The following is a 52,801-nucleotide window of genomic DNA, read 5'->3' as shown; positions in this document are numbered from 1 at the left end:
TTTGGCTCCCCCCTTATTCACCCGAACTCAACTTAATTGAAATCTTATGGAAGTTTATGAAATATGAATGGATAGAGATAGAGGCTTATCGGGACTGGAAAAGTTTAGTAAAGTATGTCAAAAATGTGCTAAAAAAAGTCGGGACCGAATATGTAATTAATTTTGCTTAAGCACTTATAGCCATAGGTCAAAGACCTTGGGGGAGTGGCGTGAAGAATTTGTCTCAATCGGTTCGGCGTCAAAGCGATCGCATTGATGTTGAGTTAAGAATGAATGCTACTAGACAACTTATTCCACAATTGGCGCTATATACAACTAGGCTAAGTTACCAGTTTCTATTAGCTATTTTGCATAAATTGTCAAGAAAAAAGTGATAAGTTTTATAACTACATCGTGCGAGCTTGATTGGGGCAAAAATTTTGTGAGTTCTTTAGAGGTATGTTATTGTAAACGATTAATAAATCCAACTTTCCTTGGAGCAGCAGTTCATCCTAAGAGATTTTCCGGTCAAATCAAGTCGAGCGACTTTGAGCCGTCTTAGCAACTCTTAGTTGAGCTGTATAGACAGCTATTGTTAAAGGATGTTAAAGGAAGCTTCCTCCAAGCATTTACCCCAAGAAAATCTGCTCAAGGGTTCACCCCTTTTTTTGAGAAAGGAGTTTTCTGATGCCTAAACAAATGTCCTGGTTGCCTAAGTCTGCGACGGATGATGAGAAGATTTTGTATTTGCAAAATCAACCCAATGAACCCTGGCGACCTTACACAGCCTTTCCGCAATACGCTGTACCCGACTACCGCGAACCAGGAATTTCTAGGGGTTGGGCAACTTACCAAAAGTTAATCCGGACAGGCTGGACTTTGGTTCCTAGTGAGAAGGCGCAGGAATTTTCTATTATAAATTCAGAGCAAAGCTGATAAAAAATACCCAGCAAGCAAAGAAAATTAACAATATCAAGTGTAGAAATGCCTGCTACCCATAAGTCTCTGGAGACCGTTTTTGCTAATGCAGCGTTGATTGATATCTAAAACATTTCTTAGCTCCCAATCCTAGATAAATTGAGAACTAAGAAAAAGTTGCACAGGGCGTTAATTCCTGAATTGTTTTAATTGTTTGCGGAGTAGGGCGATTTCGGTACTGTTACCGCTTTCTTCGCCCATTTTAAATAATTGAAATTTCTTTTGAGCCAACTCGGCTGCGGTTTGAATGAAAGCGCGTTGTTGTTTGGGTGCTACGCGCAACCGCGCGAGGGTGTTGGAACGCCTGTTACAGAGTGCTTCGTAGTCAGCAGATGAAATTACAGTTGGAACTTCGTCGCTAAGGTATGTTTTGAGCATTTTGCGATCGCGATCGGCAGCGACAAACCCTAAAACAATCATTAAAGCTGCCAGGAACCCGTAATTCCACAAAGCGATCGCTAGGGTCGCACCACCGCTAGCTTTTGCTAAAATCAGTGCGCCATTGTGGATTAAATGGGCACTCATCGCCGCAATCAACCCGCCAGAGATTAGCAGTATTTTCGTAAACAGGTTATGCCGATGGCGTGCCAAACCAAACCCGATGCCGGTGAGGGCTGTCCAAAAGCCGTGCATGAAGCCCAAGACAATGACACGTAGCAGCAGCAGCTGTCCCCATTCTTCCCACGTCTTTGTACCCTGCAAGTAGAGGATATTTTCTACATAGGCAAATCCGAAACCCGCCATCGCCCCATAGACAATCCCATCTACCCAGCCATCAAATTCTCTGCGATACCACAGGTAAATAATTGCTACAGCAGCGCCTTTGAGGATTTCTTCGGTGACGGGTGCATTGACAGCCGTGGTGATGAATTGACCCCCAAGACTTTCTGCACCAAATATCAGTTGGATGGGTACGTTTAGAATTAATTGCACAATGATGCCACCCACCACTGCTGGCAGCGCCCCCCACAAAAATGCCGCAATCAGATAGCGTGTCGGTTCTTTCTCAAACCGATCGATGCTAATCACGATGCGGATGTAAATAAATGTAGGAATCGCTATTAGAATGGCTGTGATTAAGAATCTATCCATAGGGAGAGCTTTAATTTATTCGTTTATAACTTATTGCTCAGTCACTTGTCTGGTGCTGTTACCCAAAAGTAATCAGCGATCGCTTTATCAGTTTGTGCAGGCTCTTCTACCGTAGGATTGAGTAAAATCGAGCGTTGGACTATTTTATTGCCCAAGCGTCGAGCAACACGGCTGGGAATTCCATAGCCGTAGACTATATGAGCTTGTCCAGCCAGCACGACGACTTGATAATCTGGATGGGTTTTTAGAAACTGCGCGATCGCATCTGCCATTGTTTCATCCCACAGCACTTGGGCAGTGAAAAATCGCTCGAAGTTGGCGCTGGAACCATGACCCGCGACTTGATGTTGTTGAAAAGCCTGTTGTACCATTTGGCGATATTCAGGATTATCGGTACGGATTTCAGCAGGTGGTGGAATATAGCGCCGTTCCGCTGCTGTCAGGCTTTCTAATCCTTTTCGGGCAACTTTGCGGGTGACTTCGCTGGGAGTATTCAAGGCTAAGACAGGCAGTTTCTTTTCCTTAGCAAAACCCAAAATTGGGGCGTAATATTCCCAAGAAAAACCCCAGCGTTTTTTATATTCACTTTGTTCGATTAGCTGAGTTTCTGTTATCTTCCCCGCCAGATAGCGATCGAGTACGCCTTGATAGGGACGCTGGAACATCTCCATTGCAATGGCAATTTTCCGATTTCGCCGATAGAGTTCCTGAATTATGTCCAGTTGAGCTTGGTGATCTTCAGGGCTATCGTGACTTTCCCCTAAATAAATGACGTTTACCTTTGCAAGTTGTTGCAAAACTTCGGGTGCAGTATAGCTTTGCTGCGTTTGAGGGCTGGAGATTGTTTGGGAATAAGCAGGCAAGGCACAGAGGAGGAAAATCAACAGCGACCAAGCGCAGAATTGGGTGAATGAGTATTTTTTCATAAAGATATTGTGGCAGGAGAGCATCCCAATCGGCTTGCTTATTTCCAGCTACACGGAAAACCCGTTCTCTTGGGGAAAACGGGTTTCTTGACGTTCAGTTTTTGCAACGATTGATTTAAACCCCTTCAACTTCCGCTACCATCAACAGCGTCTTCAGTACAGAATCTGGGTTTAAACTGATCGAATCAATCCCCAGTTCTACCAAGAATCGAGCAAATTCCGGGTAGTCGCTGGGCGCTTGACCGCAGATACCAATTTTGCGATTAGTTTTCTTAGCGGCAGCGATCGCCATCTTCACCATCCGCTTCACTGCTTCGTTACGTTCGTCAAAAATATGCGCCACTAACGCAGAATCCCGATCTAAACCTAACGTTAGCTGCGTTAAGTCGTTAGAACCGATGGAGAAACCATCAAAAACTTCGGCAAATTCTTCAGCCATAATTACGTTACTGGGCAACTCGCACATCACGTAAACTTGCAACCCGTTTTTACCTTGTTCCAAGCCATGCTTCGCCATCTCTGCTAACACCTTGCGCCCTTCTTCGGGAGTGCGGCAGAAAGGAATCATCGGGATAACATTTGTTAAACCCATTTCATCTCGCACCCGCTTCAAGGCTTGGCACTCTAAAGCAAAAGCATCGCGATAGTTTTCATCATAGTAACGAGACGCCCCTCGCCAGCTAAGCATTGGGTTTTCTTCTTTGGGTTCAAATTGCCTGCCTCCCAAAAGATTGGCGTATTCATTACTCTTGAAATCGCTCATCCGCACGACCACTGGATTGGGATAAAAAGCAGCGGCAATCCTTGCGGATCCTTGAGCTAACTTATCCACAAAATATTGAGGTTTGTGCTCATAAGCTACCGTCATTTCCGCAATTTTTTCTTTAGCTTCTACATCCTCCAATTTGTCGTAAGAAATCAAAGCTAAAGGATGGGCTTTGATGTGATTAGCAATGATGAATTCCAGCCTAGCTAATCCTACCCCATCATTAGGAATCGCTGAGAGGCTAAATGCTTCTTCAGGATTGCCTACATTCATCATAATTTTAGTGCGAGTGCGGGGTAGGTTCTCCAGCGGAATTTCTTGAACTTCGTAGGGTAATAATCCGGAATAAACCCGTCCTTCTTCTCCCTCAGAACAAGAAACCGTAATTTCTTGACCTGTTTTTAAAATATCTGTACCATTTCCGCAACCCACAATGGCTGGAATTCCCATTTCTCTGGCAATAATTGCCGCGTGACAGGTACGCCCCCCTTTATTCGTAATAATCGCGCTAGCTTTTTTCATGATTGGTTCCCAATCAGGGTCAGTTTTATCAGTGACTAAAACTTCCCCGGCTTGGAACAAATCAATTTTGTTCGCATCGAGAATTACCCTGGCTTTGCCCTGCCCGATTGCCTCTCCAACGCTACGCCCTGTTAGTAAAGGTACCGCCTGCTGCCCTCCTACCAGATGATAGCTACGCAGAACTGTTTTACTCTTTTGCGATTGCACTGTTTCTGGGCGAGCTTGGACGATGAAAAGCTCATTAGTAACGCCATCTTTTGCCCACTCAATATCCATCGGCATATCCTTGCCGTGGACATCGCTGTAATGATTTTCAATCAAGCAAGCCCACTCGGCGAGTTGCAAAATTTCGTCATCGTTGAGGGCGAATTTCCGTTGATCGCTTAAGGGCACTCGCTCATTCTTAGTGATTTTACAGCCCCCCTGATCGCACACTAATTTGAATTCTTTGCTGCCCAGTCGTTTGTCAATAATTGGGCGGAATCCATCTTTTAAGGTGGGCTTGAAAACCAGATATTCATCGGGGTTGACTGCCCCTTGAACTACATTTTCCCCTAATCCGTAAGCGGCTGTAATTAAGGCGGCATTTTTAAAGCCGGTTTCGGTATCAATCGAGAACATGACACCAGAGGAGGCTAAATCCGAACGTACCATTTTTTGCACCCCGACGGAAAGCGCAACATCAAAATGGTCGAAGTTCTTGATGTGGCGGTAAGAAATCGCACGGTCGGTAAATAGGGAGGCAAAGCATCGATGACAAGCTGCCAAAACTCCTGGAGCGGTTTGAACGTTTAGGAAGGTTTCTTGTTGACCGGCAAAACTAGCATCGGGCAAATCTTCAGCAGTGGCAGAGGAGCGAACAGCTACATCCATGTCAGAGCCATAAAGCTTGCACATCTGTTGGTAAGCTGCGGTAATTGCTGTCCGTAGTTCCTCAGGGAAAGGCGTATGCATTAACAATGCTCGTGCCTTTTTTCCGCGTTCCCGCAGGTTGTCGAGGTCTTCAACATCCAAGTCAGAAAAGAGCGATCGCAGCTTGTCTTCTAATCCCGCTGATTGAATGAAATAGCGGTAGGCATACGCCGTTGTGGCAAACCCGTTGGGAACATTGACTCCCTGGCGGGTTAACTGCTGAATCATTTCCCCTAAGGAAGCATTTTTTCCGCCTACCAAAGGGACATCGATAATTCCAACTTCATCGAACCAGAGAATTAGCGATCGCTCTTTGGATAAGTGCAATGACCTTTCTGCCGCTGCTGTAACCATAGCTTTTTCTCCTTTTGTAGCTTTAGTCTAGCGATGGCGAGGCTGAGAATGGGTAAATTAGATCACTTCTTCATTAATTTTGTAATTTCTTTGGGATCACTGCGAAATCAGCCGGTTTTGGTTATAATTTCCAGAGATTAAAGCTGCCAATTAGCAAAGATGCCCTCGATAAAGGGGCACAATAAAGCTTAAAGAATTCAGGATAAATACTGAGGGATCGAGAATAAAGGTAAACAGAGTTTATGACTTTCGCCTTTTCTGCTCAAACTTTTTTACTGTTTAATTAATTATTCCGATTTCCAGCCAAGTCCTTGTAGGCTGAGAATTGTTCTCTTGATTCCTTACCGAGGTACAAGGCAAAACGATAAAAGCCTCCCTATCTTCTTGCACGCACAACAAAATAGCAGACCAAATGGAAAAAATTTCCCCATCTCTGTGAAGTTCGGGGGGCAAAGGAGGAGCTGTTGTAGAGCAATCAAAAAGGGTAGGCGATCGCGTTTGCGATCGGAGATTGGGAATGTTACAAGCGAGCATGCCCTGTATTGCTGAGATACGCCCCCACGTTTCTAGCGTGGGGCTACATAAACGAAGTTTGCCGGGAGCAGGCTAAAATTCTTAGTCTGTTCCCGGCAGCCGTTATCCTCGCAAGCCTCCACCCTTCAGGGTGTAGGCGCATGATGCATTGGGATGCTCCCAGTTAGCAGTTCCCTATCACCCAAGTACCACGTTTCCAATCTCCAGGCACTTGTCTCAAACTTTATATCTCAACCGGGTTACTTTCCATTTGACGATGGCTTGATTGAACAGCGATCAAACCATTCCTGGTAAGTTGCCTGATGTTCTGCGTCTTCTAGAATGATTTCCACTCGGACTTTGGCACACCCATGCCCACGCTGATGCGCGATCGCATCTAAAATTCGACTTGCTGTTCTCGGTGAATCAAACTCACCTCTAACTGTTGGCTGAGTATCTAAACTTGTAGTTTTAGCGTCGATACTTGTAGATTTAGCGCCGATAGCTGCTTCAATCAGCTCAAGACCAGGAATTTCTCCTTGTCCTAAATCAATTTCTGCAAGCTGTTTGTGTTCGGGGCTGACTTGTTCAACAATTAGAATTTCGCGGCGGACTGGCACCTCTACCATGCGCGTTTCGATTTCTTTGCGAACGATAACTTCACCGACTTTATGTTTGTTGCTGTCAATGACTAATCGTTCTTCTAACAACCGGAAGATTTCTTCCTCGACAACTTCTGACTCTGTACTAAAAGTATTAGAAGCATCCTCTGGCATACTATTTCGCTCCAGTTCTTCTGGGTGATTATTTAAGTCATCTGGCGTTGCCATGACAGAGGCAGTCGAGGCATCTGTTACTTCCCATTCAGCTTTTTTTGAGATTGGTGAAGTTTCTAAAGGCTCTACATCCGTTGTTTTTTCTAAGGGTACATATTCAGGCAAATACTGGGTTTCCGCTTTGCTAATGTCTACAAACAGAGTTTTTGTAGACGAGTCCACCTGCTGGATATGCTTGCTTCGGATGAGAAATAATGGGGCATTTTGATTTAGCCCTTCTTGAGATATCACTAAGTTTAGCTGACGGTCTGAATCGAGATTTACATCCTTCACCTTTCCTAACAGCAAGTTTTCCCGATCTCTGACTGCAAAAGATTTAAGTTTACTTTGCAATTTATTTAGCAAGACATTAATTCTGACATCGTTTCGCCTTGCTCCTTGCCCTTGTGCTAGCATTTGATGGTTCATTTTAAAAACTTCCTAAACGATCTTGAAGCAAAATTCGATTTTTTCTTCCATTTATGAACGGGTGTTTATGTTTATATAGATAACAAGCAAGTCCTCATCCCAGTTTGAAGTTTAGATTTTGGATTAGGCATGGGGAAAGGGGATCTTTACCAGTAGCATATTCGCTTTGTTAGTAACGAATTTTCGGTTGAGTTGTGTGACTAATCGTTACCCAACCGACAAAAGACAATGGTAATACAATCCCATATCCGCCATTTCAAAATTTGCAGCCCTTTTCCTAAACTCAAAAGTTTCTAGCAAGACTTGACGAATAAACACCCGATAATGCTTAAGCGTTTTATTGAAAATTAGGTGGTTGTATAGTTGGCATCCATCCAACAGCGAGGTAGGCTTTCCCCAGAAGGAAAAATTAATTCTTTCTTCTCAAAAGAAGCTTTTTCCTGTTCCTCCTGCCCTGCTTGATCTCGCCCAGAAATTGCATCATTATTAGGGTTGAACAGCTCCTCAATATCGAGAACTTCTATCAAATCGCCGGTTTGTTTGTTTTTGAGAAACATGAAGACTTTCTAAATTAGGTTATCAAGTGCAAGTTAGTGGTAGGAAAACCCTACCTCTAAAGGTGCAGGCAGAGCTAATAATTCGCCCTGCCTGCATGGTTTTTACTCGCTTAAATCATCGGTGACTTAATCGCTCGTTGGAGGGCTTCTTAAATCCGATCGGAAGGTAAGTTAGTAGGGCGGTTAATAGTAGCTTGCCCGTCCGTATTCACATCTAACTCTTCACGACGAATCGTTTCTTCTGCGTCAACTGTTTCGTGGTCTACAACTTTCTTAACTCTGACTTCCTCACGCACAAAAGCTTCTTTGTGAATGTCAGGAGTTTCTTCGTAGATTTCCACGCGGGCAACTTCCCCTTCGCGGAAATCAGCTTCGCCAGGAGTTACGGCTGTTCCAGCATCTGCTGGAGTAACTCGCTCAATCACCACTCGCTCTTTTTCAACTGGTACTGACACTCGTGCAGTTTCGGTTTCAATGTGCTTACCAACCGTAACTTCCCCGGTTTTAACGCGAGTTTTGTTAGCAATCAACCGCTCTTGGTACAGTCTGAGAGTTTGATGATCCCGATCGTTCAGTCCGTACAAATTCGGCTCTTGCTGATAGTTGTAGGTACTCCGATCGTAAGCGTCAATGTTAGGCGTAGCCGCTGCATAGGAGGTATCAACAACAGGTGCTGCATCAACGTTAGCAGAGGTAGCAGAGGCTCCAGTAGAGGGAGTGCGATAAACGCCTCTTACCCGTTCTTCATAGTCGTAATCAGTCCTGGTAGCTTCGTTGAACTCTGGTAAAGCTTCTGCTTGCTCTCTGGTCATGCCAATTGCGTAAACCCGATCCGTGTTGTAATCGATTCGCGAACGACCAATTGGTAGTAAAACTTTTTTGCCAAAAATCCAAAAGCCTAGGTCAACAACTAAATACCGAAAATGACCTTCTTCATCAACTAGAACATCGCTAACAGTTCCAATTTTATCGTCGGTACTACTTTCTGAATAGACCCCCATTCCATGAAGGTCATCTCCTTCAAACGTCTCGCTGTAGTTTGGATCAAAGTCAGTGAGTTTTAAAAGAGGCATGATTTTGTTTCCTCAAAATTATTTCTATATTTGCGATTTTATTAATTTTATTAAGTGTTTCCATCTCCCTAGCGACTGAATTAACTCGCGTTAAGTAACTCCTGCAAAAATTAAATCAAAGGATTTCAATATTTAAACTTGAGTTATTGAAAATGTAACTTGGTGGTTGAGCTTGAGTTTTTTAGGCAGTAACTGATAGCTAGAAATATTAAGAAATATTAATTAAGAGCAAGTTAAGATAAACAAATGCGTATTCCTAAGGGCTGAAAAACAAGTAAGAATTAAATCAGAAATAGCTAATAGTATCCAAGAAGTTCAAAAATTAATCTGCCTAACGGTAGAAAATGAGGATGTATAATCAGTCGTGGTTCAAGCAGGTGCAAAAGCACCGTGCGATCGCAGTCATTCGCGCACCGCAGATGGAGCTGGGTCGCCAAATGGCTCATGCGGTTGCGTCTGGGGGAATGCAGTTGATTGAAATTACTTGGAATAGCGACAACCCAGCAGAATTGATTGGTGATTTGCGATCGCAATTACCCGCGTGTACGATTGGCACGGGCACTGTATTAAATCGGGAACAGCTTAAAGACGCGATCGCTGCCGGTGCCCAGTTCGTCTTTACTCCCCACGTTGACCCAATCTTAATTCAGACAGCAATGGATAGCGGCGTGCCGATGGTGCCGGGGGCGCTGTCTCCAACGGAAATTGTCACCGCGTGGCAAGCCGGTGCCAGTTGTGTCAAAGTGTTCCCCGTCCAAGCGGTAGGCGGTGCCAGCTACATCAAAAGTCTGCAAGGGCCATTAGGACATATTCCCTTAATTCCGACTGGGGGGGTCACGGTAGAAAATGCTAAAGCCTTTCTCGCGGCTGGAGCGATCGCGGTCGGACTTTCCGGCAGTTTATTTCCCCAAAACTGGGAAGCCAATGCCTCGTCCTCTGGATGGGAGGCGATCGCCAAACGCGCTCAAACTCTGATGCAATTAGTGAATGAATCCACCAGCTGAGTTACGATTGAGCTAATAAAAGACCGACATTAGTTGCTCCTAGCAGCTAATCAGAGCTTTTCGCTGAATTTTTCTAACCGATCCACCGAGTGAGATGATTTGCCATGAAAAGCATCATTTCTGCTAATTTGCTGCATCGCCCAGTTGCATTTTTTGCTGGGGCGGTGGTGGCGCTTACGGCTTTGGATGCTGCTTTCGCACCCGCGATCGCTCAAACAAAGCAGCCGATTGTGGCTGCAAAAATGCAGGAGTTGCAACAATCCGATCAACGCTGGATTCAGATTGACCTATCTAAGCAACGATTGGTTGCTTGGGAAGGTGGAAAACCCGTCTATGCAGTAGTGGTTTCCACTGGCAAACGTTCAACCCCCACTCGCACCGGCACGTTTGCGATTAAATCTAAACATCGGTCTGCCAGGATGCGCGGGGCTGATTATGATGTTCCGAATGTTCCTTACACGATGTATTACCACGGTGGTTATGCCATCCACGGTGCTTATTGGCATCGCCGGTTTGGAACTCCCGTTAGCCACGGTTGCATCAATGTAGCCGTTAATCATTCTAAATGGCTATTTAACTGGGCTGCGGTGGGGACGCCCGTCGTTGTCCATAAGTAAGAAGGAAAGTAAATAAAAATAAATAGTTTTTTTGGCTCTAGAACCCTCTTTTATGGAAAAATCTGGAATGGATTCCCAAAATCTATCTAAAGATGGTTTTAGCTAACTATCAGATAGGGAAACCTAACCTTAGCTACTTTCCTAGACCCGAAAGTGAGGTGTGTCATTAAAAGCCAAATTTGCTTTGCTTGGTTACGTCGTTCTGGAACCTTCTGGGCAAGTATTGCCCTGATCTTTGCGACTTTGTTTTCTTGGTCAACGCCCGCTCTGTCAGCATCAAAGTCAGTCAGGGCAAGGGAGACAGCCGAACAGCCATCGACGAGAAGATCAGTGCGATCGCGCAGAGCCATGCGGAAGCGCATCCGAGTTCGGAGAACAGCCGCCAGCAACAGAGTTCGCCGTAGAAGAATCGCTAGCAACAGGGTTCGTCGCACAAGAATTGCCAGTAACAGGGTTCGTCGCACAAGAGTCGCTAGCAACAAGATTCGCGCTCGGCGATCGCAACGGCGCTGGATTGAAGTAAACCTTTCAAAGCAACGGTTAATTGCCTGGGAAGGTGGAAGACGGGTTTATTCTGTCCGAATTTCCAGTGGTAAGCGCTCCACCCCCACTCGCGTCGGGACTTTCAGGATTCAATCAAAGCACCGCACGGCTCGGATGCGAGGCAGAGACTACAACGTTCCCAATGTGCCCTACACGATGTACTACTCCGGCGGCTATGCCATTCATGGAGCGTACTGGCATAACCGCTTTGGTACCCCAGTCAGCCACGGCTGTGTCAATGTGCCAGTCGCTCAAGCTCGCAAGTTGTACAGCTTCGCCTCACATGGCACAAAGGTGGTTGTCCGTCGTTAAGGGGTAACGGGTAATATCAAATGCGTCATCAAAGAACCCCCGCCCCCTATCCCCAGAGGGGACCCCGAGTCCCCCAACCCCTCCCCGCAAGCAGGGAGGGGAGCCGGAGCCGGAGTGGGAGCGGGAGCAAAAGGCGATCGCTCTGTTGGTGGGGTTCTTCTTAATTGCGGGTAATCAACTGGATTGGATAAGGACTGATGACCCAAACCTAGCTCAGCTCAACGACAGGCTGATTGTCTAATAAAGTTTGATTGGTCAGCAGGTCTTCAACGGTGATTCGCAGGAAGCGCTCTCGATCGACGCGAAACAGAAGTTTAATGCGATCGCTTCCTGGATACCCTGGTGGTGTCAAATTGGCAATGGTACGGGCACCCTGGCGGTCGTTGAGGGGTTGTACCGATGTCTGGTCGCTGCCCAGACGACGAGTGATTAAGCGATCGCCATCGAAATACACTTCAGTTCCACCTGTTTCAGCACCTAACTCTCCGACAATTAATTCGATGCTGGGTTGGTTTTCCACCGAAGCACCTAGAACTAATTCCACAGGTTGGCTCATCGGGTAAGCTTGACCTGAATTAATCAGTTGATGCCAGTTATGGCGGTTATTCCGGCGATCCCAGTAGCGGATGCCATAGCTGTGGTAGAGAAAATCTTGCAGTTCGACGCCTTGACTCAGTTGCAGGGCACCTTGCGCGATCGCTTCAAACGGGCGATCGCAACGAATTTTGCTAGAGTCAAAGTATTGCTGCACCCACGTCTGTACGGCGGGGATTTGTACAGTCCCGCCCACTAATAAGACAGCATCAATATCTGACACTTCGATGCCTTGCCGACGCGCTTGCTGCAACACTTGAGTCATTGACTCATCTAAGCGAGCAAAAAATTGGTGTTCTGTGAGGATGGCCTCAAAGCGATCGCGATTGAGTTCTAATTCGTAACTCTCAAAAGTTTCATCATTAAAATAAACCTCGTTCGCTTCGGTTTGCACAGATAACTGAATTTTTAACCGTTCTGCCAGTCGTGTCGTCAAAGGTGTCGGCTTCAATCCCTGAGTTTTGGCGAAATAATCAACAACCCAGTTGTCCAGATCCGAACCGCCTAAATTTTGTCCGGCTTTCGCTAATACCCGCGCAGTTTTTGCCTTCTGTCCAGACTTTTCAGCTAGCTGTTTTTTTCCCCATTTGAGAATAAAACCCAGTGGCTTCTGAGTTTCTGTCATATCCAGCCGCACCAGGGAAAGATCCAGCGTCCCGCCGCCAAAATCTACCACCAGTACCACGCCCCCATCTTTCATTCCATAGCCCAAAGCAGCGGCTGTCGGTTCATCCAACATCCGCACTTGTTCTACCGGAAGAGATTGGCATACCTGTCCCAGCCACTTTCGGTAAGCTTCAAAGCTGTCTACTGGCACCGTTAATACCAGAGACTGTCCTACATCTGGGGTAACGGTATGGAGTTTCTCAATCAGCTCGTTGAGGAACCATTGTCCGACTTGCTCAAAAGTAACGAACTGCCCATCTAATTCTGGGAGGAATCCTTGAATATCAGCCCCAATTCCTCGTTTAAAGCTGCGGAAAAAGCGGGCATCGCTAGTGAGGTCGAGACCGCGATCGCGTACAGCTTGCCCCACCACCACCGTCGAGAGTGCCGCATCCTCAACATAGAGCAAACTGGGAATTAGGGGGGGATTCTGCCCAGCGATGACCGATAACCCAGGTAGGCTCACGGTTTCTGGTTGCTGGAGGGCTGGATTCCAGCGAGCGATAACCGTATTGCTAGTTCCAAAATCAATTGCGATCGCCATTCAGCTTCACACCGACAAACCGGCATCACGTCCTCAAGGATTTTAGCAACGAATCTCCCTGTTTCCCTTCAAACTCAGTTTTCCTGCTTTTTTTGTCTGACTTAAAGGCTACTAAACCTCTATGCTGTCGAGGTTATAGCTTTTTTAGTAGTTTAATATACATTTTCTTGCCTTTTGTCGATTTCTCTGGTATTTTAACAACTCCCTCTTTGGACGCATGGCAAGTAAAAGAAACATTTTTTAACATAGAAGTGTCAAGGGGAATGTCAGGAGTTATCAAAAGTCCTCAAGCCCTTTAATCGCTAGATGACCATTCAGTATTTTTAGAAAAAGGGCTGAAAAGATGAATAACCAGCAACCAACAGAAGCTGCTAATTTCTTAGCAAACTTCAAAATTGGTCTATGGTTCTTCGGTATTTCCTTCTGGCTATTTGGGATTACCGATAGAAGTATTGCTTCATTATCAGATGGATATCTTTCTGTCATTGACATCGCGCAACTAGGCACGGCGACGTTTTTCTTTGTAAGTTGGTTGCTTTTAAAGCCAACCTCAAGGCAAAAGCAGGTTTAAGACAGGTGGCATTCGGAGGGTTTTTCCAGAGGGTATCGAGTGCCATTGGCACTTGATGAAGTAGACGATCCCAAATGCGATCGCTTCTATACAAGCTTCCAAGCACCATTAGGAGTGCTAAAGCCAAGCATAAATCAATAGAAAAATCTCAATCTTTTGAATTATTATGTCTAGCAATATTCTTCAAAACACTGATTTTAAACTCATAAACAATAATCAATACCTAGAGATTTCTCTATTTATCACCAACTTCAAGAATGGAATTTGGGTATTTGGAATTCCCTCTTGGCTATTCGGACTCACCGATAGAACGGTTGCTTCCTTTGCTGATGGCTATTTATCAGTAATAGAAGTTATCCACTTATTTACAGCTTCTTTTTTCTTCCTAAGTTGGCTGTACTTAAGACCCGATCAAAACTTAACGGGCGATAGTTTAGGCACAATCCAAAACTACCAAGGCGATGCAAATCCTTACCAAGATGAAGGATATTTATCTACAGTTCAAGATAGAATGCTTGAATTGCAAGAGCAGCATCAGCATATGATAGGGCAGGAATATATTCTACCTTTTCCCTACGTCTGCCAAATCTATCATTTATTAAATTTAAAACATCTGGAAAGTATTCACAACTTTAGCCTGAATAATTTACGGGTTATTAATGTGAGTCATTTCCAGCCTACAGCCATCGGTGGAATGGTGAAATTTCAAACTGTTTTAGATTCTCCAATCAATCCTTTAAGAATTTGGAGACAACCAATCGTTGAAGTGGACTTAACATTGCATAGTCCCTATACGGTTGAACTCAGCATTCCGGTTTACAATGGCAAAAGGATCGTTGTAATTTTCAATGCCATTCCGCTCAGCGACACCGAACATAAGTTCCTCGTAGACATTTACAGTGACTTAGAGTGGCCCAGACCTTTATTGCAATTTATCTTGCATTTTGCCTCTTGTTTGACACTCTTTGAAGATTTGCCTTACCTACAGAAACTAGCTGAAAGAAATATACAGCGGTTGGTCAGCTTAAATAGGGTTTCAAATCATGAAACAATGTGGCTCTTTCAAAGATTTGTAGACCTCTACGGTTCGAGTATAGAATCCTCGGAAACCAAAGCAATTAAAGCGATTGATGCGTCGCAAGAAGCTACCCTTTTAAGCTAAGACAGCGGAATCTAAGGGGTGCTGGGTTTCGTTTCAAGGGTTCAGGCTACGGAATTTCGGCTAAAGATAGGTGCTATTCAGGTTCAGTTAAATGGCACTGATTTCAGTCTTAAACTAAGGCTCTAAACTAAAGTTTGGGCTGAAAGCTCGTAACCCGTCAAAACGGGTTCAACGCTCACTCAGTCAGTTTAATTTAGCTTGACATTGCTTCTGGCTGTGGAATTTATCTCCAGGCTCATGGCGGCGGTTCTATTCAGATTCAGTTTCTTGCTTGTTGCACAAAGTATCCAGCAAACGGGATCTATCTGTCTGCAAGTCAAATAAATGTAACCCAAACTTCTCTGATAGTTCCTCAGACACCTTTATTCCCCTGACGCTGCTGCCGTGCGAGTCTAGCGGGGGTGAAAAAATTGCAATGCCCATTTGCTGTGGCACAACCACAATCAGTCCGCCCGATACTCCACTTTTAGCGGGAAGACCCACTTTATACGCCCACTCTCCGGCAAAGTCATACATCCCGCAAGTGTACATGACTGTCAAAATATCTCTGATATAACGGGAATCAACCGCACGCTCCTGGGTGATCGGGTTCATGCCGTTGTTCGCGAGAGTCGCTGCCATCACTGCCAAATCGCGGCAATTCACCATCAAAGAACACTGCTGAAAGTACAAATCCAGTGCCTCGTCAATTTTGGCGTCGATCATGCCAAAATTGAGCATCAGATGCGCCATTGCTCGGTTGCGATGTCCAGTCGTTCGCTCTGACATGAACACGGACATATCAATAAAGAGATTGTGTCCCACGTAACGCTGAAACATATCCAGCATCCGGTTTAAGCGCTCAGTTGGTCCCACTCCTTTAATTAAACTGGTGGTAGCGATCGCTCCCGCATTTACCATTGGGTTATACGGTCGCTTTGAGGATTCATCCAGCTTAATAATTGAGTTAAAAGCATCGCCGGTGGGTTCCACTCCCACCCTCTTTACAACATAATCGCGCCCATGATCTTCCAGCGCCATTCCGTATACAAATGCCTTGGAAATCGACTGAAGGGTAAACAACTGTTCCCAATCGCCGATTTCATAAACTTGACCATCCACGGTGACAATGCATATCCCAAACCAATCCGGGTTTGCCTTGGCGAGTTCCGGGATATAGTTTGCCAATACACCTTCATGAATTGACTTGTACTTGAGGTGCAAGTCGTTGAGAAAGTCTTGCAGGATGGCACTTGCCATTGGTAATTGGTAATAAGGAATGGGTAATCGCTAATTGTTTCGGGTGACATTAGCGATTAGAAATTAACGTAAACTTGCCGCCGCTTGTTTGATGGGTTCAAGCAAATCTAACGGTACCTGAAGCATATTCAGCGTACTGCGATCTGGAGTTTTTGGATCGGGACTGGGACCATGATAATCGCTACCGCCTGTCATCAGTAAGCCATATTCAGCACACAACTTTTTGAGATTTTGAATTTCTTTGGCGCTGTGGTTGGGATGATAAACCTCAACGCCCATTAACCCAGCAGCAACCAATTCTTTCAGCACTTCCGCAACATTACCGCCTCGGAACAGGTAGGGATGCGCCCACACAGGCACGGCACCGCAAGAACGTAACATGGCAATCCCTTCAACAATCGAGAATTTCTCGTAATGCACATAAGCCGGTTTATCATCACCCAGCAGGCGATCAAAAGCTTCCCGCGATGACTGAAAATAACCGGCTTTCACGAGGGCAGTCGCAATATGAGGACGGCCTGGTGCCATGCCTACACCGAATTCAGGTAACTGAACCGGGTAGCCTAATTCTGCCAGTTTAGCGATCATTTGTTGCGATCGCCGTTTCCGCCCTTCTAGGCGATCGCCCAAAGGTTCCCGCAGCTTCTGTTCATCCGGGTAAAAGCCCAAAATATGTAAGGAACAATTGTTGTGAACGGTGCTGAGTTCCAATCCGGGGACAATTTCCAGGTTATGCAGTTTGGCAGCAGCAAACGCCTCATCCCAGCCATTCATCGTATCGTGATCGGTGATGGCAAGGGCGCGGACTCCGGCACTCATCGCCGCGTTAACGAGTTCGCTGGGTGTGAGGGTGCCGTCTGAATATGTGGTGTGGCAGTGTAGTTCTAGCATTCTTTAATTGTCGCTTGATTCACGCTCAGTAAGATTGTGGCGGACTAAACTCGACGAAAGATGTCTTGGCAAAACTCTAGCGCTGCTTTCAAGTCGCTGGTTTGCTGAGGATACGCAACTTCTGGACGAGTAATAACCACTAAGGGAATGCCTAACTCTGCGGCAACTTTGCGCTTGATATCTTCTCCCCCAGCCGTTCCCGATGCTTTCGTAACCACCAGGGAAATGTCCCACTGACGCCAAAGTGCCGTTTCCAATTCAGTAGAGATGGGGGGGCGAATCGCAATCAGTTTATCGGGTGCAAACCCTGATTGTAAAGCTGCTTCCAGCGCTGTTACGGAAGGAAGAATTCGAGCAAATAAAGTAGACTTTTCTTGCCAAGGACGGAACCGGGACAAGCTTCGATAACCAATTGTCAGTAGCACCCGTTGCCCTTGTAGGTAGTCTCCAGATAAAAGCGTGTCGAAACTATCTAGCTCTATTACCAGCTGCTTCTGTAAGCTTGCATCAATAACCGGACGCTCGTAGCGGAGATAGGGAATTTGTTGCTTTTGTGCAGTTGCGATCGCTATCTTGGAAATCTCCGCCGCATAGGGATGAGACGCATCCAAAATCGCCACAATTCCCTGCTCTTTTAAAAACCAATCCAACTGCGCTGCATCCAGATAGCCCACCCAAATTTGCAAGGAGGGTATTGATGGATACAGCGTTCTAGCGGCTTCTGTAGTGACAGTAACAATGCAGGGTAGATGGAAACGAGCGATCGCTTTTGCTAACTCAGCACTCTCCTGAGTGCCCCCAATTAGCCACAGGCGTTGCTCAAAGGATGAAGAATTCATTGTTTCTGATTCATCCCTCACCCTTCATCCTTCCTCTATCCCTTGAGTGCTTTTCTAAAGTTCTGACGATAGGATTTATTGCCAATTATCAAAGCAGGCCATAAGAGAGCCAGAACGAGCCGACCTTGGCTGAAATTCGTTCGGCGAAACCCCTTCCAGAATCTCCATCCGCCGTATCCATAAGCCCCAAGAAATAATAAGCCTAATAACGTACCCATTCAAACAATCCTCATTAACCCATTAAAACTGACTGCATTTTTGTCGCCACCAGCAACTGTTAATCTTTCCAACACTATTTGAGACATCCACCTTGGGCAGTTCCAGAAGATTAGAACATTCTGCTTCATCTCTCAAGTGTAAGCTAGACTACGCAATTGATTCCGGCTACACGGCAAAGTAGCATTGATTCAGTTCTAACCTATCCGAGGTTGAGTTGTAGCTGCACCCTCAAGATGTAACAAAAGCAATTTTCTAGATCGAGGAGCCAGCAGATACCAGCAATCAACGAGATAATTAGGGAGTCGCCGCTAAATTTAACATCTGCTTTAAAATGAAAGCCTCAAAGGATTTGCCCAGAGTCAAGGCTGCACTCTAATCTTATGAGGGATACCTTAAATTTCAAGGGTATAGGAGACTAAAAGACAAGACTTAGGTCAACTTAAATCATCAAGGTCACGCCCGTACCATAACAAAGAATCAGGAGGACTTATGCGAGCAGTGCTGATGGCTGGCGGTTCGGGAACGCGGCTGAGACCGCTGACGTGCGATCTTCCCAAACCGATGGTGCCGATTCTGAATCGACCGATTGCAGAACACATTATCAATCTGCTCAAGCGGCATCAGATTACAGAGGTTATTGCCACTCTGCACTATCTCCCTGATGTCATGCGAGACTACTTCCAGGACGGCAGCGACTTTGGAGTGCAGATCACCTATGCGATTGAAGAAGACCAGCCTTTAGGTACGGCTGGTTGCGTCAAGAACATTGCTGAGTTACTAGATGAAACCTTTTTAGTCATTAGCGGCGACAGCATTACTGATTTTGATTTAACCCAAGCAATTGAATTTCACAAAAAACAGAAGTCGAAAGCAACCCTGATTTTAACCCAAGTTCCCAACCCGATTGAATTTGGTGTGGTAATTACAGATGAAAAACAGAGAATTCGTCGGTTTTTAGAAAAGCCTTCTTCTAGCGAAATTTTCTCCGATACTGTCAACACCGGCACCTACATTCTGGAACCAGAAGTCCTGCAATACCTCCCCAGCAATCAGGAGTCTGACTTCTCGAAAGACTTATTCCCATTGCTATTGGAACAAGACGAGCCGATGTACGGCTACGTTGCCCAAGGATATTGGTGCGATGTAGGTCATTTAGATGCTTACCGAGAGTCTCAATATGATGGCTTACATCAAAAAGTTAAATTAGACTTTGCTTACGAGCAAGTGTCTCCCGGACTGTGGATAGGTCAGAACACCCATATCGACCCATCAGCCAAAATTGAAGCGCCTGCACTGATCGGGAATAACTGCCGGATTGGGGCACGAGTGCATATCGAGCCAGGAACCTCAATTGGCGACAATGTAACGATTGGAGCTGACGCAAACTTGAAGCGTCCGATTGTTTGGAATGGAGCGATTATTGGCGAGGAAGCGCATCTGCGGGCTTGCGTGATTGGTCGCGGCACTAGAGTCGATAGGCGATCGCACGTTTTGGAAGGAGCCGTCGTGGGTTCGCTCTCTACCGTTGGGGAAGAAGCGCAAGTTTCGCCCCAGGTGCGTGTTTGGCCTAGCAAACAAATTGAATCGGGCGCGACATTAAACATTAACTTGATTTGGGGTCACACGGCTCATCGCAATTTGTTTGGGCAACGCGGTGTGAGTGGGTTAGCGAATATCGACATCACTCCAGAATTTGCTGTCAAACTGGGTGCAGCTTACGGTTCCACATTAAAGCCCGGTTCCCAGATCACCATCTCCCGCGACCAGCGGAATATTTCCCGCATGGTCAGTCGCGCTTTGATTGCTGGTTTGATGTCGGTGGGCATCCACGTCCAAAACCTGGAAGCAACTGCAATCCCAATTTCCCGCACGGTTATTCCCACTTACTCGGTGGCGGGGGGTATCCATGTGCGGGTGCATCCAGATCGACCCGACCACATTTTGATCGAATTTTTCGATCGTAAGGGCATCAATATCTCGAAATCCCAAGAGAAAAAAATTGAGGGAGCTTATTTTAAGGAAGACTTGCGGCGAGTCCAGATTCAAGAAACTGGAAATGTCGCCTACCCCAGCCAGGTGCTAGATGTTTACAGCACGGCGTTTGAGAACCATCTAAATACGGGGGCAATTCGTAATTCAGGCTCGAAGGTAGTCATTGACTACGTTTATGCAGTTTCAGGAGCCATCCTGCCGCAACTGTTGGCAAAATTTGGCTGCGATGCTGTGGTACTGAATGCCAGCTTGAATCAAACGGGACTGGCTGCGGCAGAACGAGAAGCGTTGCTTAATCAGCTGGGTCATGTGGTAGAAGCGCTAAAAGCAAATTTTGGCGTCCAGGTATCAGCAAACGGAGAACAGTTAATTTTGGTGGATGAATCGGGTACGCCGATTCGCGGTGAAATGTTGACAGCGCTGATGGTTAACATGATTCTCACCGCTCATCCCAGAGGAACGGTGGTGGTGCCGGTGCATAGCAGCAGTGCGGTAGAACAGATTGCTCGTCGCCACGATGCTAAGGTGATTCGCACGAAGGCAAATCCCACGGCGTTGATGGAAGCGTCTCAAGCGAATCCGAATGTAGTACTGGGTGGCAGTGGGGAAATGGGCTTTATTTTTCCACAGCTGCATCCGGGGTTTGATGCCATGTTCTGCATTGCCAAGATGATGGAGATGCTAACGATGCAAGAGCGAAATCTGGCGGCGATCCGCGCCGATCTCCCCCGGGTTTACCACAAGAGTTACACGGTGCGCTGCCCCTGGACGGCAAAAGGAGCCTTGATGCGCCATTTAGTAGAAACCCACCCAGCCGAACATCTGGAATTAGTGGATGGAGTGAAGATTTGCAACTACCAGGATGATAGCTGGGTGCTAGTGTTGCCCGATGCGGGTGAGCCGCTGGTGCATATCTTCGCCAATAGTAATGACCGGGATTGGGTTGATGAAACCTTACGGGAGTATCGCGGTCGGGTTCAATCGTTTGTTGACCAAGAGGAAGGTGTGGAGGAAGTTAAATTGCAATTGGTGTAGGGTGTTAGGTAATCGGTAATCGGTGAAGAGCGATCGCTCCTTCATCCTTGGTTATTCGCTGATGACGAATGACGAATTGCGAATAACCAATTACCCGTTACCATACCCACTTTTGGGTGTTCTTTGGTACATTTGTTCTATTATGAATGAGGCCGCTCGGTTCAGCGCGAGGATCTTGGAGTTATGAACAGCTGCATTTTAATGGCGGAGATTATCAGGGAACCGCAACTTCGTTACACGCCGGATACCCAAACGGCGGTTACGGAGATGATGGTACAGTTTCCTGGACTGCGGGCGGAAGACCCCCCGGCAACGGTGAAGGTCGTCGGCTGGGGCAATTTAGCGCAAGAAATTCAGGGAAGTTTCAAGAAGGGCGATCGCGTCATCCTTGAAGGTCGCCTGACGATGAACACCATTGACCGGCAAGAAGGTTTTAAAGAAAAACGCGCCGAGTTGACGGTTTCCCGGATTCACAAAGTGGCAATCGATACAGATTTTGACACTTCGGTAGCCGAATCGGCTCCTCCCAGCAATGTCGTTCCAATGGGGTCGCGTCGTCCTAGCTCCGCACCCGCTGATGACAGCGATGGGGGAATGTCTGGAGACTTCCCAACAGAGGAAACACCGCCCAGTCGCGTTCCCACACGAACGGGCAGCCGTTCTACCCCACCGCCTCAAGGAGATATCGACGACATCCCCTTTTAGCCGTCATGGGTCATGAGTCATTAGTCTTTGGCAACATATTCATGGCTAAGGGCTAATCACTCGTAACTAATCGCTATTTGTGAAGATAATCGCCCAAAAAATCGAAGGAATCTTCGTCATCCCAACAAGGTTCAGGCCACAACCAGATGAGGTTGTGGTTAATATCTGCTTCGATTTCCTCACTGTCATCTCGTTCAAATAGCACTGCCAGGGCTGTCACGTCTCGCTCTCGCAAAGGCATGAGCGATGCGCCTTGAGTGCCTAAGTCATAGCTTTTCTTGGTTGAAAGGCCGTAGGATATCAGAGCGTTTTCCCCAGCCACATAGCGCGCGGAAGGCTCGCTCTCAAGCTTTGACCTACAGAGGGCGAGTTCTAGGGGGAAGGTGGTGCTGTCGTTGCTAGATGAAGGGATAAGCATGGGTGCATACCGTAACAGCGTGGCAGCAGCTATATAAGCGAAGCGATCGTGCAGAAAACCTAGAGCAGTTTTTCAATTCTGCGTAGATTCTGCGTAGAAGTGCTTCGCCTTCGCCTTTCCCGGCGGCAGAACGTTTTGCTTTCCAGCCTTGTTTCGCTTGCCGTTCCGGTTGCCAGCGATCTTTTTGGTCCGTCGCAGTAAATGCACAACCCCTTACACCACAAAAGAGCGTAAGACCCCTTAATCAAGATAATTACTTCCTGGGTAGGAAGTTGTATTCTAACTTTCTGCTCTGCAACTGTCTATCTATCAATTTATGTAGGCACAAATTATTTAGGCACAAAGTAGTGCCACTTCTACAAGGCAAACTAATCTTTACAAAAATTTACAACTAAGCCCTAATTATGAGGCGAACTCTGAGGAAGTGAAGTAATTTTGTTTAAGTAGCTCTGTTCACTCCTCCTCAAAAAATAGCCTGTGTTTCAACTTTTATACGTTCTGGTTCATGCAATCCAGCCAGTTTTAGTACCTCTATGCTTTTTGTGTGCGTGGATGTTGCTCCTTTTGATTGGCTGGAGTTTATTTAGTACGATCTCCGCGAGTTTTACCAAAGCGAAGCAAATGCACAGCGTACCCTGTACCAATTGCCGATATTTTACCGGCGATTACCGGCTCAAGTGTACCGTGCAACCCAGTATTGCCCAGACTGAAGAAGCGATTAACTGCTCTGACTATCGTCCAATTCCGGGTTTTTCGTTCCATTCTCAAGACACAATTTGACACTGCTCGGCGTAAACGCGCGAGATTCTTTCTTCAACCAGTCGATTTGCTCGTTGATGTCACCACCCGCGAGTAGAGATCAGTCTGTCCGAAAGCGTTAATTCCGGCGTGCCCCGCCGTATTTAAATCAATACCTGTTTGCCTTAAAGCTTTAGCCAAAATGTTTAGTGCGGCGTTGTGGTCGCGGTCTAATACAGTTCCACAGCCACATACATGAGTCCTGACTGATAGCGACTTCTTAACTGTCGCACCGCAGTTAGAACAATCTTGGGATGTATATTGAGGAGCAACAGCAACTACTGTTTTTCCGTACACCTTCCCTAAATACTGCAACCATTGGGCGAACTGTGACCAAGCTGCATCACTAATGCTTTTGGCAAGCTTGTGGTTTTTCACCATATTCTTCACCTGCAAGTCTTCGTAGGCTACGAAATCGCTAGATTTCACCACGCACAACGCCGTTTTTACGGCGAAGTCTTTACGCTGTCTACTGACTTTTAGGTGTTTTCTTCCTAGCCGATTAATGGCTTTCCGGCGGTTGGCTGATCCTTTCTTTTTCTTAGAAACTCTTCGTTGCAAGCGCTTCAGGGCTTTCTCGCTTTTTTGAAGATGGCGAGGGTTTGGAACAGTTTCTCCTGTGCTGTCGGTGTAGAAATGGGCTAATCCTACATCCAGCCCAACCGTTTTGCCCGTAGGAACGATTTCTTCTACTCGTTCTACATTGATGCAGAACTGGCTGTAGTAGCCGTCAGCGCGACGGATTACCCGCACTCGCTTAATCTCTTCGGAAGCGTAGAAATATAGGTCGCGAGAGCCGACTAACTTAAACGTTCCAGCTTTAAAGCCATCCGTGAAAGTCAAGTGTCTCTTATCGGAAGAAAGCTTCCACCCGCTAGTCTTGTACTCTACAGAGCGAGTACACTTCTTGAACTGCGGGAATCCTTTCTTTCCAGGCGAGTTCGCTTTGCAATTAGCAAAGAAACGTTGAATTGCAATCAGGGCGCGTTCAGCCGAGGCTTGACGCGCCATTGAGTTAAGCTTGCCTGCCCAATCAAACTCTTTGGCTAATACAGCACATTGTTTGTAGAGGTCAGAGAGCTTAATTCCTTGATTGTCCATCCAGTACCGGAGTGCTTTGTTGCGGATAAACTGCGCGGTTCGGATCATGTCGTCAATGACCCGATACTGCTCATGTCTACCTTTTAACTTGAACTCTAATACAATCATGGGAATATCCTACTGTGTTTATAGCAACTTATTGCTATAAACACAGAAAAATCGCCCTAGAAGGACGGGGCTTTAAACCCGTAATTTTTGGGTAAGATTACTGCGGGTGTTTTTTTACTCTCTGAATCGAGAATGCTAATTCAAAAGCTCCATGACTGCGAAGAATTTATTGCCGGTGATGCCACTCAGTTGAGGGAGTTATTGCATCCAGATAAACAGCCGGTAGAATTGCGTTACAGCTTGGCTCACGCGATTCTGCCGGTGGGACAAACTTCGACGCCGCACTCGCTAACAACTTCCGAGGTTTACTACATCCTTAGCGGTGCTGGTGAGATGCACATTGATGATGAAACCCAGTTGGTAGAACCTGGAGATGCGGTGTATATTCCGCCGAATGCCAAGCAATTTATTCACAGTTGCGGAACTGAACCGTTGGTGTTTATCTGCATTGTCGATCCGGCGTGGCGTAAGGAAGACGAAACAATTTACGACGCTTGAGTACACAAACCACAAACGCAGGCAAAATTTATAATTTGCCTGCTACAGACATTTTGTTGCAAGCGATCGCATTACTTTTGAATTGCTTCCTTGTTTGGAAATGCTGGATTCATTAAATTTAAATCTTTAAAACAACAACAGCACTCCAACCAGACTCGCTAAGTGATTTCCTCTTATGGGCAATTCGACGTGGAGTTGAACTAACTTACAAAGTTTAGTTGCATCGCTCCCTAGTCACTAGCTTAGGAAATATCAGCCTTCTGGATGAGTGCTGCTGTTGTTGGATGAGACAGATGTTAAATGAAACAGCGTTTTTACCTCTCAAGTCGTATGTGAACCGCGCTGTAGAATCTGTCAGGGAAGCTTTTTAGCTTCATATTTTTACTTTAGCAGGCATCTCCAGAAGCACCAGTAAATGAAACCAAAATTCATGTTGTTGGAGAGAGCTACTATTCAGATTATGAAACAAAGTTAAGTGGGAATCGCGGGTATGAAGGATACGAGCGTCGCATCCACGAAACCCATACAAGTCCGTAGCAGAGAATCCTAGGGCGATAGGAACCTTCGGAACGTGGATTAAGTAGGGGCATGGCACAGAAAAAGCCCCTACCCAAAAAAATCGGAGGTTAATCAATCCACCGTTAACCGCTCATTACGAATCTTCAATCGAGGTTGGCTAAGTTCACCTTGGCTTCTGGAGCCTGGTAGATACCACCAGAAACTTGTAACTTCTGTAAAAACTCTTGCGTTAACTTAAGGAATGCTTTAGAGCCAGATGAATTGGGGTTGTTGAGACTCACCGGGGTAAAACTATCAACTGCCTTAGAGACATTTACATCCATTGGAATGCGGGTTTTGAAAATTTGAGCCGGGGTAAAATCTTCAGTAACTCGCTGCATCACTTGCTGGTAATATCTTCCACTCAGAATGTTCCCTGACATAATAAAGACAATTCCCATCAGGCGGAGATTGAGTAAGCCATCCAAATTATGACTTTCTTTGAGCTTATTAATCCGTCTTTCTAGCAGTTGAATTCCTACAACGGATAAAGGTTCTGGTCTAGCTGGCAGCAAGTAGAAATTACTAGCGACAATCCCACTACGAGTCAAAAGATTGTAGCCAGGAGCGCAGTCCAGAATAATGAAGTCGTAATCTTTAATTATCGGCTGTAAAATCCCTCTGACTAATTGCTTTTCAAACTCATTCCAAACTTGAATGAAGTTACTATTGCCATCCCTTAGCGCTCTTTCATGGAGCATCTCAGACACTAAAAATTCATCGTAGAGATCGATATCCCCCGGCAATAAATCCAGCCCTTTAACCGTACAAACGTAAGGCTGAATAATATCTTGGATTGAAAGATTGGTTGGAAGATCGGGTTTAACTGCTTTATAGACCAGCTGTCTCAACGTGCGTTTCTCTTTCCGGCTCTTTCCAAAGTCCTGTGGGGACATCAGGCTGAGCGTAGCACTGATTTGCGTGTCTAAATCGACGACTAGAACCCGTTTCCCATGATGTTTGGCTAAACAAGTCGCCAAGTTGACACTGAGAGTCGTCTTACCGACGCCGCCTTTCATGTTTACCGTTGCAATTACATATCCCATTTGTTAGCTCCTCTCAAGCCTACGCCCCGCTAAATACAAAGCGAATCGCAGTCACTCAATCCCTGGTCAACTGTTACAGCCTTAATAATAATCTTGGATTCGCCGTCGTAAGGCAATAGCGCGATATGAGAGTTGCGACGATTTGGGATCGCGGTGTTCCGTTCGTCACGGATATCGCCAATCAAAGCGGAATCTCTCCAGAATAGCGATGGCACGTGCGATCGCTTCTCTTACCCTACAGCGTTTGCCAAGCGATCGCGCTTAAATCAACTCTCCCAGATTTCTGAAAATTATGTAAACTTTTATAAATAAAGCAAAACACCAATCAATATCTATGACAACTAATAGTGGATTTGGCAAAGTTCAAAAAACCAAAAAAACTCCCAAAAGCTCCACCAAACGCGCGGAAGCATCCAAGCAGTACGACAAGATGAAGGGGGACGGAGTACCAGAATTCAATATTTACATTCGCATTCAAGGTAAAAAAAACTGGTTTCCAGTCGGTTCCCTAGCGGTGAATCGCACCAGTAAGATTAATCAAGCCATCTTCGACACCCAAGAAGACTTACGCCAAGGAGCCTTCCGTCTATTTCCCGTCCTCCGCAAGAACCAGAACAACTTGGAGTACGGCTATCGCCTCAAGGGTTCTGAATATGCAGACGAGCCAATCCAAGTTGCCGTTCCTCCTCAGCCATCTGTACCAAACGCGATCCAAGCAACGCTCGATAAGCTGAAGAATCGCTTCTCTGCTCTCCTGAAACGCAATTAATTTATTTAGTTGAAGGATGCGATCGTTTCTTCGGATAGCGGCATACATAAAGAGCGATCGCATCCAACTCACTTTTGCCACTGCCAGTTGAGCAGACGCTAAACTTTAAAAGGAACTTGACCCATGTCTTTAAGAAGCGGTCAATACCCTAATACGAAAAACCTCACTCTGAGGACAATCAGGTAGGTTTAAGGTTTCAATGAGTGCCGTGGAGAGGAAGAACACAATTGAACTTCAACCCTGAGCTTTGCCGAAATGAGAGTGAAGTAGAAAGTAAACTCATCGTTCAATATCTGCTGCCACAGCTAGGATATACTCCAGAAACTTGGCATCAAGAGATTGCCGTTGGCAGTATTCGATTAGACTTTTTGGCATTTGCAGCGCAAGTCATCCCATTTGTGTTGGATGACAACTCGCCATTAAGCGTTGTAATGGAAGCAAAGCATCCCAATCAAAACTTAAATAGACATACTGGCAGACTCAAGCGCTACTTAATGAGTTTGAATGTAGAATATGGATTGTTAACGAATGGCAAGGAACTCAGAATTTACAAAAAAAATCAGGATAATATTCAGCTAGTATTTCACTGTTCCGGCAGAGAGATTAGCTCTAAAATAGACATTATAAAAACTCTTATTGGTAGAAATAACTTAAACGAAAAAACTACTGAAGATCCAACCCATATCAAAATTAATCTTGAAAACACTCAAAATGAACCTTCGAGAGAAGAAAAAACCTTACAGCCTGAATTAACTAATTCTCAACCCAGATCCACACCAATTATTCAACAAGAAAGGCAACATACTGTGAAAATAATTGCGGTTTACCACAACAAAGGCGGCGTAGGCAAGACAACAACTGTAGTCAACCTAGCCGCTGCTATCAGAAAGAAAGGCAAAAAAGTCCTTATTGTTGACTTAGATAGTCAAGCTAACACTACCTTTGCCGCAGGTTTAGCAAAATTTGATGATGAAGAACTAGACGATCTAAAAGATTGCAATGTTCGTCATTTATTGCAGTCAGAGGATTTTTACGCCATCAACGAAGTTGCTAAAAAATCTCAATATACTAACCCGGAAATTGATGTATTGCCTTCCCACATCAGTTTAATGCAATACGAAACTGAGCTAAATCAACAGGATTCCAGTAAGGTAATGCTCCTGCAAAAACTGAAAGTAGTAGAAGCTCAATATGATGTTGTAATTATTGATACACCACCATCATTAAACCTTTATGCGAGAATTGCCCTAATTACAGCCGACTATCTAATTATTCCTTCGGATCTAAAACCATTTGCGAATCAAGGGTTATTAAATGTCAAAGAATTTGTTAAAAAAAATAATGAATTCAGAAAATTTTTTAATAAGCCACCCATTGAAATATTAGGCGTTCTTGCTAGTAAAATATCTACGAATTCAAGATTTGTACAATATACCTTACCACGGCGTTTAGAAGTGATTCCCAAACGCTATGGTTTAAACGTAATGGAAAGCGTTATTTATGAAAGAGAGGAGCTGGCAAAGTGTACCGAAAAAGTTCAGATTGTAGGTAACATGGAAATACCAGATCCAATCTCGGTGCTTGATTTCAAGCCGGATTCTACCTCCGCTCAGGAATTTAATTTACTAGCAGAAGAAGTTTTGCGAGAAATAGGACTAACTGCATGAAATTATCTACTTCGCTCGTAGGAGTAAAAAAAATTAACTCTAATGTTCCCCGTTCAGAATTCTCAGAGGATGAGTTAAATCAGACTGCTGAGTTAATTTTAAAAGCTGAAGGTATTATTAATCCCCCAGTTATTCGCAGAACTAGCCTAGAATCCTATGAGGTAGTTAATGGACATTTTGAATACTACGCCGCTGTTAAGGCTCGTGAGATAGATCCTCGTAAAGGAGAAATGATTGGAGCTTTCATTATTGAATCAGAAAATGAGGGAGTTCTCATGGATCAGGTTAAAGTTCTGAGAAATCGAGATTTTAATAATGAGTCACCAGTTGCTGACACACAGCCTTTAAATAGGGTTGAGTCATCAAATGAAGTAATACAACTTGAAAGTATATTGCCTGAAATTGAGAGTTTGATAGATAGAAAAATTCAACTTATTAGCAACAGGCTCAGCGAACATATTAATGAATTTGTTAAAAAAATTGAACCAATCCTGAACAAGCCAGAAAAAGGAGGAACCAAGAAACCTGATAAGACTCCGTCTAAAAAATCGGGTTACGCTGGAAAGACAGTTCCGGAGCTAAAAGCGATCGTGATAGAACGAAATATAAAGATACCTTCAAAGATTAAAAAAGATGACATTATTGCAGCTCTTGAAAAAGCTGATGTCAGCCAAAAGTAACTAATAACCTCATTATTTCACTTGGCGCAACGCATTAAACGCAGCGCCTCGCCAGTTAACTGCTAATAGCGATCGCTCCAATTAACTTCCTCATCAATTAGCCGCTTCTCGAACTTGCTCAGCGTAATCTTTGGGGCGAATTTTACGAAAAGTTTGAAGAGCGAATTGCCGCAAGCTGGTAGGCAAATAAGACAGCACGATCCCAAACGTTGCTTGACGCGAACTTCCCAAAATTTGACTAGATTCTTGCAAAAGTTTGCGTCCTTCTAAAGTTTCGCCATTTTCAATCAGTCTTAAACCCAGCGCTTTCCGGGTTCCGGCAAGTTTATTTAATCGGGCTTTTTCTAATTGCTGCTCCGGGAATTTGTAACTATTTAGGCAGAAGGATTTTGCTTTCAAAAAGTGAATATTTTGTTTTAGGCTGGTTTGCCCCCCGTGCATTCGATATTCCATGAGGAATTCTGGTAGGAAGTATCCATTCTTGCCTGCGATCGCTAACCTCACCAGTAAATCAAAATCCTCACAGCCATCTGCTTCAGGACGCATATAATCCACTTCCTTCAAACACTCCATCCGAAAGAGGGTGGAACCAACCTGCAAGCTTTGTTTTTGGAAAGTTTCTGTAATCAGATCGGGAATTATTCCCTCTTTGAGTTTGTCCTTTTCCCATTTGGCAGAATTCTCTAAAGTAGCTGATTCATTTCTTTCGCTTTTGGCATCTATAATCCAGTGGTTTGTACAAACAAAATCTATTGTTGGATTAGCGTCTAAAACAGCTACCGTTTTTTCTAAAAATTCAGGCGTTAACGCATCATCATCGTCAAATTTAATAAAATAAGTTCCACCAGCGGCATCAAAACCTGAACGCATATTTCGACTGCGCTTAATATTAACCGGGTGCCGGATATAGCGAATTCTCGGATCGTTCCATTGACTCACTACTGCTGGGGTGTCATCAGTAGAACCATCGTCACAGATGATTAGTTCAAAATCTGTATAAGTTTGAGCCAGTACGCTATTTACTGCATAAGGCAACAAATTAGCTCGATTGTAGGTAGGGATGGAAATGCTAACTTTGGGCATAAGCTGAAGTTGTTGTTACTGGTTAGTTTTACGCAGTAGAGACACGCTCTGGCAAGTCTAGTATGAGGCGAAAGTCTATAGTATCGATATTATCCCTCTCCGTAAAATCTAACCAAACGCTCAGTCTACGATGAAGATTTTAATGCTCTCTTCCACCTTTCCCTATCCGCCAACACGGGGGGGAACGCAAGTAAGGACGTTTAATTTACTCAAGTATCTCAAGTCTAGCCATGCGATTACTCTAATTACGCAGCGTAGTGGAGATGTTACGGACGAAGAAATAAAAGGACTACAAGAGTGGGTGGACGAGTTGGTGGTTTTCCCCCGTCCACGGGAAAATTCTCAAGGAGGAGTGTTGGGGAAGCTGCGGCGCTTCAGTACGTTTTTGCAGGAGGGAACACCCCCCAGCGTGCTGTCTCTCTACTCGCCAGAGATTCAGAAATGGGTGGATGAAGCAGTCGCTGCTGGCAAGTTTGAGGCGATTACTTGCGAACATTGCGTGAATGAAATCTATGTGCGCCCTGAGTGGCGGCGCAAGGATGGGAAAACCTCAGCGCTGCGGACGCTGGTAAATATTCATAGTTCTGTCTACGGGACGTGTAAGAACCAGCTAGAAACGGGGACATCTGAGAAGCCATTACGAGACAAGCTGAATTTGCCGCTGTTGCGCCGCTATGAGCAGCGCTACTGTTCTAAATTTTCGGCAATTGTGGTGACGACGGAGGAAGATAAGCAACAAATTCAGGAATTTAATCCCAACGCCCAAATTCAGGTGATTCCGAATGGGGTAGATTTTACTCAGTTTCCCATGCGTTCTGCCGATCCGGGAGGACACCGATTAATTTTTGTTGGGGCGATGGATAACACGCCGAATATTGATGCGGTGCGCTTTTTTAGTTTGGAGGTGTTCCCGGAGGTTCAGAAGCGATATCCGGATGCGACGCTGGAATTGGTGGGCGCTCGTCCTGGAACGGAAGTTGTAGATTTAGGGAAGCGTCCTGGGATTACGGTTACGGGGCGTGTACCTTCAATGGCAGAGTATTTGCACAAGTCTTGCGTCTGCGTGGTGCCGATGCGGACAGGATTTGGGATCAAAAATAAAACGTTGGAGGCAATGGCAGCTGGGGTGCCCGTAGTGGGGAGCAATCGCGGTTTGGAAGGATTAGCAGTGGACGGGGAAAGCGTGCCGTTACGCGCGTTACGCGCTAATCGGGTGGAAGAGTATGTGGATGCGATCGCTAAGTTGTTTGAAGATGCGGATCTCAGAGAGCAGTTATCGAAAAATGCGCGATCGCTCATCGAAACAGAATACACCTGGGAAAGCGCCGGATCCCGTTACGAACAGGTACTGCTTTCACCTTAAATCCCTCGTTAACGGGGAAAGTCGGATTTCTCCCTCCCCGTACCTTCCTCTATTCCCCGCTAGTGAGGGAAGACAAGCAAGAAGGAAGGATTAAATGTTTCCAAGTAAGCTTTATGCCGCCTTAGCCCCAGGGCGTCCTCGCTTCGACAGAAGTTAAACCCTAGCGCTGGTACCACTCCTCTCAACCTAGTAAGAAGCGGTCAGGAGGGGTCGTCCGCGTCTCTAAGCATCGTCAGGATTAAGCTGCATCATTTTCCAGGTGGTAAAAGTTCCAACCGGACTCCACAACACATAGGGAACTAGCAACAGAGACGCCCAACCAGAAATTGGTAAGACTGTTAGTGCCAGAATTAGACCTAAAACGGAACCAATTGCGCCAATAATCGTGCCAACTTTGAGACTGCGTAGCCTCAACATCATTGGGTTATAGGCGACAATTGCAATTTCTACTAAAAGATAGAACGCCATTAGTCCCCAATTTTTGGTGCGTTCCCAAACAATATAAGCTGACCAAGCACCGCAAATAAAAACGACTGTCCAGATGAGCGGAATTAATGGCTCAAATGTTAACCACCTCGGTCGTTGCAGGCGTTTGAACCACTTAACATCATTTGGCGTAATGATGTTACTCCCCATCGCCACTAAAAGAGTCACGCCCCCAATCACCATCCAAGATTTAATAACCATTCCCCTTCCCTTCGCTCCACCAGACCTGCTAGCCCTTTGTAGCGATTGTGTCAAGTTCAGGAGGAAGCTGTAATCACCCCCTAGTCTGAAACTAGATAGCGATCGCGCTTAATTAATGTTCTGGGGAGTTGGGGAATGCGTTGCTGCTGACGCAGTCGCATCGCTTACGCACTTTCACACGATTACTAACGACTTATCTTCTTCCCAACAAAGTAATGGCTCAAGTTTCCCTGTTTCTGTAAATGTTCTAGCAGCCAGCAGGCATCGGAGCAAATCCACACACATCTTGGCGGGATAAATCCCTTCTTGTCCACCCACAACTAGCTTTTCTGTTTCATCTGGTTTTGATGGCTCAATTAACACATGAAAGTTAAGGTTATCAAAAGTTACAGTAACAATATATTTCCCACCTTTACCACCTCCAATACTCATGTAAGTCTCATCATCAGCACCCAATGTAACTAAAGTTCTGCTTTTGCCATCTAACTCGCGGATAGCTGCTTCTATGGGACGCCAATGTGGGCTTTCAATTAACTGACTTTCATTTCTGTTCCCAACCCATTTTTCTGTAGATAGGTCGAATACAAACTTTGTAGCCTCTTTTTGTTCCTCAGTTTTCCAGTGAGAAAAACCAAGTAACTCTGCAATGCCAGAATTTATCAAAAAAGCTTGCCGTTCAGCATGGGTCATAATCCTATTTGTTCCCACGCGGATTTGCTCAGGAGTCAACAGACGCCGGGATTCCCCATTGTCTTTCATGTCTTCTACAGAAGGCTGCGGCGTTGTCTCGTGAGAATTTGAACACATATCCGTCATCTCCTGGGGCAATGCTTTTTGCTCCGACATATTGCATCTCAATGATGTCTCTATAGTAGTCAAAAGCTGAATCTAGAGACACGAGAAAGATAGGCGTGTCGCTTCCACCTCCCGAACAATACCGCAAACTTACTTGTGTTGCATACCAGATTAGCCATTTCCCTATTGGTTCAATTAGGCGGTTAGCAAGCTTCCCTCTGCTAATAGGATTAGCTTCTAGATGCTCAATTTCTAGTGTCTCAGGGGAATCAGCATAGAGATTAACTCCATACCTAATTAAGCCCCAGACTTGCTCCTCATACACCAGTTTGACAATATTTTGCACCTCAAAGTCGGTACGTTGCCATAACTCTTGCCAGCTAAAAGTCCAATTATTCGGCATATCCTCCATTCTGGCAGGGGAGATAACAGCCTCTTGTTCGCCAGCAGCTTGAGTCAGAACTCGCACCCGATACGAGCCGATGTCTATTACTTTACGCATGGTCATGTTTCAATGTGGCTACCTGTGAATTACTTTATTTAGGTAGTTCTGGTCGTAAGCTTACTGTGTTTGCTACAGCCCATTGATAGCTAACGCTTAGTTAGCGAATTGATAGCTAACGCTTAAATAGCGGACAGCAAAAAAAACTTGCGAGTATCGGCTTCATAGCAGGTTGATTGCTGACCTCCACAAAAAAATAAACCAAATGTAGTACAGGATATTAATTTTGGGAATAATTAGTTAGAGTCAACTTTCCAACGAAAAAAAAGATATATGGATGCGACCGAACTTCTGAAACGCTACGCGGCAGGAGAAAGGAGTTTTCCTTTTGCCAATCTAAACAACGCTGATCTGAGTGGTGCCAATCTAAGCAACGCTGATCTGAGTGGTGCCAATCTAAGCAACGCTGATCTGAGTGGTGCCAACCTAAGCAACGCTGATCTGAGTGGTGCTAATTTTGGACATGCTTACCTAGCTACCGCCAATTTGAGTCATGCGAACTTAAGTGATGCCAAACTAATTTATGTAAAATTGCAGGATGCTAACCTAAGTTATGCAAACCTAATCGGTGCTAACTTGAGTTTTGCGGATCTCAGTAGGACTAACTTATGTTTTGTAAACGCTCCTCAGACAGTTCGTGGTTTTTATAGGATAATAAGAGCTGCGAAACAAGCAATTTATAAGCTAAAAAAGCTCTCTTATATTAAGGAGAGTAATGATTTTCTAGAAGAAATTAACCTTGACGATTATACAGATTTTACAGGAGCAAATTTGACAAATGCTAATTTATATGGTGCTTTTCTAACAAATGCAAACTTTAGCGGTGCTAACTTGTCTAATATCTGCTTAATTGAAGCTGATTTAACTGGTGCTGACTTAAAGGGAAACAATTTACATCGCGCTAACTTAGCTAATGCAAAGCTAATTAAAGCAGACTTACGTGGAGCAGATTTAAGTGATTCCAACTTAGCAGGAGCTGATTTAACCGATGCACAACTAGAAGGGGCGAATATTCAAAGAACAATTTTAGTGAAAAAAGCCGGTTTTACGGAAAACATCAATGTATTCGCTAAGAATACTCAAAATTTATTAACTTTTATCACTGAAGACAATGAAGAGCAGGCTAAGACATCTTTGATATTACCTTTTATTAAATTATTAGGTTATAACATTCATGATCCAGAAGTAGTCAAAGCAGAATCGAAGGCTGATTATGCAAAAAAGAGGAGAGCCGGTAAATATAAAAGGGTTGATTATGAGATATTTATCGGAAGCGATCCTGTTATGTTAATAGAAACCAAAGCTGTAAAACAAGTTTTAGACGATAAAGACGGTCAGCTAGCTAACTATTTCTCTGCAAAAATAAGAGATGGAGGTAAAGTAAAAATTGCCATTATTACAAATGGAGTTACTTACAAATTCTTTAGTGATTTTGATAAGCCTAATGTCATGGATAATCATCCTTTTTATAGTTTTGATGTTTTAAGATATGAGCCAAAAGATGTTGAGCTAATTCAATTATTTTGCTCTCATAAATTTAATTTAGATATTATTAAGTCTAGATTTACAAAATGAAATTATTTGAATTTGACACTATAACAATGTACGAATTTAAACGGTTTTGGGTTGATGAATATAATAATGTTTAGTAGAAATGGTTATTCAACTATAATATCTTCTCCCTCAGCCAAGCTCGAAATGATTTTAACAGCGCAATTTCCCCGATGGTTTTACTTTGCTCAATAAATCTGCTTATTTCAGTTACTGATACTAGGGGAAAGACAATGCTTAATTCGCACTCAATATATTTTCCTTCTGTTAGCTGATAGAATTTTAAAACTCGCCCGTCATATCTCCAAAGTTCAGTGACCCCCAACGCCGAGTAGATATCAAACTTGTTAACAGAACTGCTGGTAATATCGATTTCAATTGCTAAATCTGGCGGCGGATCGGTTTCTAAATCGAGTTTTTGCTTACCTCTGACTGCTAGTTCGTTTTGGATATAGTAACAATTATCTGGTTCTATGCCTCGACTGGCTATTTGTCGCTTCAAAGTAGTAGAACCAGCACTTTTAATTTCTATTTCTAATTCTTCAGCTATGACTAAGATTAAACGGTCAAATTGTATTTTGGGGTTTTCATGTTCAAAAAGCGGGGTCATAAGTTCTAGAGTGCTTCCGTCATAAGCAAACCGCCAGCCTCTATCTTCACCTGTTTCCCTTAGCAAGGCTTCTAGAGTTTCCCAGCTAATGTTGGGTAGGACAGTTCTTTGTTCTGCTGGAATAGAGGTGGTAATCATACTTTGAATTACTCAATTTTCTAGCATTACACTTGAAGGGGTGGTTGAAACCGCAGCTACACAGACAAAACCTGCCTACGCAGGTTTCAAAAGTTTAAGGTTTTGTAAGTCCGCGCAGGCGGACTTAGTTTGTGTAGCCGCGAATTACATTCGCCAAGCTTAAGGGCGGTTGAAACCGCAGCTACACAAACAAAACCTGCCTACGCAGGTTTCAAAAGTTTGAGTTTTTGTAAGTCCGCGCAGGCGGACTTAGTTTGTGTAGCCGCGAATTACATTCGCCAGGGCTTAAGTTGACTTAGCCAAAGATACTGCCAAAAAATTCGACAGCTTCTTTCAAAGATGCGATGAAAAGATCAATCTCTTCGCGGGTGTTGTAGAAATACAAACTTGCCCGTGCAGTAGATTGTACTTTTAGGTAACGGTGTAGAGGTTGAGTGCAGTGGTGTCCGGCGCGAATGGCGATGCCAGCTTGATCTAAAATAGTGGACAAGTCGTGAGGGTGGACATCTCCAGCGGTGAACGCAGCGAGTGCGGCTCTACCTTCTCCGGTGCTGGTGGGTTGTGGCCCATAAGTTTTGATTTCTGGGATTTGCTGCAACTGTTGGAAGAGATAAGCTGTTAATTCGGCTTCGTAGGTATGGATGTTGTGCATACCAATGCCACTAAGATAATCTACAGATGCACCGAGCGCGATCGCTTCCCCAATTGATGGCGTTCCGGCTTCAAACTTATGCGGTAAATCTGCATAAGTAGCATGGTCGAGAAACACATCGGCAATCATCTCCCCACCGCCTAAGAAGGGAGGCATGGAACGCAGTAAGTCTAACTTACCGTAGAGGAAGCCAATCCCAGTCGGAGCGCACATTTTGTGTCCGGAGGCGACTAGCCAATCGCAGTCTACCGCTTGCACGTCTAACACCATGTGAGGTGCAGCTTGGCAAGCGTCAATTAAGACTTTGGCACCGTATTTGTGAGCAATTTCGGTTATCGATTTAACTGGGTTAATACATCCCAACGTGTTAGACACGTAAACGGTGCTAACCAGTTTAGTTTTGTCAGAAATTAGAGACTTGAAGTGTTCTAAATCAAAAATTCCGTCTGGTGTTAGTTCTACAAATTTCAGCACCGCGCCTGTTTTTTGCGCCACGAACTGCCAAGGAATTAGATTGCTGTGGTGTTCCATTACGGAGAGGATGATTTCATCCCCTCGCTGCAAATTGTTCATTCCCCAACTGTAAGCGATTAAGTTAATCGCTTCTGACGCATTGCGGGTGTAGATAATTTCTTGACGCGAAGCAGCATTTACAAAAGCAGCAACTTTGTCTCTAGCACCTTCGTAGGCATCTGTGGCTTTGGCGCTAAGAGTGTGAACGCCCCGATGTACGTTGGAATTGTACTGCTCGTAGTAATCCCGAATTGCGTTTAGAACTGCCAAAGGTTTTTGAGATGTGGCAGCGTTGTCTAGATAAACTAGGGGTTTACCGTTGACTTCTTGGTGCAGAATTGGGAAATCTGCACGGACTTTATCGGCGAGTGTTCTATCTTTGGTAAGAGTCATTGGTAATTGGTAGTTGGTAATTGATGATTGGTAATTGGTAACTGGTAAAAGTTATTTCTTCAAAATTCCATTACCCATTACCTCTTACCGATTCCACACTATTCGACTGTTCTACAAGCAACACATTGAGAGAGGCTTGTTTGCAAAGAAGCGATGGGAATCTGGTTGATAATTTCTATAGCAAAAGCGTCAACTAACAAGTTGTTAGCACTCACTTTGTCTAAACCGCGACTTTGCAGGTAAAAGACTTCCTCATCATCTAACTGACTTACCGTGGCACCGTGAGTACATTTCACGTTATCGGCAATGATTTCTAGTTGGGGCTTGGTATCGACTCTCGCTTTAGGCGACAAAAGCAAGTTACGATTTAATTGTCCCGCATCCGTCAATTGTGCTGCTTTAGCAACTAAGACTTTACCGTTAAAGATGGAATGAGCCTTGTCAGCCACGATACACTTTTGTAGCTGGCGAGTTGTGCTGTGGGGATGGTTGAGAATAATCGCGCTGTGAGTATCGCCAATCTGTTCCCCCGAAATCATAGTTAAACCATTGAGGGTGGTTTCAGTTTGTTCGCCCAACTGATAAATTTCTAAGTTGTGGCGCGATATTTTGCCACCCAAACTCACTGCATTGCAAGTGTAGCGGCTGTTGCGGGATTGCGCGATCGCACTCTTGCCAATATGAAACGCTGCGCCACTATCTCGTTGAATCCGGTTGTGGCGAACTTCAGCATTTTCTTCTACCCAAATCTCTGTAACCGTATTGATTAAATACGGATGAGTTTTATCCGCACACCAGTCGCCGACTGGCAAATAATCTTCTATGAGAGTTACTTGAGAGTTCGGTTCAGCGACGACCAAACAGCGTGGCTGAGTAATAGTAGGGCGATCGCTAAAAGTAGATAGAAACAGCAAATGAATCGGTGTTTCTACTACCACATTCTTCGCTACCCACACTACAGCAGCATCCGTTAATCCTGCCGTATTTAAAGAGGTGAATACCTCATCAAAACCCTTTTGCTGGGCGAAATAATTACCGATCCGAGTGCGATAAGTGATTGGCAGTTGGGCTAAGTTTCTAGCAAATACCCCATCTGGCAGATTAACAACAGAGGACAGCGCCGGTGCATAAACACCGTTCACGAAAACCAGACGACTTTCGGCTGCTTCTGCTAAAGTTAACCCTTCAATGGCTGACTGGGGTACATCCGCAGATTTCGCAGCTTGGAAAGACAACTTCAAGAGAGGCGAGATGTCAGTGTTGCGCCACTCTTCATCGCGAGTTGTGGGAAACTTGAGATGAGGTAGCCAGGAAGCCGCGCGATCGCGTAATTCTTGCAACCAGCCAACCATTTCTGGATCGAGTACCTGTAATTCTTGACTGCGAGACAAGTTTAACAACTCAACCAGCTTGGCATCTCGATTAGTTGCAGCAGACTTTAACCCAACTTCTTCTGGATTGGGGATAGAAGTTACTTGAATTGTCATTTTGCGCCCACCTCAGCTGCTTCTTCTTCCCTTACCCACTCATAACCGCGAGATTCCAATTCCAACGCCAATTCTTTACCACCACTGGTAATAATTCGTCCGGCTTCCATGACGTGAACGAAATCTGGCACGATGTAATTCAGTAGTCGCTGATAGTGAGTAATCACCAGCATCGCATTCTCTGCATTTGCTAGCTGATTCACACCATCCGCCACAATCTTCAGCGCGTCGATATCCAACCCTGAATCTGTTTCATCCAAAATTGCTAACTTTGGTTCTAGCAGTGCCATTTGCAGAATCTCGTTCCGCTTCTTCTCACCACCCGAAAAACCTTCATTCACACTGCGGCTAAGAAAAGCAGGATTCATCTTTACCACATCCAGCTTTTCATGCACCAACTCATCAAAATCAAAAGCATCCAACTCCTCTAATCCCTCAGCCTTGCGACGGGAATTATAGGCAACTCTGAGGAAATCCACATTACTAACACCAGGAATTTCCAAAGGATATTGAAACGCCAAAAATATCCCAGCCCTAGCACGTTCTTCGGCTTCCATTTCCAGAAGATTTTTCCCCCGAAAAATTACCTCGCCGCCCGTCACCTCATACGCCGGATGTCCAGCCAAAACCTTAGAAAAGGTGCTTTTTCCAGAACCATTTGGTCCCATAATGGCATGAATTTCTCCCGCCTTTACTTCTAGATTCAAACCCTTAAGAATCGGAGTTTCATCAACATTTGCCGTGAGATCCCGAACTGATAGGATCACCTCACTATTTTCAATAATCATCTTTCCTCTCTTCTTCCTTTGTGCCCTTAGCGTCTTCGCGGTTTTTTATTCTATTTCAGCCTAAAAGTAGGCAACGCCCGCCTTACCTTTTTGAGTAAAGAAATTCAACCGTGGATAAACACAGATAAACACGAATGATTTATCGGCATTTATCTGTGTTTATCTGTAGTTTCATTTATCCCACACTGCCTTCTAACTTCATGCTCAACAACCTATCAGCTTCAACAGCAAATTCCATCGGCAGCTGATTAAACACATCCTTACAGAAGCCGCTAATCATCATCGAAATAGCATCTTCTGCCGAAATGCCCCGCTGTGAGAAAAAGAACAGCTGTTCTTCCCCAATTTTCGAGGTAGAAGCTTCATGCTCCACTTTTCCAGTGTTATTCTGCACCTGGATATAGGGGAAAGTATTCGCTTGGGCATTATCGCCAATCAGCATCGAGTCGCACTGAGAATAATTTCTCGCACCCTTTGCCTTGGGGCCAATTTTCACCAAACCGCGATAGCTATTTGCCGACTTACCCGCCGAAATTCCCTTGGAAATAATCGTGCTGCGGGTGTTTTTGCCGATATGCACCATCTTGGTTCCGGTGTCGGCTTGCTGCATATGATTCGTGAGGGCAACGGAGTAAAATTCACCCACAGAATTATCGCCAACTAACACGCAGCTTGGGTATTTCCAGGTAATCGCGGAACCCGTTTCTACCTGCGTCCAAGAAATCTTAGAATTGACTCCCTGACACAGCCCGCGCTTGGTGACAAAGTTGTAAATACCGCCTTTGCCGTTTTCGTCGCCAGGGTACCAGTTTTGGACGGTGGAGTATTTAATTTCAGCGTTGTCGAGGGCAACCAGTTCCACGACAGCCGCGTGCAGCTGGTTGGTGTCAAACATCGGTGCTGTGCAGCCTTCCAGATATGACACAGAGCTGCCTTCTTCGGCAATAATCAGCGTGCGTTCAAACTGCCCCGTATCTCCGCTGTTGATGCGGAAGTAGGTGGAGAGTTCCATCGGGCATTTGGTGCCTTTGGGGATGTAGACGAAGGAACCATCGCTGAATACGGCTGAGTTAAGGGCGGCGAAGTAATTATCGGCTACTGGCACAACGCTGCCGAGGTACTTCTGCACCAGTTCGGGGTGTTCCCGCAAAGCTTCGGAGATGGAACAGAAGATCACGCCGTCTTTGGCTAGCTTCTCTTTAAATGTTGTGGCAACTGAAACACTATCAAAGATGGCATCTACGGCAACGTTAGACAACCGCTTCTGCTCTGAAAGCGAAATCCCTAGCTTCTCGTAGGCTTCTAACAAAGTTGGATCGACTTCATCTAGGCTACCCAGCTTTTTGGGCTTTTGCTTCGGCGCGGAGTAGTAGATGATGTCCTGGTAGTCAATAGCCGGATACTTGACATGAGGCCAAGTTGGTTCGGTCATTTTCAACCATTGCCGATAGGCTTTGAGGCGAAACTCTAGCATGAACTCCGGTTCTTCTTTCTTGGCGGAGATCAGGCGAACAACGTCCTCACTGAGACCGCGAGGAATGCTATCTGTCTCAATGTCTGTGACAAAGCCGTACTTATAGGGCTGATTGACTAAGGTTTTGACGCTAGCAGTCATAGAAAAAAGTGTTCTCGCGTGTTTGTTTCGGACAAATCTCTCAGGATGGCAGGCTCAGGGCATGGGCGTCCAGAGTAGATCGCCCAGTCAAACTGCAATTACAATAGTAAAACAACAGGCTTGTTGCTTTACTTAATTCTATTTTAAAATACTTTAGCAACATAGATGTTGTCAAAGTCCAGTAGGAATTTTACCGCAAGACGATGGCGATTACTCAGCAGCCTTCCACCAAACAGGACATCTTGCAACATTTACTGAAAACAGGTCAAGCCACGGCTCTGGAGCTGGCTGACGCCTTTGAGGTAAGTCCGCAGGCGATTCGGCGTCATCTGAAGGATTTGGAGACAGAAGGGCTGATCGTCCATCAATCGGTGCCTGCGGCGATGGGACGCCCGCAGCACGTCTACGAGCTGAGTCAAGAAGGGCGCGATCGCTTCCCTAGTCGTTACGGAGAGTTTGCCGTTGATTTCCTAGACACCTTGACAGAAACGCTCGGTTATGAGCAAGCAAGTACCGTGTTGCGAAAGCACTGGGAACGCAAGGCGATGGAATATCGAGTCAGGCTGGGTAAGGGAAATTTGCGCGATCGCGTTGCCAAATTAGTCGAACTCCGCAAAGCTGAAGGTTATATGGCAGAGTGGTATCCTCTGGAGGAAAACGATACTCAATTTATATTGGTAGAGCATAACTGTGCCATTTCCCACGTCGCCTCGTCTTTTCCCAGCGTTTGCGGACATGAATTAGAAATGTTTGCTGCTGCCTTGCAAGATTGCAAAGTGGAACGGACGCACTGGATTATTAACGGAGAACATCGCTGCGGCTATTTAATTAAGGAACAGTAACTAAAAATATTTATGACTCAACCACAGCAGCCATCAGAACAATTTTTGACATACGAAGAAGCGGTTAAGGTAGATTCAGCACTGCTACAAACTCATGAAAAATTTATAACAAGATTAACTATTTCATCCTTAAGAGTGTTGAAACACATCGCGGAAGAGCACAGTGTTGCTATTGAAGATTTAACACCTGAGCAGATTATCACTTGGTTTGAGAAGGATTCAAAAATTAGGCGCGAACAGGGAAGCGATGCCGCATTTTTGAAGTGGTAAAAGGCTAAAAATGAGCAGATAATAGCGTATTAAATAGCCCATTACTGGCTTAGATATAAAGCTGATAAAACTAATGTTTTCCAGCTTTTAGTTAGCTGGAAATTAGCGAATATGGCTGACAAAGAACAGGATATAGCGTCTCTGATTTCGAGGATTGAGCGGCTGGAAAATGAGTTAAATGTCCGCAAGCAAAACATTACCTGGCTTAAACACTATTTTGATGAACTAAAAAAACAATTCGACACTCGACCTGAGTTGCAGCAGCTCGCACAGCTATCTGAGCAAGTCGCTTCTTTGCAACAGCGCCACGAAGCTCCTACACCGCCAATAATTCCACCGTCTAGCGACGAATCGGTGGTAGATACATCTGATAGTTTAGCGAATGCGAATCTTTTTGAAACTGAGCAAGATGAGAAAATTGATCCATCTACTCAACATGAGCAAGCAGTCACGGTTTTAAGCGATGAAAAATTCAAAGTAGCAAAAATGACTATGCTACTAGGATATTTTGGAGATATGCTGCTAATCGAAGCTTATCTATCTGAAGAAAAGAGTCAGGAAAAGCCTATCAGTGCTGAAGAATTTTTGAAGCGCTATAACGAAGGAAAAAGAGATTTTATTGGTATTAACCTAGCTGGAGCAAATTTAAGTGGAAGCGACCTGAGATATGGTTCCTTCAATCTGAGTAACGCCAACCTGAGTAGAGCTGATCTGAGTAATATTTATTGGGGTTCTGCCAACCTAAGTGGAGCTAATCTGAGTAATTCATTGCTATATGAGGCAAATCTGTCCTTAAATGTTAATTTGAGCAAGGCAATTCTGGAGAATGCAGACCTTCATAAAGCAGATTTGAGTTCGGCAAATCTACATCAGGCAAATCTACGCAAGGCGACTCTCAGTGGAGCCAATCTGCAAGGGACAGACTTAAGCGCAACTAACCTAAGCGATGCAAACTTGTCTAAAGCATCTTTGAAAGCAGCCAAATTGATGAGAGCTAACCTGAGTAATGCCAATCTGAGTCGAGTTAACTTATTTGGGGCAGATATTGAAGGAGCAAATCTTCAAGGAGCCAATCTAAACCAAGCCCTTTATAATAACGCAACTTGGTTCCCTACAGGATTTAACCTTTTGGAAACAGGTGCTTGCTTGATTGGTTCGGGTGCTTCACTTCAAAAAGCGAGTTTAGCTGGTGCTGACTTAAGTGAAATTAACCTAAGTGGAGCAGACTTGCAAGGAGCAAATCTAGCAAAAGTAAACCTGAGACAAGCCAATTTGAGTGGAGCCAACTTGAGTGAAGCCAACTTGAGTGAAGCCAACTTGAATCAAGCGAACCTGACTGATGTTAATTGGCATGGGGCAAAGCTTCAAGGGGTCAATCTGAATTCCATAAACTTGAGCTGCGCCAATTTGAGGCAGGTTAATCTGAGTAAGGCAAGTTTAAGAAGTGCCAACCTGAGCGCCGCTGACTTAACTGAAGCAGATTTGCGAGGAGCAGAACTTGTTTACGCCGACCTGCGTGGAGCAGACTTAGCTTTAGCAGACCTCCGGGCAGCAGATTTGCGGAATGCCAATCTATCAGGAGCAGGCTTGAGTGATGCCAATTTAGGTGGAGCCAACCTAGATGGAGCAAAGCTCAGTGGTGCCATTATGCCTGATGGTAAGGCTCATGAATAGACTTTGCTAAGGTACACCTAAAAACATCGTTATACCAAAGGTGGTTGTATCCTTAACTCAGATAGTCGGAGAAAACTACTTTGAGTCTAAAGCTTTATTTCCTCCGCCACGGACAGACAGACCGCAGCCGAGATAATGTTTTCTGCGGTTCCATAGATCCAGATTTGACAGCAGATGGTCTAGAGATGGCAAAAGCTTTTGCTGTTACCTATTCTTCCCTACCCTGGAATGCTATTTTTTGTAGTCCGATGCGGCGTACCGTAGCAACTGCAAAACCGCTGTGTGAAGCTGTGGGGATGCAGATGGAATTGCGGGACGGTTTGAAAGAGATTAATTATGGCAAGTGGGAAGGAAAAACGATAGAAACAGTTGACCGCGAGTATCACGATGATTATATTCGCTGGACTGCCGATCCGGCTTGGTATCCGCCGACTGAAGGAGAATTAGCGGTAGCGATCGCTCACCGTTCGTTACAAGTGATTGAAGAAATCAAGCAGCGGTTTAACAACGGCAATGTTTTGATTGTTGCACACAAAGCGACTATCCGAATTATGCTGTGTAGCTTGCTGGGAATTGATGTCGGACGCTTTCGTTTTCGCTTGGGATGTCCGGTGGGTTCGGTCAGTATAGTGGAGTTTGGCGCTCATGGGCCATTACTTCATGCTTTAAGCGATCGCATTCATTTAGATGAGCGTTTGCGTACCTTACCCGGTACATGATTTGTTTGTAAGTTACCTAGTGATTAGAAATCACGGCTATACAAACAAAGTCTGCTTTCGCAGATAGCATTAAAACCTGCGTAGGCAGGTTTCGTCTGTGTAGCCGCGAATTTTATTCACCAAGGTATATTAATGTAAGATAATTTCTCTATGATTCCTATTATTTCTACAGTACCAATTCAACAATTAGCTTCAGGCGATTGCCTCTCGATTCAAGTTTATAAATTTATCGGTGCTAACCCTGGTAAAAAAACATATTTACAAGCCAATCTGCACGGTGCAGAGATTGTTGGCAATGCTGTCATTCACCAGCTAATCGAGTTTTTGATTAGTATCAATGATACTCAGCTCAATGGCGAAATTTGGCTAGTTCCTGTTTGCAATCCCATCAGTACCAATCAGCGGACTCATTATTTTTCCACAGGTCGATACAATCCCAGCGATGGCAAAGACTGGAATCGCATTTTTTGGGACTATGAAAAGGAATGTGAAGATTTAGAAGACTTTGCAAAATCTCATATAAATCTTGAAGTTGATGCTATACAGAACGAATATTTTAAGCGTATTAAAACAATTTTTGATAAGCTTTTAGAAAAACTCAATTCTCCCAGTGGAGCGCCTTTTAATGAACGATACCGCTATCAATTACAATCTTTGTGTCTAGATGCCGATTATGTAATCGATATCCATAGCTCGTCTAATCAAGCGATAGATTACTTATATGGCTTCCACCGTAGGGAAGAAAGTGCCAAGTATTTTTTACTTGAGCATGAAATTTTACTGAATGAATATGATGGAGATGCTTTTGATGAAGCTTTCCTAAAGCCTTGGTTAGCCTTAGAAAATCAGCTCGAAACTCTAGGAAAACCGATAGTCTTTGATAAAGAATCTTGGACGCTAGAACTGGGTTCGGGAATGCAAATGAATCCAGAATCAGTTGAAAAAGGAGTTCAAGGCATCAAAAATTACTTAGCCCAGAAAGACATTTTATCAATTCCTGATTTTCCTTTACCGCAAACGGCATCCCACAAAGTAACTTTTGTTTCAAAAAGCACCCTAAAAAAATATTATGCGCCTAGGGGAGGAATGATCCAATCGAGAGTCAAACTAGGTGCTTCAATCGAGGCTGGGGAAAGGCTATATCAAATTATTAGCTTTAATAAAGAGGAATTACCAAAATTAATTGATGTTTGTGCGGAGAACGCTGGTTTAGTCTTTGATATTTCAACCAATCACGCAGTTAACGAAGGAGAGTATGTATTATCAGTGATGTAGGGGTTTTTAAAAACGCAAACATCATGGAAGATGGGACGACGACAAACGCAGCAATTAATAAAGGCGAGGGAAATATCCTAGACGAGTCAGCATTTTTTAGCATTCCGAAAGCACCGGAAGGATATAAGTCGGGCTTTATTGGGATTATCGGACGCCCCAACGTGGGTAAGTCTACATTGATGAACTATATGGTAGGGCAAAAAATTGCCATCACTTCGCCAGTGGCGCAGACGACGCGCAACCGACTGCGGGGTATCCTGACGACGCCAGAAGCACAGATGATCTTTGTCGATACTCCAGGAATTCACAAACCGCACCACCAGTTAGGAGAGGTGTTGGTGAAAAATGCCCAGATTGCGATTGAGTCGGTGGATTTGGTGCTGTTTGTGGTGGATGGAGCGGTAGACTCTGGAGGAGGCGATCGCTATATTGTCGATATTCTTAGCCGCACCAAGACGCCAGTCATGTTGGGGATGAACAAAATCGACCTGCGAACCTCAGATTCCCCACAGATCGATGAGAGTTATACGCAGCTAGCTGAACCCTACAACTGGCCGATTGTGAAGTTCTCTGCCCTCACCGGAGAGGGAGTTGAGGCGTTGCAGCAATTACTCAGCGATCGCCTAGAACCAGGGCCATACTATTATCCTCCTGATTACGTTACCGACCAGCCGGAACGCTTCATCATGGGGGAACTGATTCGAGAACAAATTTTGCTGCTAACCCGCGAAGAAGTTCCCCACTCAGTCGCCGTTACGATTGACATGGTGGAGGAAGAACCGACGATTACTCGCCTTCTCGCGACTATCTACGTTGAACGCGACTCGCAAAAGGGGATTGTGATTGGCAAAGGCGGAACGATGCTCAAAGCGATTGGTAGCGCTGCCCGCGAGCAAATCCAAAAGTTAATTGCGGGGAAAGTTTATTTAGAGTTGTTTGTGAAAGTGCAGCCGAAATGGCGGCAGTCTCGACTACATTTAGCAGATTTGGGGTACAAGGTGGAACGGGAATAAACCGCGAAGGCGCGAAGGACACAAAGGAAGAAAAAGAAGCGTTTTCTTCTCTTTCTTCCTTCGCGCTCTATAGCGCTAACGCGCATGGCTTTGCTAGCGCATCTTGGCGGTTCCTCAAATCCCCAAACGTTGATAAATCTCGTCTAAATGCTGCAAATGATGCTGGGGAGCGAAACACGCCTCAACTTCTTCTGAAGAAAGATGCTGTGTAACGCGGCTGTCTTTAGCAATCAAATCGTGGAAATCGCCATCGGTTTTATTCCACGCTTGATGAGCGCAAGACTGCACCGTTGCATAGGCGTCCTCGCGGCTCATTCCTTTTTCTACCAGCGTGAGCATGACTCGCTGGCTAAAGACGACACCGCCGTAGCAATTCATATTCCGCTCCATGTTTTCGGGATAAACCAGTAGGTTTTTCACCAAATCGGTTATTTCCGCTAACATGAAGTGCGTTATCGTGCAGGAATCAGGCAGGATCATCCGTTCCACGGAACTGTGAGAGATGTCCCGTTCGTGCCAAAGGGCGACATTTTCCAAAGCTGCAACAGCGTGACCCCGGACAACTCGTGCCATCCCTGTCAGTCGCTCCGAACGAATCGGGTTGCGCTTGTGCGGCATCGCAGAGGAGCCTTTTTGTCCTTTAGAGAAGAATTCTTCAACTTCTAGGACATCTGTGCGTTGCAAGTTGCGAATTTCGACGGCAAATCGCTCAATTGAGGCAGCCACTAAAGCCAAAGTTTGTACAAAATCGGCATGGCGATCGCGCGAAATTACCTGCGTCGATGCTGTATCCGGTTCAAGCCCCAGTTTTTGGCAAGCGATCGCTTCAACTCGCGGCTCAATATTGGCGTAGGTTCCTACTGCACCAGAAATCTTACCAACGGCAATTTCTTTGCGAAGACGCTGGAGGCGATCGCGGTTTCTCAATACTTCCGCCAACCATCCCGCCAGCTTAAAGCCAAACGTAATCGGTTCCGCGTGAATGCCGTGCGATCGCCCAATCATCACCGTATTCTTATGCTGCTGCGCCTGCTGGCGAATTGCTGCAATCAAATCTTCCACCCCTGCCAGCAACACATCCAAGCTGGCTACCAGTTGCAGCGCCAAAGCTGTATCCAGCACATCCGAACTGGTTAATCCCAGGTGAATATAGCGCCCCGCGTCGCCTACATATTCATTGACGTTTGTCAAGAACGCGATCATATCGTGGCGGACTTCAGCCTCAATTTCTAGCACCCGCTTCGGGTCAAAATTAGCCTTCGCCTTAATTTCCTCTACCGCCTGGGTTGGAATATAACCCAGTTCAGCTTGGGCTTCACAGACTGCAATTTCAACCTGGAGCCACGTCTTCAGTTTATAGGTGTCAGTCCACAGGTTGCCCATCTCAGGCAACGTATAACGCTCGATCACAGCAAGTGTCGCAGAATACAACCGTTTTATTGTACAACTGACGGTCAGATATGCCGCGACTCAAAAAATGCTTCTTGTCGAAAAATCCCTAATTTGATTTATTAAGGAGTTAAGGATGACTTGTAATTTTCTCAATTTGAATTCTTTATCTGTCTTTTTAGTCACCTCGGTAACAGTAACAGCAATTATCAGTACTGCACCTTTAGTAGCGATAGTAGCGATCGCCGATCCATCAGAAAATTACCAGGCGCAGGGTAGCAATTCTAACAAGGCGATCTCGCACTACGCACGAGGGATTACTCTTTATGACAAAGGAGATAAGCAAGGAGCCATTGAGGAGTTTAACCAGGCACTTCAGCTTAATCCTAATTATGTTGCAGCTTACTTATATCGAGGTAAGTCCCGCCAGGATTTAAAAGATTATCAGCAAGCAATTGAGGATTACAACCAAGTAATTCAGCGCAACCTTAATTATGTTTTAGCTTACTTAGAGCGAGGTACTTCCCGTACATTTCTGAGAGACTATCAGGGAGCAGCAGAAGACTATAGTCAGGCAATCCGCCTTTCCCCAATGAATTTCTTTGCCTACGATTATCGAGGATTGGCTCAGCAACGGCTTGGAAATTATCAAGAATCAATCAAAGACTTCGATCGAGCTATCGAAATTAATCCTGATTATGCCTACGGTTATTACGACCGAGGAATTTCTCACCGCAGTTTAGGAGACAAGAAAAAGGCATTTGAGGATTTTCAAAAAGCTGCTAACTTGTTTCAGCGGCAAGGAAATAAAGAACAGTATCAAAACCTGCTGGAAGAAATTAATAAACTAAGATTCTAATGCATATCTTGTGCCTTTTTCAGGGCAAAAAATCATCTTAATTACTGCATTCTATCGAATGTGCAATACTAAATTGCTTCGGCAACATAATGGGTCTTGAGGTCTTCATCTCCGTTGAAATGGCAAAATTAAGGTTAATCCAAAAAAATGCGATTGCTAACCTCCCTTTACCACTACTTCTTTATCTATAAATCTGTTCGTTCGTGCTGGTAATCGTCGCGCACAAATCACTTCATTGTTAACAGAAACAATCTCTAGACCCCTTCTGGCTTGCGACAGATGATGGCATGAGGACACTCCTGTTCGATGAGGGCTTGGACAATGTTCCAATCTCCACCTGCAAGCCCACAGGACATACCATAAGGGATATAAACCGGAAGAGTATTTTCGGTTGACCAATCATTGATTTGCTTCAGTCCCGTCCGCACCGCTTCATAGTCGGTGTAAATAATACCTTGAGCAGGCTTAACACGACCATAGTTCCACTGTCCTGCCAAGTTGCAAACGTATAAGGGTGCATCTGTAACCTTGACAAATTGCACCATTCCCAACTGCCATTGACCCTTATACTTGCGATAGTCTTCGTAGACAATAGGCCAGCGATCGCGAATTTGTAGAGCCAAACCTGCTCCCATGCGTCCCTGACAATTCACCTGATGACAGATAACGCCACGCTCTACTTCAAGAATGTCCTGGCTTATTGTTTCCATATCACTGCATTCTATCTATCGTGCGGTACTGAATGGCTTCGGCAACGTGGTGGGTTTTGAGGTTTTCATCACTAGCTAAATCGGCAATAGTACGCGCTACTTTTAAAATGCGATCGCTGGCTCTGGCTGATAACCCTAATTTGCGAATGGCTGCTTCTAATAAGTTGCGAGAAGCATCATCCAGTTGACACCATTGCCCCAAATGACCACTTTGCATCTGAGCATTGCAACGCACTGATGAATCGCCTTTAAATCGAGTATGAGCGCGATCGCGTGCTGTTTCCACTCTCTCTCTTACAGGTGCTGATTCTTCCCCAGTCGGTTGTTGCGTAATTTCCTCTGGCTTGAGGCGATTCACTGCAACTTGCAGATCGATCCGATCCATCAAAGGCCCGGAAAGCTTTGCCCAGTATTGTTCTCGCTGCCGAGGAGAACAGGTACAAGCTTGAATCGTATCGCCATAATAACCGCACGGACAGGGATTGGTACTGGCAACTAAAGTAAACTGAGCCGGAAACATCACCGATTGGCGAGTGCGGGAGATAGTGACAAAACCATCTTCAAGCGGCTGACGCAAGAATTCCAGCACATCTCGCTTAAATTCTGTAAGTTCGTCCAGAAATAAAACGCCCCGATGCGCTAAAGATATTTCTCCCGGACGCGGAAAACTACCGCCCCCGACGAGGGAGGGGCCAGAAGCGGAGTGGTGAGGACTGCGGTAAGGGCGATCGCTTACTAGCGATCCTCTATTCTTAAGTAACCCTGCAACCGAGTGAATTTGAGTCACTTCGAGAGCTTCGTCAAAGCTTAACGGCGGTAATATCCCCGGTAAGCGCCGCGCTAGCATCGTCTTCCCACTTCCCGGTGGCCCGACAAATACTAAGTTATGTCCACCAGCCGCCGCAATTTCTAGGGCACGGCGGGCAAAGCTTTGTCCTTTTACATCCTTTAAGTCTGCACTGCTGAAGTGGGTTTTGGCTAACTCCTCTCGACCATCCACCTGCACTGGCGAATAACGCTCTGGCTCATTGAGAAAATCAGCCACTTGGGACAGATTTTTGAAACCGTAGACTGCTAGACCTTTGACAACAGCTGCTTCCCGCGCATTATTAGCTGGAACGACTAAACCTGCGATTCCCATTCGTTGGGCAGCGGCGGCAATTGGCAGCACCCCGGCAACCGGACGAAGACTTCCATCTAGGGAAACTTCCCCTAAGAATAAATAATCTCCTAACAACTGGGCACTCACCTGCTCAGACGCCGCCATGATGCCCACACTGATGGGCAAATCAAAGCTGGGGCCTTCCTTTCGTAAATCCGCAGGTGTCAGATTTATGACAATTTTTTTCATCGGAAAGGCATAACCCGCATTCTTCAGTGCCGCCTTCACCCTCTCCTTCGACTCCTGAACTGCGGTGTCGGGCAATCCCACCAGCACAATTCCCGGCAATCCTCCCGATACATCGACTTCAACCCCCACCTTCACCGCATCGATACCGACGATAGATGCACTCCAAACCCTAGCCAACATGGCAATCTCGCCCCACTTTTGTTTGATAATGCTGTTGATGTTCGCCCTAATCCAAACCCGGTTTCTGAATGAAAACGGGTATGTAACAAGTTTTATGAGAAGCCAACCAACAGAATCTTTTATTAGAGTTCCCGCGATCGCGCTTAGCTTTATCGTTCGGGCTTAAAATGGCTGCAAGCACAGCTAATCACCGAAATAACCAAGCAACATGAGTGAAACGACAGGAACCATCTTCAGCAAGATAATCCGCCGCGAAATCCCCGTAGACATTGTGTATGAGGATGACCTGGCACTTGCCTTTAAAGATATTCAACCCCAAGCCCCCGTTCACATTCTCGTGATTCCCAAGCAGCCGATTCGCCAGCTTGCTGATGCCGATTCTCAGGATCGGGACCTAATGGGTCACTTGTTGCTGATTGTTAAGAATGTTGCAGAAAAAGCCGGACTCGACAACGGCTACCGCGTTGTCATTAACACCGGCTCGGATGGGGGGCAAACCGTACCCCATCTACATTTGCACATTCTGGGCGGACGCCAGATGAAATGGCCTCCAGGCTGAATCAGGAAGCCGAAAAAATTTTTGTTGAAAAAGCTTTACAAAACTCAATAGATGAGTTAATCTTGAAAACAAGGTAGAGAAATTACTACCTCGAACCTAGAAAATTCAAAGCAATCATAAAAACATGACCACAACCTTACAAAGACGCGAAAGCGCCAACGTATGGCAACGGTTCTGCGATTGGGTCACATCAACCGACAACCGCCTGTATGTAGGCTGGTTCGGCGTTCTGATGATCCCAACCCTACTGTCTGCCACCATCTGTTTCATCATCGCCTTCATCGCCGCTCC

General features: G+C 45.2%; 50 protein-coding genes and 1 pseudogene. 25 read left to right on the top strand and 26 right to left on the bottom strand.

What is annotated here, in order from left to right; genetic code table 11:
- Positions 1 to 170, top strand: a 170-nt coding sequence (locus H6F52_RS00960) for a transposase (RefSeq protein WP_190531097.1), incomplete at its 5' end; no start/stop codon positions are given.
- A gap of 496 nt (positions 171 to 666) precedes the next feature.
- Positions 667 to 915, top strand: coding sequence for a hypothetical protein (locus H6F52_RS00955; RefSeq protein WP_190412071.1), 249 nt, complete (start codon positions 667 to 669; stop codon positions 913 to 915).
- A gap of 171 nt (positions 916 to 1,086) precedes the next feature.
- On the opposite strand, the gene H6F52_RS00950 is transcribed toward H6F52_RS00955, so the two are convergent.
- The 6 genes from H6F52_RS00950 to H6F52_RS00925 form a co-directional block, all read right to left on the bottom strand.
- Positions 1,087 to 2,049: a PrsW family intramembrane metalloprotease gene (locus tag H6F52_RS00950; protein WP_190531312.1), complete on the bottom strand. Its 963-nt coding sequence runs from the start codon at positions 2,047 to 2,049 to the stop codon at positions 1,087 to 1,089.
- A gap of 41 nt (positions 2,050 to 2,090) precedes the next feature.
- On the bottom strand, positions 2,091 to 2,975 hold the full coding sequence (locus H6F52_RS00945) for a ChaN family lipoprotein (protein WP_190531310.1): 885 nt from the start codon (positions 2,973 to 2,975) through the stop codon (positions 2,091 to 2,093).
- 115 nt (positions 2,976 to 3,090) lie between these two features.
- Positions 3,091 to 5,529, bottom strand: a complete 2,439-nt coding sequence (gene ppsA, locus H6F52_RS00940) for a phosphoenolpyruvate synthase (protein ID WP_190430212.1) — start codon at positions 5,527 to 5,529, stop codon at positions 3,091 to 3,093.
- 773 nt (positions 5,530 to 6,302) lie between these two features.
- Positions 6,303 to 7,286 (bottom strand): DUF2382 domain-containing protein, encoded by a 984-nt coding sequence (locus H6F52_RS25560; protein ID WP_190430211.1) that lies wholly within the window; start codon positions 7,284 to 7,286, stop codon positions 6,303 to 6,305.
- Between the two features lie 347 nt (positions 7,287 to 7,633).
- Positions 7,634 to 7,843: an acetyltransferase gene (locus tag H6F52_RS00930; protein WP_190412075.1), complete on the bottom strand. Its 210-nt coding sequence runs from the start codon at positions 7,841 to 7,843 to the stop codon at positions 7,634 to 7,636.
- A gap of 149 nt (positions 7,844 to 7,992) precedes the next feature.
- Positions 7,993 to 8,916: a DUF2382 domain-containing protein gene (locus tag H6F52_RS00925; protein WP_190430210.1), complete on the bottom strand. Its 924-nt coding sequence runs from the start codon at positions 8,914 to 8,916 to the stop codon at positions 7,993 to 7,995.
- A 350-nt stretch (positions 8,917 to 9,266) separates the two neighbouring features.
- On the opposite strand from H6F52_RS00925, the gene H6F52_RS00920 reads away from it, so the two are divergent.
- The 3 genes from H6F52_RS00920 (at position 9,267) to H6F52_RS00910 (ending at position 11,392) form a co-directional block, all read left to right on the top strand.
- Entirely contained in the window at positions 9,267 to 9,920 is a 654-nt protein-coding gene (locus tag H6F52_RS00920; RefSeq protein ID WP_190531309.1) for a bifunctional 4-hydroxy-2-oxoglutarate aldolase/2-dehydro-3-deoxy-phosphogluconate aldolase, read from the top strand.
- Positions 9,921 to 10,024: 104 nt separating this feature from the next.
- A complete protein-coding gene (locus H6F52_RS00915; RefSeq protein ID WP_190430208.1) occupies positions 10,025 to 10,537 on the top strand; it encodes a L,D-transpeptidase in 513 nt (170 codons plus the stop codon).
- Positions 10,538 to 10,885: 348 nt separating this feature from the next.
- Positions 10,886 to 11,392 carry a L,D-transpeptidase gene (locus H6F52_RS00910; RefSeq protein ID WP_190531316.1) on the top strand — a complete coding sequence of 169 codons (507 nt, stop codon included), beginning with the start codon at positions 10,886 to 10,888 and terminating at the stop codon, positions 11,390 to 11,392.
- Between the two features lie 208 nt (positions 11,393 to 11,600).
- On the opposite strand, the gene H6F52_RS00905 is transcribed toward H6F52_RS00910, so the two are convergent.
- Complete coding sequence (locus tag H6F52_RS00905) at positions 11,601 to 13,196, bottom strand: Hsp70 family protein (protein ID WP_190531306.1); 1,596 nt, start codon at positions 13,194 to 13,196, stop codon at positions 11,601 to 11,603.
- 343 nt (positions 13,197 to 13,539) lie between these two features.
- Here H6F52_RS00905 and H6F52_RS00900 point away from each other — a divergent pair, with 343 nt between their 5' ends.
- Both H6F52_RS00900 and H6F52_RS00895 read left to right on the top strand, forming a co-directional pair.
- A complete protein-coding gene (locus tag H6F52_RS00900) occupies positions 13,540 to 13,767 on the top strand; it encodes a hypothetical protein (RefSeq protein WP_190412080.1) in 228 nt (75 codons plus the stop codon).
- 166 nt (positions 13,768 to 13,933) lie between these two features.
- Positions 13,934 to 14,929 (top strand): hypothetical protein, encoded by a 996-nt coding sequence (locus H6F52_RS00895; RefSeq protein ID WP_190412081.1) that lies wholly within the window; start codon positions 13,934 to 13,936, stop codon positions 14,927 to 14,929.
- A 249-nt stretch (positions 14,930 to 15,178) separates the two neighbouring features.
- Here the strand turns inward: H6F52_RS00895 and glsA are convergent, their stop codons facing one another.
- The 3 genes from glsA to H6F52_RS00880 form a co-directional block, all read right to left on the bottom strand.
- Complete coding sequence (gene glsA, locus H6F52_RS00890; RefSeq protein WP_190531304.1) at positions 15,179 to 16,168, bottom strand: glutaminase A; 990 nt, start codon at positions 16,166 to 16,168, stop codon at positions 15,179 to 15,181.
- 63 nt (positions 16,169 to 16,231) lie between these two features.
- On the bottom strand, positions 16,232 to 17,059 hold the full coding sequence (locus H6F52_RS00885) for a PHP domain-containing protein (RefSeq protein WP_190531303.1): 828 nt from the start codon (positions 17,057 to 17,059) through the stop codon (positions 16,232 to 16,234).
- Between the two features lie 44 nt (positions 17,060 to 17,103).
- Positions 17,104 to 17,898: a cobalt-precorrin-6A reductase gene (locus H6F52_RS00880; RefSeq protein ID WP_190531301.1), complete on the bottom strand. Its 795-nt coding sequence runs from the start codon at positions 17,896 to 17,898 to the stop codon at positions 17,104 to 17,106.
- A gap of 708 nt (positions 17,899 to 18,606) precedes the next feature.
- Between H6F52_RS00880 and H6F52_RS00875 the strand changes: the two genes are divergently transcribed.
- Positions 18,607 to 21,144: a mannose-1-phosphate guanyltransferase gene (locus H6F52_RS00875; protein WP_190412085.1), complete on the top strand. Its 2,538-nt coding sequence runs from the start codon at positions 18,607 to 18,609 to the stop codon at positions 21,142 to 21,144.
- 183 nt (positions 21,145 to 21,327) lie between these two features.
- The gene (locus H6F52_RS00870) at positions 21,328 to 21,849 is read left to right on the top strand and encodes a single-stranded DNA-binding protein (protein WP_190438744.1); all 522 of its coding nucleotides are present in this window, start codon (positions 21,328 to 21,330) and stop codon (positions 21,847 to 21,849) included.
- A 73-nt stretch (positions 21,850 to 21,922) separates the two neighbouring features.
- Here the strand turns inward: H6F52_RS00870 and H6F52_RS00865 are convergent, their stop codons facing one another.
- Positions 21,923 to 22,267, bottom strand: coding sequence for a hypothetical protein (locus tag H6F52_RS00865; RefSeq protein WP_190412125.1), 345 nt, complete (start codon positions 22,265 to 22,267; stop codon positions 21,923 to 21,925).
- 477 nt (positions 22,268 to 22,744) lie between these two features.
- Here H6F52_RS00865 and H6F52_RS00860 point away from each other — a divergent pair, with 477 nt between their 5' ends.
- Positions 22,745 to 23,047 (top strand): hypothetical protein, encoded by a 303-nt coding sequence (locus H6F52_RS00860; RefSeq protein ID WP_190412087.1) that lies wholly within the window; start codon positions 22,745 to 22,747, stop codon positions 23,045 to 23,047.
- A 33-nt stretch (positions 23,048 to 23,080) separates the two neighbouring features.
- Here the strand turns inward: H6F52_RS00860 and H6F52_RS00855 are convergent, their stop codons facing one another.
- Positions 23,081 to 24,274, bottom strand: a complete 1,194-nt coding sequence (locus H6F52_RS00855) for an RNA-guided endonuclease TnpB family protein (RefSeq protein ID WP_190531299.1) — start codon at positions 24,272 to 24,274, stop codon at positions 23,081 to 23,083.
- 132 nt (positions 24,275 to 24,406) lie between these two features.
- On the opposite strand from H6F52_RS00855, the gene H6F52_RS00850 reads away from it, so the two are divergent.
- Positions 24,407 to 24,772, top strand: a complete 366-nt coding sequence (locus tag H6F52_RS00850; RefSeq protein ID WP_190527634.1) for a cupin domain-containing protein — start codon at positions 24,407 to 24,409, stop codon at positions 24,770 to 24,772.
- Positions 24,773 to 25,434: 662 nt separating this feature from the next.
- On the opposite strand, the gene H6F52_RS00845 is transcribed toward H6F52_RS00850, so the two are convergent.
- Both H6F52_RS00845 and H6F52_RS25420 read right to left on the bottom strand, forming a co-directional pair.
- Entirely contained in the window at positions 25,435 to 26,376 is a 942-nt protein-coding gene (locus tag H6F52_RS00845) for a ParA family protein (protein WP_190412090.1), read from the bottom strand.
- A gap of 29 nt (positions 26,377 to 26,405) precedes the next feature.
- Positions 26,406 to 26,591: a hypothetical protein gene (locus H6F52_RS25420; protein ID WP_190412091.1), complete on the bottom strand. Its 186-nt coding sequence runs from the start codon at positions 26,589 to 26,591 to the stop codon at positions 26,406 to 26,408.
- A 119-nt stretch (positions 26,592 to 26,710) separates the two neighbouring features.
- Here H6F52_RS25420 and H6F52_RS00840 point away from each other — a divergent pair, with 119 nt between their 5' ends.
- The 3 genes from H6F52_RS00840 to H6F52_RS00830 all read left to right on the top strand — a co-directional run bounded on the left by H6F52_RS00840 (position 26,711) and on the right by H6F52_RS00830 (position 29,492).
- Entirely contained in the window at positions 26,711 to 27,145 is a 435-nt protein-coding gene (locus H6F52_RS00840; RefSeq protein WP_190531297.1) for an HHL1-like protein, read from the top strand.
- A 227-nt stretch (positions 27,146 to 27,372) separates the two neighbouring features.
- Positions 27,373 to 28,812 (top strand): AAA family ATPase, encoded by a 1,440-nt coding sequence (locus tag H6F52_RS00835; RefSeq protein ID WP_190531295.1) that lies wholly within the window; start codon positions 27,373 to 27,375, stop codon positions 28,810 to 28,812.
- Positions 28,809 to 29,492, top strand: coding sequence for a hypothetical protein (locus H6F52_RS00830; RefSeq protein WP_190531293.1), 684 nt, complete (start codon positions 28,809 to 28,811; stop codon positions 29,490 to 29,492). The genes H6F52_RS00835 and H6F52_RS00830 overlap by 4 nt, the downstream gene beginning before the upstream one ends.
- 93 nt (positions 29,493 to 29,585) lie before the next feature.
- On the opposite strand, the gene H6F52_RS00825 is transcribed toward H6F52_RS00830, so the two are convergent.
- A complete protein-coding gene (locus H6F52_RS00825; protein ID WP_190531291.1) occupies positions 29,586 to 30,575 on the bottom strand; it encodes a glycosyltransferase in 990 nt (329 codons plus the stop codon).
- A 130-nt stretch (positions 30,576 to 30,705) separates the two neighbouring features.
- On the opposite strand from H6F52_RS00825, the gene H6F52_RS00820 reads away from it, so the two are divergent.
- Positions 30,706 to 31,938 (top strand): glycosyltransferase family 4 protein, encoded by a 1,233-nt coding sequence (locus H6F52_RS00820; RefSeq protein WP_190531289.1) that lies wholly within the window; start codon positions 30,706 to 30,708, stop codon positions 31,936 to 31,938.
- 222 nt (positions 31,939 to 32,160) lie between these two features.
- Here the strand turns inward: H6F52_RS00820 and H6F52_RS00815 are convergent, their stop codons facing one another.
- The 3 genes from H6F52_RS00815 to H6F52_RS00805 all read right to left on the bottom strand — a co-directional run bounded on the left by H6F52_RS00815 (position 32,161) and on the right by H6F52_RS00805 (position 33,922).
- Complete coding sequence (locus H6F52_RS00815; RefSeq protein ID WP_190531287.1) at positions 32,161 to 32,625, bottom strand: TspO/MBR family protein; 465 nt, start codon at positions 32,623 to 32,625, stop codon at positions 32,161 to 32,163.
- 174 nt (positions 32,626 to 32,799) lie between these two features.
- Positions 32,800 to 33,315: an Imm1 family immunity protein gene (locus tag H6F52_RS00810; RefSeq protein WP_190531285.1), complete on the bottom strand. Its 516-nt coding sequence runs from the start codon at positions 33,313 to 33,315 to the stop codon at positions 32,800 to 32,802.
- A 28-nt stretch (positions 33,316 to 33,343) separates the two neighbouring features.
- Entirely contained in the window at positions 33,344 to 33,922 is a 579-nt protein-coding gene (locus H6F52_RS00805) for a hypothetical protein (protein WP_190531283.1), read from the bottom strand.
- A 273-nt stretch (positions 33,923 to 34,195) separates the two neighbouring features.
- Here H6F52_RS00805 and H6F52_RS00800 point away from each other — a divergent pair, with 273 nt between their 5' ends.
- Positions 34,196 to 35,497, top strand: coding sequence for a pentapeptide repeat-containing protein (locus tag H6F52_RS00800; protein ID WP_190531281.1), 1,302 nt, complete (start codon positions 34,196 to 34,198; stop codon positions 35,495 to 35,497).
- 91 nt (positions 35,498 to 35,588) lie between these two features.
- Here H6F52_RS00800 and H6F52_RS00795 read toward each other — a convergent pair whose 3' ends face one another.
- The 5 genes from H6F52_RS00795 to sufB all read right to left on the bottom strand — a co-directional run bounded on the left by H6F52_RS00795 (position 35,589) and on the right by sufB (position 41,669).
- The gene (locus H6F52_RS00795) at positions 35,589 to 36,221 is read right to left on the bottom strand and encodes a Uma2 family endonuclease (protein ID WP_190531279.1); all 633 of its coding nucleotides are present in this window, start codon (positions 36,219 to 36,221) and stop codon (positions 35,589 to 35,591) included.
- 295 nt (positions 36,222 to 36,516) lie between these two features.
- On the bottom strand, positions 36,517 to 37,779 hold the full coding sequence (locus tag H6F52_RS00790; protein ID WP_190531277.1) for a SufS family cysteine desulfurase: 1,263 nt from the start codon (positions 37,777 to 37,779) through the stop codon (positions 36,517 to 36,519).
- Between the two features lie 98 nt (positions 37,780 to 37,877).
- The gene (gene sufD, locus H6F52_RS00785; protein WP_190531275.1) at positions 37,878 to 39,266 is read right to left on the bottom strand and encodes a Fe-S cluster assembly protein SufD; all 1,389 of its coding nucleotides are present in this window, start codon (positions 39,264 to 39,266) and stop codon (positions 37,878 to 37,880) included.
- Positions 39,263 to 40,054, bottom strand: a complete 792-nt coding sequence (gene sufC / locus H6F52_RS00780) for a Fe-S cluster assembly ATPase SufC (RefSeq protein WP_190531273.1) — start codon at positions 40,052 to 40,054, stop codon at positions 39,263 to 39,265. Before sufC ends, sufD begins: the two co-directional genes overlap by 4 nt.
- A 175-nt stretch (positions 40,055 to 40,229) precedes the next feature.
- The gene (gene sufB, locus H6F52_RS00775; RefSeq protein ID WP_190412101.1) at positions 40,230 to 41,669 is read right to left on the bottom strand and encodes a Fe-S cluster assembly protein SufB; all 1,440 of its coding nucleotides are present in this window, start codon (positions 41,667 to 41,669) and stop codon (positions 40,230 to 40,232) included.
- Positions 41,670 to 41,872: 203 nt separating this feature from the next.
- On the opposite strand from sufB, the gene sufR reads away from it, so the two are divergent.
- From sufR to era, 6 genes are all read left to right on the top strand, one after another.
- A complete protein-coding gene (gene sufR, locus H6F52_RS00770; RefSeq protein WP_190531271.1) occupies positions 41,873 to 42,511 on the top strand; it encodes an iron-sulfur cluster biosynthesis transcriptional regulator SufR in 639 nt (212 codons plus the stop codon).
- Between the two features lie 12 nt (positions 42,512 to 42,523).
- On the top strand, positions 42,524 to 42,781 hold the full coding sequence (locus H6F52_RS00765; RefSeq protein WP_190531269.1) for a hypothetical protein: 258 nt from the start codon (positions 42,524 to 42,526) through the stop codon (positions 42,779 to 42,781).
- Between the two features lie 111 nt (positions 42,782 to 42,892).
- Positions 42,893 to 44,455, top strand: a complete 1,563-nt coding sequence (locus H6F52_RS00760; RefSeq protein ID WP_199300281.1) for a pentapeptide repeat-containing protein — start codon at positions 42,893 to 42,895, stop codon at positions 44,453 to 44,455.
- Between the two features lie 80 nt (positions 44,456 to 44,535).
- Positions 44,536 to 45,174, top strand: a complete 639-nt coding sequence (locus H6F52_RS00755; protein WP_190531267.1) for a histidine phosphatase family protein — start codon at positions 44,536 to 44,538, stop codon at positions 45,172 to 45,174.
- Between the two features lie 150 nt (positions 45,175 to 45,324).
- Positions 45,325 to 46,449, top strand: coding sequence for a succinylglutamate desuccinylase/aspartoacylase family protein (locus tag H6F52_RS00750; protein ID WP_190531265.1), 1,125 nt, complete (start codon positions 45,325 to 45,327; stop codon positions 46,447 to 46,449).
- Between the two features lie 23 nt (positions 46,450 to 46,472).
- Positions 46,473 to 47,462 carry a GTPase Era gene (gene era, locus H6F52_RS00745; protein ID WP_190531263.1) on the top strand — a complete coding sequence of 330 codons (990 nt, stop codon included), beginning with the start codon at positions 46,473 to 46,475 and terminating at the stop codon, positions 47,460 to 47,462.
- A 114-nt stretch (positions 47,463 to 47,576) separates the two neighbouring features.
- Here the strand turns inward: era and purB are convergent, their stop codons facing one another.
- Positions 47,577 to 48,872: an adenylosuccinate lyase gene (purB, locus tag H6F52_RS00740; RefSeq protein WP_190531261.1), complete on the bottom strand. Its 1,296-nt coding sequence runs from the start codon at positions 48,870 to 48,872 to the stop codon at positions 47,577 to 47,579.
- Positions 48,873 to 48,987: 115 nt separating this feature from the next.
- On the opposite strand from purB, the gene H6F52_RS00735 reads away from it, so the two are divergent.
- Positions 48,988 to 49,710, top strand: a complete 723-nt coding sequence (locus tag H6F52_RS00735) for a tetratricopeptide repeat protein (protein WP_190531259.1) — start codon at positions 48,988 to 48,990, stop codon at positions 49,708 to 49,710.
- A 254-nt stretch (positions 49,711 to 49,964) separates the two neighbouring features.
- Here the strand turns inward: H6F52_RS00735 and H6F52_RS00730 are convergent, their stop codons facing one another.
- Positions 49,965 to 50,420: an Appr-1-p processing protein gene (locus H6F52_RS00730; RefSeq protein ID WP_190531257.1), complete on the bottom strand. Its 456-nt coding sequence runs from the start codon at positions 50,418 to 50,420 to the stop codon at positions 49,965 to 49,967.
- 1 nt (position 50,421) lies between these two features.
- On the bottom strand, positions 50,422 to 51,951 hold the full coding sequence (locus tag H6F52_RS00725) for a YifB family Mg chelatase-like AAA ATPase (protein WP_190531255.1): 1,530 nt from the start codon (positions 51,949 to 51,951) through the stop codon (positions 50,422 to 50,424).
- 208 nt (positions 51,952 to 52,159) lie between these two features.
- Between H6F52_RS00725 and H6F52_RS00720 the strand changes: the two genes are divergently transcribed.
- Positions 52,160 to 52,510 carry a histidine triad nucleotide-binding protein gene (locus tag H6F52_RS00720; protein WP_190531253.1) on the top strand — a complete coding sequence of 117 codons (351 nt, stop codon included), beginning with the start codon at positions 52,160 to 52,162 and terminating at the stop codon, positions 52,508 to 52,510.
- Between the two features lie 124 nt (positions 52,511 to 52,634).
- Positions 52,635 to 52,801, top strand: a pseudogene (locus tag H6F52_RS00715) (photosystem II q(b) protein); the annotation flags it as partial.

This window comes from Coleofasciculus sp. FACHB-542, from assembly GCF_014695825.1.
Classification (GTDB): Bacteria; Cyanobacteriota; Cyanobacteriia; order Cyanobacteriales; family FACHB-T130; genus FACHB-T130.
Note: the sequence above shows the minus strand (reverse complement) of the source record. Positions and strands in the feature narration are given on the sequence as shown.

Coding starts and splice junctions, on each gene's coding strand:
- H6F52_RS00955 (WP_190412071.1), top strand. CDS start 667: ATGCCTAAACAAATGTCCTGGTTGCCTAAGTCTGCGACGGATGATGAG.
- H6F52_RS00950 (WP_190531312.1), bottom strand. CDS start 2,049: ATGGATAGATTCTTAATCACAGCCATTCTAATAGCGATTCCTACATTT.
- H6F52_RS00945 (WP_190531310.1), bottom strand. CDS start 2,975: ATGAAAAAATACTCATTCACCCAATTCTGCGCTTGGTCGCTGTTGATT.
- ppsA (WP_190430212.1), bottom strand. CDS start 5,529: ATGGTTACAGCAGCGGCAGAAAGGTCATTGCACTTATCCAAAGAGCGA.
- H6F52_RS25560 (WP_190430211.1), bottom strand. CDS start 7,286: ATGAACCATCAAATGCTAGCACAAGGGCAAGGAGCAAGGCGAAACGAT.
- H6F52_RS00930 (WP_190412075.1), bottom strand. CDS start 7,843: ATGTTTCTCAAAAACAAACAAACCGGCGATTTGATAGAAGTTCTCGAT.
- H6F52_RS00925 (WP_190430210.1), bottom strand. CDS start 8,916: ATGCCTCTTTTAAAACTCACTGACTTTGATCCAAACTACAGCGAGACG.
- H6F52_RS00920 (WP_190531309.1), top strand. CDS start 9,267: ATGTATAATCAGTCGTGGTTCAAGCAGGTGCAAAAGCACCGTGCGATC.
- H6F52_RS00915 (WP_190430208.1), top strand. CDS start 10,025: ATGAAAAGCATCATTTCTGCTAATTTGCTGCATCGCCCAGTTGCATTT.
- H6F52_RS00910 (WP_190531316.1), top strand. CDS start 10,886: ATGCGGAAGCGCATCCGAGTTCGGAGAACAGCCGCCAGCAACAGAGTT.
- H6F52_RS00905 (WP_190531306.1), bottom strand. CDS start 13,196: ATGGCGATCGCAATTGATTTTGGAACTAGCAATACGGTTATCGCTCGC.
- H6F52_RS00900 (WP_190412080.1), top strand. CDS start 13,540: ATGAATAACCAGCAACCAACAGAAGCTGCTAATTTCTTAGCAAACTTC.
- H6F52_RS00895 (WP_190412081.1), top strand. CDS start 13,934: ATGTCTAGCAATATTCTTCAAAACACTGATTTTAAACTCATAAACAAT.
- glsA (WP_190531304.1), bottom strand. CDS start 16,168: ATGGCAAGTGCCATCCTGCAAGACTTTCTCAACGACTTGCACCTCAAG.
- H6F52_RS00885 (WP_190531303.1), bottom strand. CDS start 17,059: ATGCTAGAACTACACTGCCACACCACATATTCAGACGGCACCCTCACA.
- H6F52_RS00880 (WP_190531301.1), bottom strand. CDS start 17,898: ATGAATTCTTCATCCTTTGAGCAACGCCTGTGGCTAATTGGGGGCACT.
- H6F52_RS00875 (WP_190412085.1), top strand. CDS start 18,607: ATGCGAGCAGTGCTGATGGCTGGCGGTTCGGGAACGCGGCTGAGACCG.
- H6F52_RS00870 (WP_190438744.1), top strand. CDS start 21,328: ATGAACAGCTGCATTTTAATGGCGGAGATTATCAGGGAACCGCAACTT.
- H6F52_RS00865 (WP_190412125.1), bottom strand. CDS start 22,267: ATGCTTATCCCTTCATCTAGCAACGACAGCACCACCTTCCCCCTAGAA.
- H6F52_RS00855 (WP_190531299.1), bottom strand. CDS start 24,274: ATGATTGTATTAGAGTTCAAGTTAAAAGGTAGACATGAGCAGTATCGG.
- H6F52_RS00850 (WP_190527634.1), top strand. CDS start 24,407: ATGCTAATTCAAAAGCTCCATGACTGCGAAGAATTTATTGCCGGTGAT.
- H6F52_RS00845 (WP_190412090.1), bottom strand. CDS start 26,376: ATGGGATATGTAATTGCAACGGTAAACATGAAAGGCGGCGTCGGTAAG.
- H6F52_RS00840 (WP_190531297.1), top strand. CDS start 26,711: ATGACAACTAATAGTGGATTTGGCAAAGTTCAAAAAACCAAAAAAACT.
- H6F52_RS00830 (WP_190531293.1), top strand. CDS start 28,809: ATGAAATTATCTACTTCGCTCGTAGGAGTAAAAAAAATTAACTCTAAT.
- H6F52_RS00825 (WP_190531291.1), bottom strand. CDS start 30,575: ATGCCCAAAGTTAGCATTTCCATCCCTACCTACAATCGAGCTAATTTG.
- H6F52_RS00820 (WP_190531289.1), top strand. CDS start 30,706: ATGAAGATTTTAATGCTCTCTTCCACCTTTCCCTATCCGCCAACACGG.
- H6F52_RS00815 (WP_190531287.1), bottom strand. CDS start 32,625: ATGGTTATTAAATCTTGGATGGTGATTGGGGGCGTGACTCTTTTAGTG.
- H6F52_RS00810 (WP_190531285.1), bottom strand. CDS start 33,315: ATGACCCATGCTGAACGGCAAGCTTTTTTGATAAATTCTGGCATTGCA.
- H6F52_RS00805 (WP_190531283.1), bottom strand. CDS start 33,922: ATGCGTAAAGTAATAGACATCGGCTCGTATCGGGTGCGAGTTCTGACT.
- H6F52_RS00800 (WP_190531281.1), top strand. CDS start 34,196: ATGGATGCGACCGAACTTCTGAAACGCTACGCGGCAGGAGAAAGGAGT.
- H6F52_RS00795 (WP_190531279.1), bottom strand. CDS start 36,221: ATGATTACCACCTCTATTCCAGCAGAACAAAGAACTGTCCTACCCAAC.
- H6F52_RS00790 (WP_190531277.1), bottom strand. CDS start 37,779: ATGACTCTTACCAAAGATAGAACACTCGCCGATAAAGTCCGTGCAGAT.
- sufD (WP_190531275.1), bottom strand. CDS start 39,266: ATGACAATTCAAGTAACTTCTATCCCCAATCCAGAAGAAGTTGGGTTA.
- sufC (WP_190531273.1), bottom strand. CDS start 40,054: ATGATTATTGAAAATAGTGAGGTGATCCTATCAGTTCGGGATCTCACG.
- sufB (WP_190412101.1), bottom strand. CDS start 41,669: ATGACTGCTAGCGTCAAAACCTTAGTCAATCAGCCCTATAAGTACGGC.
- sufR (WP_190531271.1), top strand. CDS start 41,873: ATGGCGATTACTCAGCAGCCTTCCACCAAACAGGACATCTTGCAACAT.
- H6F52_RS00765 (WP_190531269.1), top strand. CDS start 42,524: ATGACTCAACCACAGCAGCCATCAGAACAATTTTTGACATACGAAGAA.
- H6F52_RS00760 (WP_199300281.1), top strand. CDS start 42,893: ATGGCTGACAAAGAACAGGATATAGCGTCTCTGATTTCGAGGATTGAG.
- H6F52_RS00750 (WP_190531265.1), top strand. CDS start 45,325: ATGATTCCTATTATTTCTACAGTACCAATTCAACAATTAGCTTCAGGC.
- era (WP_190531263.1), top strand. CDS start 46,473: ATGGAAGATGGGACGACGACAAACGCAGCAATTAATAAAGGCGAGGGA.
- H6F52_RS00735 (WP_190531259.1), top strand. CDS start 48,988: ATGACTTGTAATTTTCTCAATTTGAATTCTTTATCTGTCTTTTTAGTC.
- H6F52_RS00730 (WP_190531257.1), bottom strand. CDS start 50,420: ATGGAAACAATAAGCCAGGACATTCTTGAAGTAGAGCGTGGCGTTATC.
- H6F52_RS00725 (WP_190531255.1), bottom strand. CDS start 51,951: ATGTTGGCTAGGGTTTGGAGTGCATCTATCGTCGGTATCGATGCGGTG.
- H6F52_RS00720 (WP_190531253.1), top strand. CDS start 52,160: ATGAGTGAAACGACAGGAACCATCTTCAGCAAGATAATCCGCCGCGAA.